This window comes from Herpetosiphonaceae bacterium, from assembly GCA_036374795.1.
Taxonomy (GTDB): Bacteria; Chloroflexota; Chloroflexia; order Chloroflexales; family Kallotenuaceae; genus LB3-1.
The window spans coordinates 1-54,701 of the sequence record DASUTC010000332.1 but is presented as its reverse complement, the minus strand read 5'-3'; the positions used below and the strand labels follow the sequence as shown (position 1 = coordinate 54,701).

Here is a 54,701-nt window from a genome sequence, read left to right as displayed (position 1 = left end):
GAAGGGCACAAAACCACACAACCTTGACCAATGCGGTACCGCTCTGCCGAAGGCCGTTAAGACCACTGCGTACGTCCTGTCAGGTTAAGGAGTAGTAAGATCGCTGACGAAAAAGGGGCGATCGGTGCGGCTTGTGCCGATGAGCGCAGAGTGTTATATTAAAATTATACATCTCCACATTCATTGCATCTTTCTGCCACCGCAGGTTGAGCACTCACCGAACCTTGAGATCCTCAAGGTCCAGAAACTTGCACCGGTAGCCCTCGATATGTCTATCACCAGCGTCAGGAGCGCGCGCCGTGAATCAAGAGGATATTGTCGATATTTATCGGCTCTCACCGATCCAGCAAGGCATCCTTTTCCATAGCCTCTACACCCCGGAGACAGGCGTCTATGTCGAGCAGTATATCTGGCCGCTGCCCTACGCGATCGACATCGCGGCCTTTGCGCGGGCCTGGCAGCGGCTGATCGAGCGTCATGCAGTGCTGCGCACATCGTTCTTCTGGGAAGATCTGGACGAGCCGCTCCAGGTGGTTCATCGACGGGTCGACGTGCCGTTTGTTTTTCTGGACTGGCGGGATCTGCCCTCCGACGAGCAGGAGTCGCGGATCGAAGCGTATCTCGCTGCCGACCGGCGCAAAGGCTTTCAGTTCAACGCGCCGCCGCTGCTGCGGCTGTCGCTGATCCAGCTTGCTGACGACGAGTTTCGGTTTGTCTGGAGCTACCACCATATTTTATTGGATGGCTGGTCGGTGTCCTTGCTGCTCGGCGAGGTTCTGGCGGTCTACGAGGCGCTGCACAATCGTCAGCAGCCCCAGGCGAAACGTGTACGTCCGTACCGCGACTACATCACCTGGCTGCGGGAGCAAGATCTTGATCGCGCCGAGGAGTTCTGGCGCGACACGCTGCGCGGCTTTCGCACGCCTACGCCGCTTGGCATCGACACACCCGTGCCAGCGCCGATCGACGAGTCCACGCGCTATACGGAGCAGAGTCTTGTCTTCTCGCTGGAGAGCACGGCGGCGCTGCTAGAGGCGGCGCGGCAGCACCATCTCACGCTCAGCACGATCGTCCAGGGCGCGTGGGCGCTGCTGCTCAGCCGCTACAGCGGCGAGAGCGACATCGTGTACGGCGTGACCGTCTCCGGGCGCTCGCCGAAGCTGGCGGGCAGCGACGCGATGATCGGCGTATTCATCAACACGCTGCCGCTGCGGGTGCAGATCCAGCCTGCGGCAGCGCTGGCGACCTGGCTGGAGCAGATTCAGGGCCATCTGGCCGAGCTGCGCCAGTACGAGCACAGCCCGCTGCTCGACGTGCAGCAGTGGAGCGATCTGCCGCGCGGCACGTCGCTCTTTGAAAGCATCGTCGTCATTGAAAACTTTCCCTTCGAGAGCGCCGAGCGCAACCGGAGCCTACAACTGCTGCGCCGCACCAACTATCCGCTGACGATCATCGCCGAGTCCCGTCCGAACCTGATCGTGGATATTTCCTACGATCGCCAGCGCTTCGACGACGCGACGATCGCGCGGGTGCTGGGCCATCTGCGGACGGTGCTGGACGCGCTGATCGCCGATCCGATGCAGCGCCTTGGCGACATCTCGATCCTGACTGTCGAAGAGCGGCACCAGTTGCTCGTGGAGTGGAACGCGACGACGGCGGAGTATCCGCAGCGCGGCGACGTGTGCGATCCCTTCGAGGCGCAGGCGGCGCGCACGCCCGACGCGATTGCCGTGGTCGGCGCGGACCGGTCGCTGAGCTACGCCGAGCTGAATCGCCGATCCAACCAGCTCGCACATCAGCTTCGTGCCCTGGGCGTTGGCCCCGATGTCTGCGTCGGCCTGTGCGTCGAGCGCTCGCCGGACCTGATGATCGGCGTGCTGGGCATCCTCAAGGCGGGCGGCGCGTACCTGCCGCTCGATCCGGCCTATCCGCTGGAGCGGCTGGAGTATATGCTCCACGACGCGCGGGCGCTGGTGCTGCTGACCCAGGAGCGGCTGCGGGAGCGCCTGCCCAGCCACGGCCTGCACGTGCGCTGCCTGGATACCGACTGGCCGACGATCGCGGAGCAGCCGGACGATAATCCCCGCCGCGACGTGGACCCCGACCATCTGGCGTATGTGATCTACACCTCCGGCTCGACGGGCTGGCCCAAAGGGATCAGCATGCCGCATCGCGCGCTGATGAACCTGATCGCCTGGGGGCTGCGCGACTCGACGCCGGGGCAGCATCCGCCGACGACCGTGCAGTTCGCGCCGATCAGCTTCGACGCCTCGTTTCAGGAGATGTTTGCCACGTGGTATCGGGGCGGCAGGCTGGTGATGATCAGCGAGGAGATCCGCCGCGATTCGGTGGCGCTGCTGCATGTGCTGCGCGAGCACGCGGTGGAGTGGATGTTCCTGCCGTTTGTCGCGCTGCAACAACTGGCCGAGGTCGCCGATAGCTATGGCACGGTGCCCGGCGGTATCCGCGATCTGCTGACGGCGGGCGAGCAGTTGCAGGTGACACGGCAGATCGTCAGGCTCTTTGAACAGCTTCCGGGCGCGCGCTTGCAGAACTACTACGGCCCGTCCGAGACGCATGTCTGTACCGCGCATATTCTGGCGGGCGATCCACACGAGTGGCCCGCGCTGCCGCCGATCGGTCGTCCGATCGCCAACACGCAGATCTATCTGCTGGATCGGCAGCTTCAGCCGGTGCCGGTCGGCGTGGCGGGCGAGGTCTATATCGGCGGCGTGTGCCTGGCGCGCGACTACTGCAACCGGCCCGATCTGACCGCCGAGAAGTACGTTCCCGATCCGTTCGGCGGATCGGGCGGGCGGCTCTACAAGAGCGGCGATCTGGCGCGCTACCGGCCAGACGGCACGATTCAATTCCTGGGCCGGATCGACCATCAGGTCAAGATTCGCGGCTTCCGCGTCGAGCTGGGCGAGGTCGAGGCCGTGCTCAACCGGCATCCTGCGATACAGGACGCGGTGGTCGTGGCGCGGGAGGATCTGTCGCCCGCAGGCGGGCACCCGCAGAAACGGTTGGTAGCGTACGTGGTAGAACAGGGGAACAAAGGAACACCGGAACAAAAGCACAAAGGAACTGGGCAGCCGGAACCTGAAACGTGGAACGTGGAACGTGGAACTCGAAACTCCGAACTCCGCGCCTACCTGAAGGAGCATCTGCCGGAGTACATGGTGCCGAGTGTGTTTGTGGTGCTGCCCGCGCTGCCGGTCACGCCCAGCGGCAAGGTCGATCGCAAAGCCTTGCCGGCGCCCGACCAGGGCAGCTTCGAGACAACAGGCGCGTTCGTCGCGCCGCGCACGCCGACCGAGCAGATGGTTGCGGGGATCTGGGCCAGCATCCTGGGCGTCGAGCGCGCCGGGCTGCACGACAACTTCTTCGAGCTCGGCGGTCACTCGCTGCTCGCCACCCAGGTGATCACCCGCGTGCGCGATGCGTTCGAGGTCGAGCTGCCGCTGCGCGCGGTCTTTGAAGCGCCGACCGTCGCGGGCCTGGCCGAGCGCATCGATGCCGCGCGCACAGCGGCGGTGATCGCCGCCGCGCCGCCGCTGGTGCCAGTGCCGCGCGAGCAGCCGCTGCCGCTCTCGTTTGCCCAGCAGCGGCTCTGGTTTCTCGATCAGCTTGTGCCCGGCAATCCATTCTATAACGTGCCCGCCGCCGTGCGGCTGATCGGGCGGCTGGACGAGGCAGCCCTGGCGCGAAGTCTCAGCCAGATTGTGCGGCGGCATGAGGCGCTGCGCACGACTTTCATGGCGCGAGATGGCGCGCCGGTGCAGGTGATCACGCCCGACATGCCGATCCCGCTGCCGGTCGTTGATCTGCGCGCGCTGCCGGAGGCCGCGCGCGACGACCGTGCGCGGCAGCTTGCCACCGCCGAGGCGCAGCAGCCCTTTGATCTGGCCCACGGCCCGGTGCTGCGCGCCACGCTGCTGCGCCTGAGCGATACCGACCATATCGTGCTGCTGACGATGCATCATATCGTCTCGGATGGCTGGTCGATGGGCATTTTGATCCGCGAGCTGGCGGCGCTCTACTCGACCTTTGCCGGGATCATCAGCCCGCATGGCGCGAACGATCTGCCGCCGCTGTTGATCCAGTACGCCGATTTTGCCGTCTGGCAGCGCCAGTGGTTGCAGGGCGCGGTGCTTGAGCAGCAGCTTAGCTACTGGAAAGAGCATCTCGGCGGCGAGCTGCCGGTGCTGGAGCTGCCGACCGATCATCCGCGCCCGCCGGTCCAATCGTTCCGGGGCAGCACGCAGCGCTTCGTCATGCCCAGGGCGCTCCACGATGCGCTGATCGCGCTGAGCCAGCGCGAGTCGGCCACGCTCTACATGACGCTGCTGGCGGCCTGGCAGACCTTGCTCTACCGCTACAGCGGCCAGGATGATCTGCTGGTCAGCTCGCCGATCGCCAACCGCACGCGCCAGGAAACCGAGCCGCTGATCGGCTTTTTCGTCAACACGCTGGTGCTGCGCACGGATCTGTCGGGCAATCCGAGCTTCCGCGAGCTGCTGCTGCGCGTGCGCGAGGTGGCGCTGGGCGCGTACATGCATCAGGACTTGCCCTTCGAGTATCTGGTCGAGCAGTTGCATCCCGATCGCGATCTGAGCCGCCAGCCGATCTTCCAGGTGGCGTTCGCGCTCCAGAACGCGCCGCTGCCGCCGCTCAACGTCGAAGATCTGACCTTTATGGCGCTGGATGTGGACAGCGGCACGTCCAAGTTCGATCTGACGATGTTCATGTGGGAGCGTGCGGACGGCCTGGGCGGCGCGCTTGAGTACAGCACCGATCTCTTCGACGACGCGACGATCGCGCGTATGCTGCGCCATTTCCAGACGCTGCTGGAGGGCATCGTCGCCGATCCCGCACAGCCGATCGGCAGGCTGCCGCTGCTGGCAGAGCCGGAGCGCGAGCGCGTGCTGACCGCCTGGAACGCGATGCAGGCCGATCGCGCGGTGCAGCCGATCCACGCGCTGATCGAGGCGCAGGCAGAGCGCACACCGGCGGCGCGGGCGGTAGTCTTCCACGATCGCTTCCTATCGTACGATGAGCTGAATCGGCGTGCCAATCACCTGGCGCACGAGCTGCGCGCGCTGGGCGTCGGGCCGGATACGCGGGTAGGCGTATGCGTCGAGCGCTCGATCGAGATGGTCGTCGGCGTGCTGGGCGTGCTGAAGGCGGGCGGCGCGTACGTGCCGATCGATCCGGCCTATCCCCGCGAGCGCATTCAGTTCATGCTCGACGACGCACAGGCGCCCGTGCTGCTGACACAGTCGCGGCTCCAGCCGACGCTGCCGCAGACCGAGTCGCGGATTGTCTGTCTGGATACCGAGTGGGAGCGCATCGCGGGGCAGCCCGCGACTAATCCGGTGTGCCACGTCGATCCCTACCATCTGGCGTATGTGATCTACACCTCCGGCTCGACGGGCTGGCCCAAGGGCGTGCTGATCGCGCATCGCGGGCTGTGCAACCTGGTGTGGGAACAGATCGCGGCCTTTGGGATCGTGCCGGAGAGCCGCGTGCTGCAATTCGCGTCGCTCAGCTTCGACGCCTCGGCCTCCGAGATCTTCACCACGCTGGTCGCCGGGGCGAGCCTGCACCTGGCCGAGCGCGAGCTGATCCTGTCGCGGCCTGCGCTGCTACAATTCCTGCGCGACAGTGCGATCACCGTGGCGACGCTGCCGCCGTCGATGCTGACGCTGCTGCCGTCCGAGGAGGTGCCTGGACTCCAGACGGTGATCTCGGCGGGCGAGAGCTGCCCGGCGGAGCTGGCGCGGCAGTGGTCGGCGGGGCACCGGTTCGTCAACGCCTATGGCCCGACCGAGGCGACGATCGGCCCGACGCTGTATCATGTCACCGCGCTGCCCGCCGACGTGACGACCGTGCCGATCGGTCGTCCGATCGCCAATATCCGCGCGTATGTGCTCGATCCGTACGGAGAGCCGGTGCCGCTGGGCGTGCCCGGCGAGCTACACATCGGCGGGGTGGGCCTGGCGCGCGGCTACCACAACCGGCCTGCGCTGACCGCCGAGCGCTTCATCCCCGATCCGTTCGGCGGCGAGCCTGGATCGCGCCTGTATCGCACGGGTGATCGCGTGCGGCTGCTGCCCGACGGCAATCTCGAATACCTTGGCCGGATCGACGATCAGGTCAAGGTGCGCGGCTTCCGGATCGAGCTTGACGAGATCGCGGCGGCGCTGCGCCAGCATCCCGCCGTGCGCGAGGCGGTGGTCACGACGCACGGCGCGGAGTCGGGCGAGCGGCGGCTGGTGGCGTACGTCGTAGCAGAACAAAGAACAACGTTCAAAGAACAAAGCGAGCGCCAGGAACTCGAAACTCGAAGCTCCGAGCTCGAAACTCAAAACGCGGAGCAGATCACCCAGTGGCAGCAGCTCTTCGAGGAAACCTACCGCGAGGTCGGGCCGCAGCAAGATCCGACCTTTAATACCAGCGGTTGGAATAGCAGCTACAGCGGCCTGCCGATCCCCGACGCCCAGATGCGCGTCTGGGTCGAGCAGACCGTGACGCGGATCAAAGCGCTGCGTCCGCGCCGGGTGCTGGAGCTTGGCTGCGGCACCGGCCTGCTGCTCTTCCGCATCGCGCCGGAGTGCGAGCGCTACGTCGGCACCGATTTCTCGCGAGCCGCGCTGCACTCGGTTCAGCAGCAGGCGGCGCAGAGTCTACCCCAGGTGACGCTCTTGCAGCGCACGGCGGACGACTTCAGCGGCATCGAGCCAGGCTCGTTCGACACGGTGATCATTAACTCGGTGGTACAGTACTTTCCGAGCGGCGAGTATCTGCTGCGGGTGCTCGAAGGCGCGGTGGAGGCCGTGGCCGAGGGCGGCCAGATCTTCATCGGCGATGTGCGCAGCCTGCCGCTGCTTGAGGCGCTCCATGCCTCGGTGCAGCTCTACCAGGCGGCGTCGTCGCTGACCAAAGCCCAGTTGCAGCAGCGGGTGCGGGCGCGGATCGCCCAGGAGGAGGAGCTGCTGATCGATCCGGCCTTCTTCGTCGCGCTCAGGCAGCATCTACCGCAGATCGGGATGGTCGATGTGCGGCTCAAGCGCGGACGCAACGACAACGAGCTAACGCGCTTCCGCTACGATGTCACGCTGCACGTCGGCAAGCGTCCGACAGCGCACACAGCGGGCCAGCACCTCGACTGGCAGCAGGACGGGCTGAGCGTCGCCGCCGTGCGCGAGCTGCTGGCCGCGCACGCGCCCGAAGCGCTGACGATCGCGCACGTGCCGAATGCGCGCGTTCAGTCGGATGTTCGGCTGGCGGCGCTGCTGGCGGCGAGCGATGGAGCCGCGACCGTGGGCGATCTCAGGCGGGCGCTATCCTCCGGCGGCGTCGATCCTGAGGATCTCTGGTCGCTCGGCGATGCGCTGCCCTACGCCGTCGGCATCAGCTGGTCGGACACGCCCGACCGCTTCGACGTTACGTTTCGCCGCCGCGCCGCAGCGGAGCACGACACCGAGGCGAGCACCGGCTACACCGTCGATCTGGCACAGCTCAAGCCGTGGAGCGGCTACGTCAACAATCCGCTGCAAGGCCGCTTTGCCCGGCGGCTGGTGCCGCAGTTGCGCCGCTTTCTGGATGCGCGGCTGCCTGAATATATGCTGCCCGCCGCGTTCGTGCTGCTCGACGCGCTGCCGCTGACGCCCAATGGTAAAATCGAGCGGCGGGCGCTACCGGAGCCGGAGAGCCTGCGTCCGACACTCGATACGGGCTATGTCGCGCCGCGCACCGAGCTCGAGCAGACGGCGGCCGCGATCTGGTCGGATCTGCTCCAGATCGATCGCGTCGGCATGAACGACAACTTTTTCGACCTAGGCGGCCACTCGCTGCTGCTGGTGCAGCTTCACAGCAGGCTGCGCGACGCGCTCAGCCGCGAGATCTCGGTGATCGATTTGTTCAAGTACCCGACGATCAGCGCGCTCTCGGAGCACCTGAGCCACGAGGGAGCCGCGCCGGTCGACGTGGTCGAGTCAGCGCAGGAGCCGACGCCGCAGCGCTCCGAGCTACGGCGCGAGGGTGTGCGCCGCCAGAAGGATCTACGCCAGCGCCATCGCGCAAACAAGCAGCAGGTAGGAGATCAGGATGACGAGTGAGGATCGGGAGCAGGGCATTGCGATCGTCGGGATGAGTGGCCGCTTTCCGGGCGCGGCGGACGTGGAGACGTTCTGGCGCAATATCCGTGACGGCCAGGAGTCGATCGCGTTTTACTCCGACGAGGAATTGCAGGCGGCGGGCATCGACGAGCGGATACTGCGCGATCCGTCGTACGTCAAAGCCAGCGGCGCGCTCGACGAGATCGAGCTATTCGACGCCGGGTTTTTCGAGTACACGCCGCGCGAGGCGGAGATGCTCGATCCGCAGCAGCGGATCTTTCTTGAGTGCGCCTGGCACGCGCTGGAGCACGCCGGATACGATCCCGCGACCTACGGCGGGCTGATCGGCGTCTACGCGGGCAGCAACATCAGCACCTATCTGCTGGTCAATCTGGCGTCGAATCCTGAGCTGGTCGCGTCATTCAGCGGCTACCAGACGATCATCGCCAACGACAAAGACTATCTGCCGACGCGCGTCTCGTACAAGCTCAACCTGCGCGGGCCGAGCCTCAACATCAACACGGCCTGCTCGACCTCACTGGTGGCGGTGCATATCGCCTGCCAGAGCCTGCTCAACGGCGAGTGCGATCTGGCGCTGGCCGGCGGCGTCTCGATCACGGTGCCGCAGCGCGTAGGCTACTGGTACCGCGAGGGCGGCGTGTCGTCACCCGACGGCCACTGTCGGGCCTTCGACGCAGCGGCGCGCGGCACGGTCGACGGCAGCGGCGTGGGCATCGTGGTGCTCAGGCGGCTGGAGGATGCGCTCAACGACGGCGATACGATCCACGCGATCATTCGTGGCTCGGCGATCAACAACGACGGCGCGGGCAAAGTCGGCTTTACCGCGCCCAGCGTGGACGGCCAGGCGGCGGTGATCGAGGAGGCGCTGGCGGTCGCCGGGGTAGTGCCCGACATGATCGACTACGTGGAAGCGCACGGCACGGGCACGCCGCTGGGCGATCCGATCGAGATCGCCGCGCTGACGCAGGTCTTTCGCGCTAAGACCGACGGTATCGGCTGCTGCGCGGTCGGCTCGGTCAAGACCAACATCGGGCATCTGGGCGCGGCTGCCGGCGTTGCCGGGCTGATCAAGGCGGTCCAGGCGCTCAAGCATCGCCAGATTCCGCCCAGCCTGCACTTCGAGCGGCCCAATCCCAGGCTCGATCTTGCGCGCAGCCCGTTCTATGTCAGCGCCAGGCTGCACGACTGGCCGGAGCGCGACGAGCCGCGCCGGGCGGGCGTGAGCTCGTTTGGCATCGGCGGCACGAACGCGCATGTGGTGCTCGAAGCAGCGCCCGTGCCCGAACCCGCCGATCCGGGCCGTCCCTGGCATCTGCTGCCGCTGTCGGCGAAGACGAGCGCCGCGCTGGATGCGGCGACCGCTAACCTGCTGGCGCTGCTCAAGGCCACGCCCGACGTGAGTCTGGCCGATGTCGCCTACACGCTTCAGGTCGGGCGGCAGGCGTTCGACCACCGCCGGATGCTGGTCTGCCGCGACCGCCAGGACGCGCTCGATGCGCTGGAGCAGATGCATCCTGAGCGGGTGCTGTCGCGGGTGCGCGAGCCGGGCGCTCGCTCGGTGGTCTTTCTGTTTCCCGGCCAGGGCGCGCAGTATCCCAACATGGCCCGCGAGCTGTACGAGGTCGAGCCGAAGTTTCGGGCGACCGTCGATCGCTGCTGCGCGCTGCTGAGGCCGCACCTGCACCCAGAGGGTACCCGGGACCTGCGCGCTGTGCTGTTTCCCGACGACGAGACGCGCGCCGCCGAGGATCTGAGCCGGACGCGGCTGACGCAGCCCGCGCTGTTCGTGATCGAGTACGCGCTGGCGCGGCTGCTGATGGCCTGGGGGATCAAGCCCCAGGCGATGATCGGCCACTCGATCGGCGAGTATGTCGCGGCGACGCTCGCTGGCGTGTTCAGCCTGGAGGACGCGCTGGCGCTGGTCGCGCTGCGTGGGCGACTGATCGACGAGCTGCCGTCAGGCGCGATGCTGAGCGTGCCGCTGCCGGAGCACGAGGTGCTCGATCTGCTCGATCCACAGCTTGCGCTGGCGGCGGTCAACGGTCCGTCGCTGTGTGTGGTGTCGGGCGCGCACGGGGCGATCGACGCGCTCCATGAGCGGCTGATCGCGCGCGGCGTGGATTGCCGCCGCCTGCACACGTCGCACGCCTTCCACTCGGCGATGATGTCGCCGATCATGATCAGGTTTGCCGAGCAGGTCGGCAAGTTCGAGCGGAAAGCGCCCAAGATCCCGTACATCTCGAACGTGACCGGCACCTGGATCACCGCCGCCGCCGCGACCGATCCCGAATACTGGGCGCGGCATCTGCGCCAGACGGTGCGCTTCGCGGATGGCCTGCAAACATTGCTGGGACCGGACGGCACCACGCCGGGCCGGATTCTGCTGGAAGTCGGGCCGGGCCGCACGCTCAGCACGTTGGCGCAGCAGCAGCCGGGCCGCGCCGGAAGCCGGATCGTGCTGTCGTCGATGCGTCACCCGCAGGATCAGCAAGCGGACGAGGCGTTTTTGCTGAACAGCATCGGCAAGCTCTGGCTACTGGGCGTGCCCGTGAGCTGGCCCGCGCTCTACGCGGGTGCCCACGGGGCAGAGCGCCGCTACCGCGTGCCGCTGCCGCTCTATGCCTTCGACCGGCAGCGCTACTGGGTGGCCGCGCAGCAGATCCGCCCGATCGCGTCGGAGCCGGTCGAGCCGACCGCAGCGCCGGAGGCGACGGAATCATCGGAGGCAGTGCCGTTCTCGCTGCATCCGCGTCCCGATCTGCTGACGACGTACGTGCCGCCCGGCAGCAAGCTTGAGCGCAAGATCGCCGCGATCTGGCAGGAGCTACTGGGTGTCGAGCAGATCGGCATCCACGACAACTTCTTTGATCTCGGCGGCCACTCGCTGATGGCGACGCAGGTGCTCTCCCGGCTGCGCCAGATCTTCCAGATCGATCTGCCGCTGGAGCGGATGTTCGAGACGACGACGATCGCGCAGCTTGCCGAGATGATTCAGGACGAGCTGATCCTGAAGCTGGAAGCGCTGCCCGAAGAAGAGGCGCAGCTTCTCCTTGAAACCCTGGAAGATTAACCCGATCAATGTTGCTTCCACACGACCGATCAATCCGAATTGAACCGCAGGGCCGAACCGCCGGATCGCCCAGGACGAGGCAGCGCCTCGCCCCTACCAGTTCAATCAATCTATACGAGGCACACTATGTCTGAATCGTCAGCGCCCGACGATCGCGCGCTTCGCGGCGCTCAACTCTCGCCCGCCAAGCGCGCGCTGCTGGAAAAATGGACCGAGGGCAAGCTCGGCGCGAAGGCCGACCGCATTCCGCGTCGGTCGGAGGATGGCCCGGCCCCGCTCTCGTTTGCGCAGCAGCGGCTCTGGTTTCTCGATCAGCTTGTGCCGGGGAGTCCGGCCTATAATCTGCCGACGACCGTGCGGCTGATCGGGCGGCTGGACGTGGCGGCGCTGCATCGCAGCCTGAACGAGATCGTCAGGCGGCACGCGACACTGCGCACGACTTTTGCGCTGGCCGATGAGCAGCCGGTGCAGGTGATCGCGCCCGCGCTCACGCTGCCGCTGCCGTCGATCGACCTGCACCCAGAGGGTACCCGGCTGTCGGCCGCCGAGCGCGAGGAGCGCGTGCGCGAGCTGACCGATGCCGAGGTGCAGCAGCCCTTCGATCTGGCGCACGGCCCGCTGCTGCGCGCACGGCTGCTGCGCGTCGCCGACGACGAGCATGTTTTCCTGCTGACGATGCATCATATCGTCTCGGATGGCTGGTCGATGGGCGTGTTCGTGCGCGAGCTAGCCACGCTCTACGAGTCCTTCGCCCACGATCGGCCACAGCGAGTGCCCATGCCCAAAGGGCACCCGCATGGTACCGGGCTGCCGGATCTGCCGATCCAGTACGTCGACTTCGCGGCCTGGCAGCGCGAGTGGCTCAAGGGCGATGTGCTCGACCGGCAGATGGCCTACTGGAAAGAGCAGCTCGGCGGCGATCTGCCCGTGCTGGAGCTGCCGACCGATCATCCGCGACCGCCCGTGCAGACCTTCCACGGCGCGACGCTCTACTTTGCGCTGCCCAAGTCGCTGAGCGATGCGCTGGCCGGGCTGAGCCGCAGCGAAGATGTGACGCTCTTTATGACGCTGCTGGCGGCGTTTCAGATCGTGCTGGCGCGCTACACCAGCCAGGAGGAGCTGCTGATCGGCTCGCCGATCGCCGGGCGGACGCGGCCTGAGCTGGAAGGCTTGATCGGCTTCTTCGTCAACACGCTGGTGCTGCGGACCGACCTGTCGGGCAATCCGACCGTCCGCGAGCTGCTGCAACGGGTGCGCAAAGTGACGCTCGGCGCGTACGCGCATCAGGACCTGCCCTTCGAGCAACTGGTCGAGGAGCTGCATCCTGAGCGCGATATGAGCCGTAATCCACTGTTCCAGGCGATGTTTGTGCTGCAAAATGTGCCCTCGCAGGCGCAGAAGCTCACCGATCTGACGCTGCGCTATGTCGAGGCCAGCAGCGGCACCGCCAAGTTCGATGTCTGGTTTTCGCTCGAAGAGCGCAGCGATGGCCTCGGCGGGATCGTCGAGTACAACACCGATCTCTTCGAGGAGGCCACGATCCAGCGCATGATCGGCCATTTCGAGACGGTGCTCGCGGGCATGGTCGCCAATCCTGAGCAGCGTCTTTTCGCGATCGAGCTCATGACGCAGGCCGAGCGGCGGCAACTGGCCGAATGGAACGCGACGACGACGGAGTATCCGCCCGCCGCCAGCCTCCACAGCCTGATCGAGGCGCAGGTCGCGCGCACGCCCGACGCGGTGGCGGTGCAGTTCGAGGACGCGGCGCTGACCTACCGCGAGCTGAACCAGCGGGCCAATCAGCTTGCGCATCATCTGCAAGTGCTGGGCGTGGGCGGGTGCCCGCAGGGCGAGACGCTGGTCGGGATCTGTGTCGAGCGCTCGCTCGATCTGGTGGTCGGGCTGCTCGGTATTCTCAAAGCGGGCGGCGCGTACGTCCCGCTCGACCCTGAGTATCCGAACGATCGGTTGGCGTTTATGCTTGCCGACTCGCGGGTTTCCGTGCTGCTGACCCAGGCCGATCTCGTGGCGAGCCTGCACCACGTCCAAGGGGCACCCGGTACCCGCCACGCCGCGCATGTGCTCTGCCTCGACGCCGACTGGTCCGCGATTGCCGCCGCGCCGACGACCAATCCGGCGCTCGCTCTCGACGCCGCCAGCGCGGCCTATATGATCTACACCTCCGGCTCGACCGGCAGGCCCAAGGGCGCGATCAATAGCCATCGCGCGATTATCAACCGCTTGCAGTGGATGCAGGCTGCCTACGGTCTGACCGCCGCCGACGCGGTGCTGCAAAAAACGCCGTTCAGCTTCGATGTCTCGGTCTGGGAGTTTTTCTGGCCGCTGCTCACGGGCGCGCGGCTGGTGCTGGCGCAGCCGGGCGGCCATCGCGACGCCGCGTATCTGGTGCGCCTGATTCAGGAGCAGCGCATCACGACGCTGCATTTCGTGCCGTCGATGTTGCAGGTCTTTTTGGAGGAGCCCGGCCTTGAGGCGTGTACCAGCCTGCGTCAGGTGATCTGTAGCGGCGAGGCGCTGCCGTTCGAGTTTCAGGAGCGTTTCTTTGCGCGGCTCAATGCCCGGCTGCACAATCTGTACGGCCCCACCGAGGCGGCGATCGATGTCACCGCCTGGGAGTGTCGGCGCGACGACGACCGGCGCATCGTGCCGATTGGGCGTCCGATCGCCAACACGCAGATCCATCTGCTCGATCGATACGGCAATCCGGTGCCCGTGGGCGTCCCCGGCGAGCTCCATATCGGCGGGGTGCAACTGGCGCGCGGCTACCTCAATCGCCCTGATCTGACCGCCGATCGCTTCGTGCCCGATCCGTTCGCAGCGACTCCCGGCGCGCGGCTGTACAAGACGGGCGATCTGGCGCGCTATCTGCCCGATGGCAACGTCGATTTCCTTGGCCGACTCGACGATCAGGTCAAGCTGCGCGGCTTCCGCATCGAGCTAGGCGAGATCGAGGCCACGCTGCGGCGCTATCCCCGGCTGCGCGATGCCGTCGTGGTGGCGCGTGAGGATGGCGCGGGTGCCCTTGGGGCGCGGCGGCTGGTGGCGTATGTAGTCGCAAACAAAGAACAAAGCGGGAACCAGGAAATTGAAACTCCGAACTCGGAACTCGAAGCTCCGAACTCGGAACAGGTGACACACTGGCAGCAGGTCTTCGACAGCACCTATGGCGACGCGGGCGAGCAGAGCGATCCGCTCTTCAACATCGTCGGCTGGAACAGTAGCTACACGGGCGAGCCGCTGGCTCCCGAAGAGATGCGCGAGTGGGTCGATCAGACCGTGGCGCGGATTCTGGGGCTGCAACCCCGGCGAGTGCTGGAGATCGGCTGCGGCACGGGCCTGCTGCTGGCGCGGATCGCGCCGCACTGCGATGCGTACTGGGCTACCGATTTCTCCGAGCGTGCGATCCGCGATCTGCAAGCACAGGTGGGGCAGTGGCCCCAGGTGCGGCTCTTCCAGCGCTCCGCCGACAACTTCGGCGGCTTCGAGGCCGGAGCGTTCGATGTGATCGTCGTCAACTCGGTGGTGCAGTATTTTCCAAGCGTGGACTATCTGCTGCATGTGCTGGAAGGCGCGCTGCGCGTTGTCGCGCCTGGCGGCGCGATCTTCCTGGGCGATCTGCGCAGCCTGCCGCTGCTCGAAGCGTTTCACACGTCGGTCGATCTGCACCGCGCCCAGCCGACGCTCTCCGCCGATCATCTTTACCAGCGGGCGCAGAAGCGGCTCAGCCAGGAGCAGGAGCTGGCGCTCGATCCGGCGCTGTTCAGCGCGCTGCAACGGCACTATCCCGCGATCGACTACGTGGATGCGCAGCTCAAGCGCGGGCGGCATCACAACGAGCTAACGCGCTTCCGCTACGATGTCACGCTGCATGTGGGCCAGGCTCAGGAGCGGCAGCGCGTGCAGGATTGGCTCGACTGGCAGCGCGATCATCTGACATTGGATGCGCTACGGCGGCGGCTGGTCGAGACGCGGCCCGTGACGCTCGGCATTCGCCGCGTCCACAACGCGCGGCTGCATACTGAGACGCGCCTGCTGGAGCTGCTCGACCGCCGCGATCGGGACACGACGGTTGCAGATCTGCGCGCGGCCCTGGCTCCGGTGGATGGCGCGGTCGATCCTGAGGCGATCTGGGCGCTGGCCGACGAGCTATCCTACGCCGTCAGCATTCGCTGGTCCGGCGACGGCGCGGACGGCTGCTTCGACGTGGTTTTGCAGCGCCGCACGAACGGTCATCTACCCGCCGCCTTCGATCCGCCCGCCGACCAGCTCGACGAGCGCCGCCCGTGGAGCGCATACGCTAACGATCCGCTGCGCGAAAAGCTGGCGCAGCAGTTGGTGCCGGAGATCCGCAGCTATCTCAAGGCGCAGTTGCCGGAGTATATGATCCCGACGGCGTTTGTGCTGCTCGATACGCTGCCGCTGACGCCCAACGGCAAGCTCGATCGCAAGGCGCTGCCCGCGCCGCCGCCAGCGCTGCCCGATCTGGAAGACGATTTCGCGCCGCCGCGCACGCCCGTCGAGCAGACGCTGGCCGAGATCTGGGCGCACCTGCTGGGCCTGGAAAAGGTCGGCATCAACAATAACTTCTTCGCCATCGGCGGCGACTCGATCGCCAGTATTCAGGTTGTTGCCCGCGCCAATCTGGCCGGGATTCGCATCACGCCCAAGCAGATGTTCCAGCACCAGACGATCGCCGATCTGGCGCAGGTCGCCGAGGTGATCGCCGACGAGCACGATCGCGCTGTCTCAGGGCCGCTGCCGCTCACGCCGGTCCAGTGCCGGTTTGTGGTGGAGGGCCGGGCCGTGCCACGGCACTGGCGACGAGCGGCGCTGCTCGCAACGCCCGCCGATCTCGACGCCGACGCGCTTCACGCAGCCTTACAGCACCTCGTCGGCCATCACGACGCGCTCACGCTGCGTCCGGTCCACGACGCCTCCGGCTGGCAGCAGGTCAGCATCATGCCCGACGCAGCCCTGGCGTTCGAGGCCGTTGATCTGGCAGGCCGCGCGGCCAGGGAGCAGGATGCGGCGATCGAGGCAGCGGCGGAGCAGATTCAATCGCGTCTGGATCTGTCCAACGGGCCGCTCGCACGAGCGATGCTGTTCACCTGTGGCGCGGATGCGCCGGGCCGCCTGCTGCTGGCGATCCACCCGCTGCTGCTGGACGACGCATCGTGGTCGCTGCTGCTCGACGATCTGCGGGCGGCCTATGCTCAGCGCAGCCAGGGCCAGCCGATCGATCTGCCGTCCGCGCCGATCTCATGCGCCCAGTGGACGCATCGCCTGGCGAGCTACGCGCAATCCGCCGCCGTGGAGCAAGATCTGGCCTACTGGACCGTGCAGCGCTTTGTGCAGGCTGGCGGCGTGCCACGCGAGGCGATCGAAGACGAGCCGCTGGACGAGGCCGCGCCCGTTACGCTGACGCTCGACGCCGAGGCGACAACGACGCTCCTGCGCGATGTGCCCCAGGCGTATCGCACGCAGACCGCCGAGATTCTGCTGGCAGCCCTGGCGCGGACGTTCACCGGCTGGGCCGGATCGCGCGCGGTGCTGGTGGAGCTGGAGGAGCCTGGCCGCGCGTCGGAGCTGGCCGATCTGTCGCGCACCGTGGGCCGCTTCACGCATGTTGTCCCGCTGCTGCTGAGCCTGGACGCTCCCGATCCCGGCGCGGCGATCAAGGCGATCAAAGAGCAGGCTCGCGAGGCAGCCCGCCATGCGCTGGGCTACAGCGCGCTGCGCTTCATGCGCGACGATCCGGCGATTACCGAGCGGCTGGCATCGCTGCCGCAGCCGGACATTCAGTTCGCGTACGCCGAAGCCATCTCGTCGCCGGCTGCGGCGGACTTCGCGCTTACACGGAGCTACAGCGGCCAGCCGGATGGAGCGCCGCAGCCGCGAGGCTTGCAGATCACCGCCAGCGTCGTCGGGGAGCGGCTCGAAGTGCTCTGGCGCTACAATCCACGCGCCTACCGCCGCGCGACAGTCGAGCATCTGGCCGAGCGCTACGACGCCGCGCTGCGTCTGCTGATCGACCACTGTGTGTCGCCGTCGGCGGGCGGGTACACGCCGTCTGATTTTCCGCTGGCCGGTCTGGATCAACAGGAGTTGGATCGGCTGCTGGGCGGTCGGCGGCAGGTCGAGGATCTATACCCCGTTTCGCCGCTGCAAGAGCATATGCTGGCGCGGCATATCCACACACCAACGCCGGGCCTGTACGTGGTGCAGGAGGTGACATACGATCAGCAGCTTCACGTCCCGACGCTTGAGCGCGCCTGGCAGCAGGTCGTCGATCGGCATCCGTTCTTGCGCACGGCGATTGCCTGGAAGGGGCTGGAGCGACCGTTGCAGATCGCTTACGGTGGCGTGCGCGTGCCGCTCACGCAGGAAGACTGGCGCGGACTCTCGCCCGACGAGCAGCGCAGCCGGATCGATGCCTGCCTGGAGGCCGATCGGACGCGCGGCTTCGACATCGACGATCCGATGTCGGTGCGGGTTTTCCTGGGCCAGGTCGGCGATAACACCTACCACATGATCGTGACGGTTCACTACATGCGCCTGGACGGCTGGAGCTTCCGGCTGCTGCTGAGCGAGTTTACCGGCTTCTATGTCGCGCTCGCCACGGGCCGCGAGCTCCGTCTGATCCAGTCCTGCTCGTACCGCGACTATGTGGCCTGGCTTGAGCAGCAGGATATGGCGGAGGCCGAGACGTTCTGGCGACCGCTGCTCAAAGGCTTTCGGCGAGCGACGCCGCTGGTGGCGCACGCGCCCGGAGCTGTCACGCCGCAGGAGGGCTTTGCCAAGGAGCATCTCTATGTGCCCGCGTCGATCGCCAATGGCCTCGAAGCGCTCGTGCGGCAGCACCAGCTTACGTTGAACACGCTGATCCAGGGCACGTGGGCGCTGTTGCAGAGCCGCTACACCGGCCTCGACGACATCATGTTTGGCATCATCCTCACGGGCCGTCCCGCGACGCTGCCGGGGATCGAGTACATGGTCGGGCCGATCGCCAACGTCCTGCCGGTGCGGGTGCGCATCGCGCCGGAGACGCCGCTGCTGGGCTGGCTCAAAGAGCTTCGGGCGCAGCAGGTCGAGATGAGCCAGTACGAGTACACGCCGCTGCGGGCGATCCGCGAGTGGAGCGATGTGCTGAGCGATCAGCCGCTCTTCGAGAGCTACCTGGCGTTCCAGAACCTGCCGACCTTCGAGATTCCCGGCACGAGCTTCAAACAGTCCAACTCGTCGCGCTCGGCGGAGACGCTGCTGGCGCAGATGGAGTATCCGATGCGGGTCGATGCCTTTCCCGGCGTGGACGAGATCGGGCTGGTCATGTCGTACTACCGGCGCTACTTCGACAGCGCCACGGTCCAGCGCATGCTGCACGATTTCCAGGCGATCTTGGAGGGCATGATCGCGCGGCCTGAGCAGCGTCTCGGCGATCTGCTGCGGCTGATCTAGCGCTGCCGCGCAGCACGGCGGCCCGATCGCGCGATCGGGCCGCCGCTACACAATTTCGTGGTGTGAGATCGAGGGATTGTTGACGTTGGGTTCCAAGGGATGTCACAGGAAGATCAAAGACGCTGCCCCAAGATATTTGACAATCGTAAAGGCCAGCGCGGATGTTGCCAGAATCGCAGACACGCTGAGTGCAGCGGCAAGCACATGCACAAGACCACCAAGCGCGGTCCTAACGCTCGACGCGATGCCTTCCCGTCGTCCACCTTTCGCCACCAATATCCTTCTGTCAGTGCGAAATTCAGACCCTTAGCGAGCCGCGAAAACCCCTGGCGGCATAGTAAGATTCTGCTCCGTTGTGATACACAAAGACCCTGTCGTAGCGGCGATCACAAAAGAGGGCGCCGCCAAGCTTTCTAATATGAATTGGTGTTTTCACCCAGCTCGATGTTTTCAAATCGAAGTTTCCAAGTTTCTGTAGCTCTCGATAGTGTTCTTCCGCTAGCAGCTCAATGCCCATGGCCGCTGCCATATCAAGAGCGCTATCTTCTGGTTTATGTTCTTTCCGTGACTCCAGTGCTTCACGGTCGTAACAAACACTTCTGCGGCCTTTGGGACTTTCTGCTGAACAATCACAAAAGATGTATTCACCCGTCTTTGTATCATGACCAATAACATCCGGTTCACCGCCAGTTCGTTCCATTTCATTGAGCGACCACAGTTTTTCAGGGTTAGCTTCCAGCTTTGCTTGTACGTTGGTCCATGCAAGACCTGTATGGCGGTTCATGTTTTTCTCAAAACGGGCTTTTAATACGCTGAGGAGTTCTTCACGTTGTTCTGGCGGCAACGCCTTTTTGTTGCTATCAATGGTGTTCATACGTTTATACCTCCTTTGGTGATTGATTGTGGTTGATGTTGCGTGCCGCCCAACAAGCGATGAGGCGCTAGACGCGGTTAAAATCCGCAACCGCTATACCACAATAAATCAGATGCCGTACAACCGTTTCAACGGAAACGCCCGCGCTCCGCGCCTCCTGGTTGATCCATTCCCTCATAGCAGTATCAAGCTCATGGATTGTCAGTGAGTTACCCATAACATAACCTACCCACTCTCTTATCAACCGTTTCTGATGAGAATGATAGCACACCAGCAATAACGGTAGAGGATGGGCTGGGGTAGCCCATCCTCCGCGCAGAGGCTCATCGGCGAAGGGCTGCCTACAGCGGAATATCTTCAAGCGAAACCATGCCGTGCCGCAGCGCATAGAGCACCGCCTGGGTCCGGCTTTGCAGCCCAAGCTTGCCCAAAATATTCGAGACGTGCGCTTTGACGGTCTTTTCGCTCACCACCAGCGTGTCGGCGATCTGCTTGTTGCTCTCGCCCCGCGCCAGCGCTTTGAGCACCTCGATCTCGCGCTCGGTCAGCGGCTCGGCGACCGGCGGCTGCTCTTTCGGGCCGATCGCCTGCATCAGCCTGCGCGCCGCCTGTGGATGAAGATGCACCTCGCCGCGCTGAGCCGCCCGGATCGCCGCCGCCAGTTCGGCGGGCTGCACGTCCTTGAGCAGATAGCCGATCGCGCCCGCCTTGACCACCGCCGCGACCTGCGCGTCCTCCACGAACGACGTGAGCGCGATCACCTCTACGTCGGGGTAGCGCGTTTTGATCTGCTGCGTGGCCGCGATGCCGTCGAGCTGCGGCATGACCAGATCCATCAGCACCACGTCGGGCTGGTATTTCGCCACCGCCGCCACCGCCGCCATGCCGTTATCGGCCTCGCCCACTACCTCGATGTCGGGCTGCGTGGCGAGAAAGAGCTTCAATCCCTGCCGCACCACATTATGATCGTCGACCAACAAGATCTTAATCCGGTCCATGTTTTACTCGCTTTGTACCAGTGGCACCTTTACGACAACGTCCGTTCCCTGGCCGGGAGCGCTCTGCACGACACATGAGCCGCCAAGCGCCGCAGCGCGCTCCTGCATCGTGCGCTGGCCCATGTGATCGCCCGCCGCCGGCTGGCACGGATCGAAGCCGACGCCGTTGTCCCGCACGTGCAGCTCGACATGGGTGGTTGCGTGACATAATGTAATCTTGACCTGGCTGGCGCAGGCGTGCTTGCCCACGTTGGCGAGCGCCTCGCTGGTAATGCGGTACAGCGCCTCCTCGACGGCATCCGGCAAGCGCTGGCTGTCAAGCTCCAGCTCGACCTTGATCCCGGTACGCGAGCGGAACGCGCCCACGAATCGCTCGATCGCGGCGGCCAGCCCGGCCTCACGCAGTGCGCCCGGACGTAGCTCGAAGATCAGCGCGCGCATCTCTGCCAGCGCGCCGCTCGCCAGGTCTTGCACGGTTTGCAGCATCGCATCGGCGGCGGCAAGATCGTTGGTGGCGGTGGTACGCGCCGCCTGGGCGGCCAGCGTCAGCGAAAAAAGCGTCTGTGTCACCGAGTCGTGCAGATCGCGCGCGATACGCTGGCGCTCTTCCAGGGCTGCTAGCTGCCGCGACTGATCGACGAGCCGCGCGTGCTCCAGCGCCAGCGCCGCCTGGTCCGCGAAAATATCCAGCAGTTGCACCTCGTCGGCGCTGAAGTTGCGCGCGTGCTCGTAGAAGACCACGATGCCGCCATAGATCCGGCCTTTGACCAGCAGCGGCGCGGCCAGCATACTCTGGAAGGAAAGCCGGGTACGCTCCGGCACGGCCAGATCATGCTTTTGCCGCCAGTCGGCATCGCCGATGTCGGGCACGGTCACGGTCCGATTGGCCTTGATCGCGATACTGACGATCTGCTCGCCGATCTGCGCGCCGGACGCGCCGGACGCGCCCGGAATATCCCAGGTGTTGCGCAGCGTCAGCTGGCCGCTGCCGGGGTCAAGCTCATAGAGCGCGCACATCGGCGTCTCCATCAGCTCGGTCGCCTGCTGCACGATCCGCCGCAGCACCGCGTCGAGGCCCAGCGCCTCGGTCAGGGCCAGCGCGCCCTTACGCAGCGCCTCCGACTGGCGACGGCGCTGCTGCTCGGCGGCGAAGAGCCGCGCGTTCTCGATCGCGAGCGCCGCCTGCTGTGCAAAGCTCTCGGCAAGCTGCGCCTCCGCCGCCGTAAATGCATTCGGCTCCGTCCGGTCGAGCGTAATCATGCCGACCGCCTGGCCCGCGTAGCAGAGCGGCACGCCCATCCACGAGCGGATATGCAGCATGTGGTCGGCGTCGAAGTTTGGATAGGCGGCGGGCGCGTCGGGCAGCAGCACGGTGCGCGCCTCCTCGATCACGCGGCGGTTGGGATAATCGTCGGTGAGCGGGAAGCGAATGCCGCGCAGATCCTGATCGGTGACAAAGCCGCGCACGGCGATCACGCGCACCTCGTGCCCCTCGCGCAGTTGGACCGTGGCGCTATAGTAGCTGACGACCTCCTGAAGCTGCGCGAGGATCGTTTCGAGCACGGCGGAGAGATCGAGCGTCGAGCCGACCGCAGTTGCCGCGACACGCAGTGTTTCGGCCTGCCGACGGCGCTGCTGCTCGGCGGCGAAGAGCCGCGCGTTGTCAAGCGCCAGCGCGATATGGTCGGCGATTGCCTCCAGCAGCGTGATCTCGCGGGCGCTCAAGGCGTGGGCTGCCGCGCGCAGCACCACCAGAATCCCGGCGACATCGCCGCGCGCAAAGAGCGGCAGGGCCAGCAGCGAGTGAAAGCCCGCATCGGTCGCCAGCGGCTCAAGGCCCGGCGTGGCGCGTAGATCGACGAGCGCCAGCGGCTTGTGCTCAGCGACCAGCGTGGCGATCTGCGGCTGCTCCATTCTCAGCACGCCGCGCTCGTCGATCAGCGCCGCGTCGATGCCGCGATGGACGATCAGCTCCAGCTTTCCATCCTCGCGGGTGTAGATCGCTCCGGCGTCGAAATCGAGCAGATCGAGCACGTGATCGAGCGCCGACGCCAGCAGCGGCTGCGGCTCAAGCGACGCGGCGACGGCAGCGGCGATGGCGTTCAGGACCATCAGTTCGCGCGCGCGGTCGGCCAGTAGTTCGCGCTCCAGCAGCGGCTCGGCTGGAAGTTTCCGTTTTGCCATACGCATCCGTTAGATCTCGTCGGCGTCGGCGCTGTCACTGGGGGTGGGCAGTGGCGCTGCCACAGCGTCATCGATCGCCCGGTCGAGGTTGAGCGCCGGACCCGCTCCGCCGAGCCAGGCCAGGAACTCGCGGTTGCCCGCCGGTCCGGTGATCGGCGAGACGGTCAGGCCGTGCGGCGGAAGATGCCTTCCGGCGGCAAACGCCAGCACGTCGTGCAGCACCCGGCGATGGACACGTGGCTCGCGCACCACGCCGCCGCGCCCGACATCCTGCGGCCCGGCCTCGAACTGCGGCTTGATCAGCGCGACGATCCAGGCGTTCGGCTGCAAGAGCTGCTGCATCGCGGGCAGCACCAGCTTCAGCGAGATAAACGACACATCGACCACGCCGCAATCGGCCAGCGCGCCGCCGGGCAGCGCCGTAAGCTGGCGAATGTTGGTGCGCTCCAGCACGACCACGCGCTCATCGGTCCGCAGGCGGTAGTCTAGCTGACCATAGCCCACGTCGATCGCGACGACCTGACGCGCACCGCGTTGCAGCAGCACATCGGTAAAGCCGCCGGTACACGCGCCCACATCGATCGCTGATCGGCCCTGCACATCCAGCCCAAAGGTCGTCAGCGCGTGTGCCAGCTTGAAGCCGCCCCGCCCGACGAAGGGCAGCGCGCCGCGCACCTCGATCGCGGCCTCGACATCGATCTGCTCGCCTGCTTTGGTGCGCTTCTGCCCGTTGACGAAGACGCTCCCGGCCAGAATCAATGCCTGCGCTTTCGCGCGCGTCGGCACCAGGTTGCGCTCAACTAATACCAGATCGAGTCGTTGTTTCATCGGTTTATGCCGCTAGCGCCCGTTCCAAGGTTCAAGCTTCAAGTTTCGGGTTTCGAGTTGTTCTTTGTTCTGCGTCAGGCCCCCACACTCCCGGCCTGACGGCCCTTTGTTCCTTCGTCCGCTAGCGTTTGCCGCGCAGCTCTTGCTCTAGCTCGGCGATATAGTGGCGCAGCCAGGGCGGTGTCTCCGTGCCCATGTGGCTGGCCTGCATACGGAGCTGGCGGATATGCCGTTGCAGCGCGCTGTGCTCGTCCGGCGACGCGGGCGGCTCTGCCACGGCGGCGACGGTCAGGTCATCCCGGCGATCAAGGTAGCTGGCGATAATCTTTGTCACCACATCGCTCACGTCGGCCTGCTCCTGCTGGCACAGCGCCAGCAAGCGCTCCCGCTCGTTCGCGGTCAGCAGCAGCCGCACGGCAATCGAAAAGCGACCTTCATCATGCATACGCGCATTATAGGCGCTGCTCTCATGCACCGCAAACGTGCTCCATGAAACGTTCGATCGCTGTGTGGCGTATTGGCAGCAGGTCGAACGTACGCTGTTGCCACGGCTGGCATGATTTCTGATACACTGATCCGTGTTGATCAAACGTCTGATCGAGGAGGACCTATGCGGATTTCGATCGAATACTGCCGGGAATGAAACTACACTCCACGCGCCGTCAGTTTGGCGGACAAGCTCTTAGCAGCCTACGAAGACCAAATCACCGATCTGAGCCTGATCCCATCGGGTGGCGGGCGGTTTGAGGTGACGTGCGACGGCCAGCTGCTCTTCTCGAAAGCAGCGCTGGGACGGCACGCCAAGCCCGAAGAAGTGCTCGATGCGGTCAAAAACCGCGCGCCGGTCACAGCCTGAGCCTCGGCAAAGATCGGGGGCGTACCTGCGTGTACGCCCCCTAAGGCTATCGATGGTCCCCGACTCCGCGCTGCCTAGCCTTTTCGTGCCGTGTTATCCTCGTCGTCTCCGCTCACATTCAAATCCGTGTTCGTCCCTCCACCTCTCGACGTACTCATGCCCGCGCCTGTAGAGCCAGTGTTGCCCATCGCCGTGCCACCGCTGGTAGCACTATCCATGCCCCGGACGGTGCCGGTGTCGTAGCCGCTCATCGTGCTCTGATCGCGGCTGCCGGTGTCGGTCATGCCGCTCATGTCGCTGTCGAGGCCAGTGCCGCTGACCGACTCGCCGCTGCCCGTGTTCTGGTTGCGATCCATGATCTCGCCTCCTCGATGAGACTGTATCGGGAATGGACCCGGCCACGTCCGTCGTAGCGCTGCGCAGAGGTAGCAAGAAGAGCACCAAGATCTGAAATCGCAGCCCCTCGGTGGTCCGCCACAAGCCATGCTATACTTAAGCGGAGATTGCGTATTTCTTCACAGATTAAGGTGATGCTATGGCTGAGCGCGTGCCGCATACATTTCGCGATTTGCGAGAGTTCGTCAACTATCTGGATAAGCGCGGTCAACTGAGACGGATCAAAACGCCCGTCTCGAATGACCTGGAGATCACAGAGATTACCGATCGGGTTTCCAAGAGCAAGACCCACAACTACGCGCTGCTCTTCGAGAACGTGCAGGGCTACGACATGCCCGTGCTGATCAACGCGATGGGCACCGAGCAGCGCATGGCCTGGGCGCTGGGTCTGCACTCGCTGGAGGAGTTGCGCCAGCGGATGGCCTCGCTGGTCAAGCCGGAGATTCCGTCCGGCCCGTTCGACGCGCTGCGCAAGCTGAGCGAGCTGTCGGAGGTGGTGCGGTACCGCCCCAAGACGGTCGATAGCGCGCCGTGCCAGGAGGTGGTGCTGACCGGCGATCAGGTCGATGTGACGCGGCTGCCGGTGCTCACGTGCTGGCCCCACGACGGCGGGCGCTACATCACGCTGCCGATGGTCATCTCGCGCGATCCCGTCCGCCGCTTTCGCAACGTCGGGATGTATCGCATCCAGGTGTACGACAAGACGACCGTCGGCATGCACTGGCAGATCCACAAGGGCGGCGCGGAGCAGCAGCGCGAGGCGCTGCGCCACAACACGGGCCGTATGCCGGTGGCGGTGGCGATCGGCAGCGATCCCGCCTCGATCTACGCAGGCTCAGCGCCGCTGCCGCCCGGCATCGACGAGATTATGTTTGCGGGCTGGCTCAGGCGCGAGCGGGTCGAGATGGTCAAATGCAAGACGATCGACCTTGAGGTGCCCGCCAACGCCGAGATCGTGCTGGAGGGCTACGTCGATCCGAGCGAAAAGCGGCTCGAAGGCCCCTTCGGGGATCATACCGGCTACTACTCGCTGGCCGATCAGTATCCGGTGATGCATATCACGGCGATCACCCGCCGCCGCAAGCCGATCTACGCCACGACGATCGTCGGCTACCCGCCGCAGGAGGATTACTGGCTGGGCAAAGCGACCGAGCGCCTTTTTCTGCCGCTGATGCAGCTTGTGATCCCGGAGCTGGTCGACGTGAATATGCCCGCCGAGGGTGTTTTCCACAACGTCGTGATCGTGTCGATCAAGAAGCGCTTTCCAGGCCAGGCGCGCAAGGTGATGTATGGCCTGTGGGGCCTGATGCTGATGTCGCTCTCCAAGTTCCTGATCGTCGTGGATGAGGATGTGAACGTGCAGGATCTCAACGCCGTGCTGTTCCACGTCGGCTCCAACGTCGATCCGCGCCGCGACACGGTGATCGTCGACGGGCCGCTAGACGCGCTGGATCACTCCGCCGACCATTTTGCCTACGGCGCGAAGATGGGCATCGACGCGACGCGCAAAGATCCGGTGCTGGATCGGTTTCCACGCGAGTGGCCGGAGGACATTCGGATGACGCCAGAGATCGTGGATCTGGTCAGCCGCAAGTGGCGCAGCTACGGCATCGAGCGCTGATCGAGGTGGACGATGGCATCTGAACCGATCACATAAACCTCATGAAAGAACCTAACAAGATGAGTGATTCGCAACCCTCAGGCACGCTCAAGCATCCTGGCGCGCAGCCAGCCCAGCCGCGCGGGCGTCCGGTCGGCGTGATGATTATCGCAGCGCTGTTCGTGCTCTACGTGGTGTTTATGGCGCTCACCGCCGTCGAGGCGTTTCAACTGCTGAGTGCCGCTGGTACGAGCGCTGACGCGCGCTCGAATGCGCAGCTCGCGCTGGCCCTGGCGCTGGCGCAGCTTCCGTTCTACGCGGTGACGGCGATCGGGCTGTGGCGGCTCAAAGAGTGGGGGCGCTACCTTGCGCTGGCCTTTCTGGCGCTCAACGTCGCGCGGTTTGTCGTCGAGGCGCTGCTCGCGCCGGTGCTCGTACCCAGCTTGATGATCGCGCTCAGCCGCAGCGTGATACCGATCACGCTGATGCTGTACCTGCTGCATCCCAGTATTCGTCCGGTCTTTCGCTCAAGATAGTACAGGCCCTCACCCACGGGAGCAGGTGGTGCGTGGTGCTTGGTTCCGGCCCTCACCCCCCGGCCCCCTCTCCCATTGCGATAGGAGAGGGGGAGTGATCGGGAGCATCGCGCCCCTCTCCTACGCAGTGGGAGAGGGGTGCTGAGCGCAGCGAAGCGGGGTGAGGGCCTGCTATTGCTGCTGCCTAACCATGCGCCGAAGCTGCCCAAGAAACGCCTGCGGCGCGACGCCTTTAGAAAACGGCAGCGGCGTTCGCGCGCCGTCCGACAGTGTTACCGCATCGCCGTCGATCAGCAGCCGACTTGCCGCCGCGTAGTAAAACCCGTATGTCGCATGATCGGGGTTGCGCGACAGCAGCAAGAGGTAGCGATCACCGGGGAAGACACCCGGATAGTGTTGTGCGGGATCGATCTCTTTCGTGTTGCGGGCGAAGATCGTTCGTAGCACCAGCGGCTGTTGCGCCTGAATGGTGCCGTCGTCCTTGATCACCTCTTCCACGTTGACCGCAAAATCATGAAAGAGCGTCTCTGCCTCGGCGGGCAGGCGCTGGTCGCTGGCGGTGATCGCGCGCCCCTGCTCGTCGTAGCCGACGAACGATTGCTGCCGAAGCTCCTCGCCGATCGTTCCTACAACGATGATGTCCGCTTTCTCCACTAATTCGCCGAGCGTGTTGGGCGTGGGCATCAGGAAGGCATTGCTGTTGTGATGGGCGGCGGATGCTCCTGATTCTGCCTCTGAGTCTTCGGGCGTCGCAGCCAAGCGTCCGCCGATCAAGCCGAGGATTGCGACGGCGATGAGCAGGAGTACGCGACGCGATCGGGCTATGTTGGAAAGCACAATCATGACTCCTCGATGCACATAATGAGCAATGTGTACGTCTTAATACCAGGCATTCAGATGGCCGATGTCGTGCGCCTGAAGCCGAGTGTATTGATAGCCGCAGCCCGTCTCGTTCATCACCGTGACATCGACGCAGTTGAAGGCTCCGTTCATCCCAAATATATGCCCCGCTTCATGCCGGGCGAGAAAATGCGCGCGGCTCGTTATTTCGATCGAGTAGTAGCTATTAAAATCCACATAGCCTAGATTCGCCCGTCGATCCGTCGTGTTGCAGACACCAGGGCGCAGCACACTATTGGCGTCAAAGCAAGGATCGCCGTTGAAGTAAGGGCGCGCACGTCCTAAGAGTTCCGTGCCAAGGTTTAGCGATTGATAGTAGATGCATGCGCTGCTACAGGGAGCGCCATAGGGAATAAAGGTGGTTGTCAAATCAGTAGCGTTGTAGTCTTCCGCTGTACTACGGATCTCTGCGCTCCAGGCGGTGCCAAGATCGGTAAAATTCGCATTTGATCGATACCATCTGAATGGTACAGAATATTCATGGGCTTGCGCAGAGAGTGTCGTAGAAATGAGACGACAAACGTTGCCATAAATACCAGCACGCTGATGATCAGTGTTGTCCGACGAGGTGTGTGCATGGTAAGGAGCCCTTTCAAGTATAAAACAGAAGCGAGGACGCGATTTCCCATACCGATCAGTGTATGATTACGAGAATGAGCGCTTACTAAGCGGAACCTCCTTTTTGGTCATCAAAATGAGAAGTTTCCAGCAGCGATCGTCACAGCCAAACAGATAACCTGCCCTGAAACAAGACGCATAAACAAGCTGTAAAGTCACGCAGTGCGCTTAAGCGTAGATCGGAACTAAGAGGCAAGAACCAAGCATAACAAGGAACGTTGCTTCCCCTCTCCTACGGCAGCGGGAGCGGGGTGCTGAGCGCAGCGAAGCGGGGTGAGGGCCTGATCCCCTCGCAGCACCACACCGCACAATCGCGTATAATACCCCCGATGCGACAAGGCCCTGCGTTAAACGGATGGCGCGGGGCTTTCGCCTATACGGTGATTGAGATGCCAAAACGAACAGATATATCCACGATCCTGATCCTCGGCGCTGGTCCGATCGTCATCGGTCAGGCGTGCGAGTTCGACTACTCCGGCGTGCAGGCGTGCAAGGCGCTGCGCGAAGAAGACTACCGCGTCGTGCTGGTCAACTCCAACCCCGCGACGATCATGACCGACCCTGAGTTTGCCGACGCGACCTACATCGAGCCGCTGACCGTCGAGAGCGTGCGGCGGATCATCGCCAAGGAGCGTCCCGACGCGGTGTTGCCGACGGTGGGCGGCCAGACCGCGCTCAATCTGGCGGTCGATCTGCATACGGCGGGCGTGCTTCAGGAGTTCGGCTGCGAGCTGATCGGCGCGTCGGTGGAGGCGGTGGAGATTGCCGAGGATCGCCAGCTTTTCAAAGACGCGATGGCCCGCGTGGGATTGCCTGTCGCCAGCAGCGGCACCGCGCACACCGTCGAAGAGGCGCTGGAGATCGTCAAGACCACCGGCTTTCCGTCGATCATCCGGCCCTCGTTCACGCTCGGCGGCACGGGCGGCGGCATCGCCTACAACATCGAGGAGTTTCGCGCGATCGTCGAGAACGGCCTGGATCTCTCGCCGGTGCATCAGGTACTCGTCGAAGAGAGCGTGATCGGCTGGAAAGAGTTCGAGCTAGAGGTCATGCGCGATCGAGCCGACAACGTCGTGATCATCTGCTCGATCGAAAACCTCGACCCGATGGGCGTGCATACCGGCGACAGCATCACGGTCGCGCCCGCGCAGACGCTCACCGACCGAGAGTACCAGCGCTTGCGCAACATGGCCGTGCAGGTCATGAGCGCGGTCGGCGTCGAGACGGGCGGCTCGAACGTCCAGTTTGCGGTCAATCCCCGCGACGGTCGCGCGCTGGTGATCGAGATGAACCCGCGCGTCTCGCGCTCCTCGGCGCTGGCCTCCAAAGCCACGGGCTTTCCGATCGCCAAGATCGCGGCCAAGCTGGCGGTCGGCTACACGCTCGACGAGCTGCCCAACGACATCACGCGCGAGACGCCCGCCTCGTTCGAGCCGACGCTTGATTATGTGGTGGTGAAAGTGCCGCGCTTCGCCTTCGAGAAGTTTCCGGGCGCGCAGCCCAACCTGGGCACGCAGATGAAATCGGTGGGCGAGGCGATGGCGATCGGGCGGACCTTCGCCGAGGCGTGGCAGAAGGCGCTGCGCAGCCTCGAAACCGGTCGCGCGGGCTGGGGCGCCGACGGCAAAGAGACGGTCGACCCGGAGCGGCTGCGCGAGTATCTGATCACGCCGCGTCCTGAGCGGCCCTTCTACGTGCGCTACGCGCTCCAGAGCGGCATGAACGAAAGCCAGATCGCGCGCATCACGGGCTACGATCCGTGGTTCGTGGCGCAGTTCGCCGAGATCTTGAACCTGGAAGGCCGTCTGCGGGCCTTCAACCTCGATACCGTCCCGCCGCAACTGCTGCGCGAGGCCAAGCGTTCGGGCTTTAGCGACGAGCAACTGGCGCATCTGCTGCATGTGGAGCGCGGCGACAGCGGAGGTGCGCGAGCGTCATCCACGATTGCTCCTTCGCTCATCGTTCGTCGGCGGCGCGAGGCGCTGGGCATCGTGCCGACATATCACCGCGTGGACACCTGCGCCGCCGAGTTTCCGGCGCACACGCCCTACCTCTACTCGTCGTATGAAACCGAGAGCGAGGCCGATCCCACCGACCGGCCCAAGGTGATCATCCTGGGCAGCGGGCCGAACCGCATCGGGCAGGGATTGGAGTTCGACTACTGCTGCTGCCATGCGGTCTTTGCGCTGCGCGAGCTGGGCTACGAGACGATCATGATCAACTGCAACCCGGAGACTGTCTCCACCGACTACGACACCGCCGACCGGCTCTACTTCGAGCCGCTGACCCTTGAGGACGTGCTCAACGTGGTCGAGGCGGAGCGCCAGGGCTTCGGCGATCCGCGTGCGCCGTATCCCCCGGTGATCGTCCAGTTCGGCGGGCAGACGCCGCTCAAGCTGGCGCGGGCGCTCGAAGCGGCGGGCGTGCCGATCTGGGGCACGACGCCGGAGTCGATCGATCTGGCCGAGGACCGCGAGCGCTTCGGGGCGCTGCTGCGCGACCATCACATTCCGCAGCCCGCCAACGGCACGGCGACCTCGACTGAGGGTGCGCTCGACGTGGCGCGGCGCATCGGCTACCCGGTGATCGTGCGGCCCTCGTACGTCCTGGGCGGTCGCGGCATGGCGATCGTCTATAACGACGAGGCGCTGACGCGCTACATGCGCGAGGCCGCCGACATCTCGCCCGATCATCCGGTGCTGATCGATCAATTTCTGGAAGACGCCTTCGAGTTCGACGTGGACGCCATCTCGGACGGCGACGATGTGGTTGTGGCGGGCATTATGCATCAGATCGAGCTGGCCGGCATTCACTCCGGCGACTCGGCGGCGGTGCTTCCGGCGGCGCTGATCCCGCAGGCGCATCTCGACACCATGCGGCGCTACACGATCGACCTGGCGCGGGCGCTCAACGTCGTCGGCCTGATGAACATCCAGTTCGCGATGAAGGACGGCATCGTCTACGTCCTGGAGGTCAACCCGCGCGCATCGCGCACTGTGCCCTTCGTCTCCAAGGCGACGGGCAGGCCGTGGGCCAAGGTCGCGGCGCAGGTGATGGCGGGCAGCAAGCTGCGCGACCTGGGCATTACCCACGAGCCGCAGGTGGTGGGCTTCCACGTCAAAGAGGTAGTGCTGCCCTGGACCAAGTTTCCGGGCGTGGATACCAACCTGGGGCCGGAGATGCGCTCGACGGGTGAGGGCATGGGATCGGGCGAAACCTTCGGCGAGGCGTTCGCCAAGGCGCAGCTTGGCTGTAGCCACTTCCTGCCGCTGACCGGATCGGTCTTCCTGAGCGTCAACGACCATGACAAGGCCAGGCTGGTGCCGATCGCGCGCGGCTTTAGCGAGCTTGGCTTTCGTATCGTCGCCACTACCGGCACCGCCGAGTACCTTGAGCAGCAGGGCGTGCATGCCGCGACGGTCTTCAAGGTCAACGAGGGTCGGCCCAACGTGGTCGACCTGATCAAGAACGGCGAGATCGACCTGATCGTCAATACGCCGCTGGGCCGGGCCAGCTTCTTCGACGAGCTGGCGATGCGCCGCGCGGGCGTGCAGTACGGCGTCACCTCGATCACCACGCTTACAGGCGCGGCGGCGGCGGTCGAGGCGATCAAGGCGCTGCGATCGGGAGCCTGGACCGTGCGCTCGCTCCAGGAGTGGCACGCGCGCTAGGGGGCGAAGACCAAAGAACCGGGTGCCATGCGGGCGATCAAAGGGACGAGCACCAAGAACCAGGCACAGATTCTCCCCTCTCCTGCGTTAGTGGGAGAGGGGAAGGCGCGGCAGCGCCGGGGTGAGGGCCTGGAACTCGCAGCAAGTGGAGGAAGCTCCCATGTCTCAGCCGAATGGATCGCAGCCGAGCGCCACCGTTGCCGTCGTGCCGCACGATCCGGCCTGGGCAAGTGCGTTTCGCGCTGCGGCGGAGCCGATCGCCGCAGCGCTTGCGCCTGAGCTGGTCGCGATCCATCACGCGGGCAGCACATCGATCCCTGGCATCAAAGCCAAGCCCACGATCGACATCCTGATCGAGGCGCGGCAGATCGACGCGATCGATGCCCACGATGGCGCGATGAGCGAGCTGGGCTACGCGCCGCGTGGCGAGCTGGGCATCGCGGGGCGGCGCTACTTCACCAAAACCAGCGACATGGCCCGCACGCACAATGTGCATGTCTTTCAGACGGGCCATCCCGAGATCGAGCGCATGCTCAACCTGCGCGATTATCTGCGCGCCCATCCCGACGCGGCGGAGGCGTACAGCCGCTTGAAAGAGCAGCTAGCCCGTCAGTTTCCCGGCGACATCGAGAGCTATACCCTGGGCAAAAGCGAGTTCATCGAGGCGATCGTCGTCAAAGCGCGGGCCTGGCGCGAGGAGCGCACCTACAGCAGTTTGTAGCCAGATCAGCCCGCGATACTCTATAATTGCCAACTCCTAGCTAACGGAAAGGCATCGAGAGCATGGACCTGTTCGATATTCTTGCCTGTCCCACGTGCAAAGTCGCCGTGGCGCGTCAGGAAGAAACGCTGGTCTGTCCGCAGTGCCAGCGCGCCTATCCGATCGTCGGCGGCGTTCCGGTGATGCTGCCCGACGCTAGCATTCCCGAAACGCAGTATCAGCACGAGCTGGACATTCGCCAGGGCTACGATCCGTGGCTGCACCGCGTTGTCTTGCAATCGCTGCCCGCCAGCGCGATCATCCTCGATATGGGATCGGGCAACATGGCGCTCAACCTGCCCAACGTGATCCGCATGGACGTGACGCTGACGCCATACGTCGATGTGGTCGGCGATACGCACGCGCTGCCGTTTCTGCCGGAGAGCTTCGATTTTATCTTCTCGCTGGCGGTGATCGAGCATCTGCGCCAGCCGTTCGTGGCCGCGCAGGAGATGTACGATGCGCTGCGCAACGGCGGCTATGTCTATGGCGAGTGCAACTTTGTCTTTGCCTATCACGGCTATCCGCACCACTACTTCAACGCCACGCAGCAGGGCATGGAGCAGGTCTTTACGCCGTTCACCAGGCTGCGATCGGGCGTCGCGCCATACCAGATGCCGTCGTTCGCCGTGCGCTCGCTGCTCGAAAGCTATCGCCGCGATCTCGGCACCGAGGGCCAGCCCGACGTGCGCGAGCTGCACGTGCTGATCGATCGCATCCTCGATCTGCCGCTGAGCACCTACGATCGCCGCTTCTCCGAGTCTGCCGCGCTGTACACTGCCGCCGGAACCTTTTTCTTCGGCGTTAAGTCGCCGCACGGCACGTCGGATGTGATCCCGGAGGTGGTGCAGGCGGCCTGGCGGAGCACGCCCGCGCTTCAGCGTCAGTATCCGGCGCTCTTGAATCTTGGCACCGCGCGCAACATCATGCAGTGGGCCAAAACCGGCGGGCGGCAGCAGGACGCGGCGATCGAGCGCTATTTTGCCGAGCTACGCCCGTTCCAGAAGCATGCAGACATGGGCGCTGCCCAGGACCATCACCTGCCAGCCGAGGTGGTCGAGCCGGATTTTAGCCACATTCCCGACCGGGAGCGCGAGCAGCGCCTCAAAGAGCAGGGTGCTCAGCACCCGATTGCCGCGCTCCAGGCGACGATCGCCCGCAAAGACGAGCATATTCGGTACCTGGAAGGCTTGATCGAGCAGATCCAGTCGGGCCGGATCATGCGAGCGCTGCGGCTGATCCGGCAGGTGTACGACACTCGCCGCGTCAATAAACAGCTTTGACAAGGAGTAACCTATGGATCTCCAGCAGGCACGCGAATCGCTCGCGCCCGTGTGGGCGCGCTCGTGGACGCTGCACGCGCAGCGCGGGGAGGGCGCGTACCTCTTCGACACCGGCGGGCGGCGCTACCTCGACTTCACCTGCGGCATCGGCGTCACCAACACCGGCCACTGCCATCCCGCGATCGTCGCGGCGGCGCAGGCGCAGACCGCCCAACTGATTCACGGACAGGCCAACATCGTCTATCACCAGCCGATGCTGCGGCTGGTCGCGGCGCTCAAGGAGGTCATGCCGCCCACGCTCGACACGTTCTTCTTCTCCAACAGCGGCGCGGAGGCGGTCGAGGCGTCGGTGAAGCTGGCGCGGCAGGCGACCAGGCGCACGAATGTCGTGGTGTTCACGGGCTCGTTTCATGGCCGCACGGTCGGCGCGATGTCGCTGACCACCTCCAAGACGGCTTATCGCGCGGGCTACCAGCCACTCATGCCGGGTGTGTTCGTCGCGCCCTACCCCTACAGCTACCACTACGGCTGGAGCGAGGCAGAGACGGTGCGGTTTTGCCTGCGCGAGCTTGAGCATCTGCTGCACACGCAGACCGCGCCCGAAGAAACCGCCGCGCTGCTGATCGAGCCGGTGCTGGGCGAGGGCGGCTACGTTCCCGCGCCCGCCGCGTTTATCCAGGGCTTGCGCGCCATTGCCGATCGCCACGGCATGCTGCTGATCGCCGACGAGGTGCAGACCGGCTTTGGACGGACCGGCAGCTTCTGGGCGATGGAGCAGATGGGCGTCGAGCCGGACGTGCTGGTGATGGCGAAGGGCCTGGCGTCGGGCTTTCCGCTGTCGGGGATCGCCGCGCGGCGCGAGCTGATGGCACAGTGGCCGCCCAACTCGCACGGCGGCACCTACGGCGGTAACGCGGTGGCGTGCGCCGCTGCCGAGGCGACGATCCGCGTGCTGCGCGATGAGGGCCTGGTCGCCAACGCTGCCGCGCGCGGCCAATACCTGCGGGCCGGGCTGCAAGCGCTGCAAGCGCGCTATCCCGTCATCGGCGATGTGCGCGGCCTGGGCGCGATGATCGCGATCGAGTGTACCGACGCGGCGGGACAGCCCGACGGCGCGACGGCGAAGGCGCTGACACAGGCGTGCTTCGCGGATGGCCTGCTGCTGCTGACCTGCGGCGCGTACGGGCAGGTGGTGCGCTGGATTCCGCCGCTGATCGTCTCTGACGAGCAGATCGACGAGGCGCTGCGCATCTTTGGCCGGGCGCTCGAACGCATCGCCGATCGCGCGACTGCCGCCGTGGCTTAAGGGTCCGCGTCGCGCCCAGGGGGCCGCGACCCTACGATCGGCATTATTTTGTAGAGGACCATCATGCACGCTCCACACGCGCCATCGATCCGCCTGACAACCGAGATTCCCGGCCCGCAAAGCCGCGCGCTGCACGAGCGTCGGATGCAGGCGGTGCCCGGCGGCCTGGGCAACGCCACGCAGGTCGGCATTGCCCGCGCGCATGGCGCGATCGTCGAGGATCTGGACGGCAACCTGCTGCTCGATTTTATCGGCGGCATCGGCGTGCTCGCCACGGGCCACACGCCCGCCGCGATCGTCGCCGCCGTGCAGCAGCAGGCTGCCGAGCTGATCCATCTGTCGGCGCTGGTGGGAACCTACGAGCCGTACATTGCGCTGGCCGAGCGACTCAACGCGCTGGCGCCGATCGGCGGGCCGAACAAAACGCTGCTCGCCAACTCCGGCGCGGAGTCGGTCGAGAACGCGATCAAGATCGCCCGCGCCGCCACGGGGCGCGCCGCGATCATCGCCTTCGAGGGCGCGTACCACGGTCGCACGCTCGCCACGCTTTCGCTGACCTCGAAGTATGGCCTGTTCAAAAAGCAGTTCGGGCCGTTCCTGCCGGAGGTCTATCGTGCGCCGTTTCCGTACGTCTATCGGCTGGGCGGCGACGAGGCGCTGGCGGTGGAGAATACCTGGCGGGCCTTCGAGCGCGTGCTGGTGGCGCACGTCGATCCTGGGGATGTCGCCGCGATCATCATCGAGCCGGTGCAGGGCGAGGGCGGCTTTCTGCCGGTGCCCGCCGAGTTTATGCGCCGCCTCCGCGCGGTCTGCGATCGGCATGGGATCGTGCTGATCGCCGATGAGGTCCAGTGTGGCATGGGGCGCACCGGCACGCTCTTCGCGATCGAGCAGATGGGCGTCGAGCCCGACCTGCTGGTGTCGGCCAAGTCGCTGGCGGCGGGCCTGCCCCTCAGCGCCGTCACCGGACGCGCCCGCCTGATGGACGCGCCGCATCTCGGCGGGATCGGCGGAACGTATGGCGGCAATCCGCTGGCCTGTGTCGCCGCGCTGGAGGTGCTGCGGCAGATCGAGCAGGAGAATCTGTGCCAGCGCGCCCACGTGATCGGCGGCATGATCCGCGATCGAGCGGCGCACTGGCAGCGCGATCTGGAGCTGGTGGGCGATGTGCGCGGCCTGGGCGCGATGATCGCGATCGAGCTGGTGCGCGACCGCGCCACGCAGGAGCCTGCCGTCGAGGAGACGCTGGCGGTCGTCAGGCGTTGCGTCGAGCGCGGCCTGTTGGTGATGCGCGCCGGGCTGTACTCCAACTGCATCCGGCTGCTCCCGCCGCTGGTCATCGGCGACGAGCAGCTCCACGAGGGTCTGGATGTGCTCGGCGACGCGCTGGCCTCCGTGGCAGAGACACATGAATAATCGATGACAATCAGGCTGGAATCGTGAGCAACACGTTGACAATCGATCGCGCAGGCTTTATCCTATTGTTGACCAATATTGGTGATCCACTGCTCGCCATTGTGTTCTATCGGCCCCCACATGTTTGATATTGCCGGTCACATCGATCGCGCTGCCGTGAACAGAACATGAAAGGAACACCCCCAATGCTCACATTCCGCGCTATTAAGCTCCTCCTTGTCCTGACGATTCTCGTGTCCGGCCTGGCCGTTCCGCTGTCTACCACCAGCGCTGCCACCGGCACGCAGCCCTACGTCGGCCTGCGCAAGCAGACCACCGCCGCCGATTTTGCCGGTAGCAGGCTGGTGGGCGTCGAGATCCAGAGCCGCGACGGCGCTGCCGACATCAACCTCGCGGCAAGCGGCCTGGCGTTCGGCGATAACAAGAAGCTCTACGGTGCCAAGAAGAGCTACTGGTACGGCTCGCTGGAGTCGCCCGTGTACGACGCGGCGCAGCCCTTCGATACGGCGATTGCCTCGTGGAACGCACTGACGCCGCTGGGCACCTGGGTGCAGGTGGAGCTGCGCGTCTTCCGGCCCGGCGACGCGCACTGGACCAAGTACTACAACATGGGCATCTGGGCCTCCGGCACCGAGACGATCCAGCGGCACAGCGTCAACGCGCAGGGCGATACCGACGGCTATGTCGCCACCGATACGCTCTTTCTGCGCGGCGCTCCGGCCTACACGCGCTATCAGTATCGCGTCACGCTCTTCACTACCGATCTGCGCGCGTCGCCCAGCGTCCGCCTGATCTCGGTGATGACCTCCGACTCGTACAAAGAGGCGGCGGGCCTTGATATTGCCTCAGATCGCGAGGCGTGGGGCCAGGATCTCAACGTGCCGATGCGCTCGCAGATGATCTACAAGGGCGGTGGCCCGGTCTGGTGCTCGCCCACATCGACCTCGATGGTGCTGGCCTACTGGGGCTACAGCGTGCCCGTGCCGGAGGCTGCCGCCGCAACCTACGACTATGTGTATGAGGGCAACGGCAACTGGCCGTTCAACACCGCCTGGGCGGGCACCTTCGGCCTTGAGGCGTATGTCACGCGCATGAGCTCGATGTCGCAGATGGAGGAGTGGATCAGCGCGGGCGTGCCTGTGATCATGAGCTATGCCTTCGCCGAGGGCGAGCTGCCGGGAGCGCCGATCTCGTCGACCGACGGCCATATCATGGTGGTGCGCGGCTTCGACGCTCAGGGCAATGTGATCACCAACGATCCTGCCGCCGCATCAGACGATGCGGTGCGGATCGTGTACGATCGGGCGACGCTGGAGCGGCTGTGGCTGACGCACTCCGGCGGCACGGTCTATCTGATCTACCCCAAGGGCCACCCGATCCCGACCGACAAGTCCAACGGTAGCTGGTAAGAGTCATCGGCACAAACGGCGCGCGGCGGAGATCAACGATCTCCGCCGCGTGGCTTAATCACCCAATGTTTCGTTGTACGCCCTCATCCGACCGTCAGGCTATCCGACGACATGCTCCAGCCGCGCTGCTGGAGGAAGGCTGCCATCGCTTCGGCATCGCATGTGATCGCCCAGCCGCCCTGCGGATCGGCGAAGTTGTCCACGACGGCGTTTGCGATCGTCTGACTCTGCCCGGCGGCGGCGAATAGCTCGCCCACGTGCGCGAATGTCGGCGCTAGCGTCTCGTTGGTCCACGCGGTCGCCGCGCCGAGATACTCCCACACGCGCTGTTCGACCTCGCGGCAGAATGCCTCGTCATAGCTGGCGCGCTGCAGAATCGCATCGCCGAGCATCCAGGCCGCATGTGAGGCCGCGTTCGCGCCCTGCGCGATGCATGGATCGTTGAGCGCGTGCGCGTCGCCGAGCGCCACCACCCATTTACCGTTGGGCAACTGTGCGTAGCCGCGCCGCACAACCGGCGTGATCGCGCCTTGAATCAGATCGAGCGGTCGCGTCAGGCCGAACTCCGCAGGGTTGATCCGCTCGTAGATCGGCGGCGCGTGGACGCGAATCAGATCGAGCAGGGTGGCCTCGAAGTGCTGCGGATCGTCCGCGTAGGACATCTGCGTGAGAACGTCGAAGGCTCCGCCCGGAATTGCCTCGCAGAAAAGCGCGCTCTGCCGCCCCTCGAACGAGTAGAAAGGAATGGCCGAGATCTCGCCCTGTCCTGGGACGATCGCATAGGTGACGCCCAGCGGATCGGGATAGCTGACGCCGCGAAATAGCCCGCCGAATAGATGGCGCTGCGGCGCGCTGAACGGCGAGTATTCTTCGATACGCGGGAAAAGATCGGTCAGGCTGCCGCGTCCCGTCGCAACCACCACCAGATCGTGCTCCTCTGAAAGCCGCTCAAGATCGGCGGGCTCCAGCGTGCCGTACTCCACCTGACCACCCCGCCCGACGAAGTCCTGGAGCAGCGTCGCGTGATAGATCCGCATGTCCACCACCGCCGCAGGCTGCGAGAGATGACCGCAGAAGGTGAGCGGTTGCTCGCCGACGATATTGACATAAAAGCAAAAGACGCCGAAATCGGGCAGGTCCCAATGGTTAACGCCCAGCGCCCGCTCGCGCTCGCGTGTCGGGCCGAAGCGCGTGACGACGCTCGATAGCCATCCGGCAAGATGCTGTTCTGGCGTGCGCTCAGCGTAGAGCGTTACCCGCACGCGCTGCTGCTGAAGTAACAGGCCGAGGTGGAGTCCGGCGATTCCTGCTCCGACGATTCCAATCTGTTTCACGGCTACTTCCTTATCTGTTGGAGGGATGACGACTGGGTGTATACGCGCGGAAACAGGATCTTCCGGGTGCAAGGCCATACGTTCGAGCGAGGCGATGGTATGGCCGACGCGGGCACCTGGTCGATCCTGAACAGCAGCGTACTGCGAGTCCGCCTGCAAACGTACATCGGACAATCGATGAGCTCAATAGTGCTCAAGCACCAGGAGCAGATCGGCATATGGCAGTGGATAAGCATGATCACGTGCTGCGCGCGCTGCTTGCTACAGCTTGTGGTAGGCGGCGCGTGTCGGCACTGAACTGATGGTAAAATAATATCTGAGGCCAACCATGGAACAAGGAGTCGTACATGCTACGCTGGACGACTGGATTGCACGCGAGGCGATCCCGTTTTCTGTCGATGCGCCCGCAACGCTCGATGCTGTAGTCGATACGATGATCGCCGCACTGGGCGATGCGGTGGAGCTGCTTGGCTTTGGAGAGGCGCTCCACGGCAGCGAGGAGACGCTCATCCTGCGCAATCGCCTGTTCGAGCGCCTGGTTGCGGCGCATGGCTACAGCGCTATCGCCATCGAGAGCAGCTTCCCCAGCGCGCAGATCGTGAACGAGTACATCGCCGGTCGCGGCCCCGCATCCTATGACGAGGTGCAGGATGCCGGATTTGCGCACGGCTTTGGCCGGCTTGAGGCGAACCGCGAGCTGGTTGAGTGGATGCGGTGCTACAATGCCGATCCTTCGCACCCGGTCAAAATCCGGTTCTATGGCTTCGATATGCCGGGCCTCGCCGGAGGACTTGCCAGCCCCAGGCGGGTGCTCGAATTCGCTCTGGAGTATCTCTCGTCCATCGACAGCAGCAGCGTGCAGGAGCGTCGCCAGCGGATGACCTCGCTGCTTGGACACGACTCACCGTGGGAGAACCCGGCAGCCTTGATCGATCCGGCACAGGCGATTGGTCTTTCGCCCGACGCAGCCGCGCTGCGCATCGAGACGGAGGATCTGATTACGGAGCTGCGGACACGTCGCCCGGAGCTGGTCGCCAGGAGCGGCCAGGAGCGCTATGCCGAGGCGCTGCACCATGCCTTAGCCGCCCGGCAATTGCTGAGCTACCACGCGGCGGTAGCGCGACCATCCAGCTATGCCGAGCTGCTCGGTAGGCGCGATCTGATCATGGCCGACAATCTTGCGTATATCGTGGCGCGCGAGCATGGCCGAGGGAAGGTGCTGGCCTTCGCGCACAATGCTCATTTGCAGCGTGGGAAGGCAAACGTGCGGATCGGCGCTGAAGTACCCGCATGGTGGGTGGCGGGATCGCATCTCAACGAGATGTTGGGATCGCGCTATGCCGTCATCGGCTCGGCGGTAGGCGTTTCGGAAGCCAATGGCATTGGACCGCCCGAAGCTGGCACGCTTGAGGCACGGCTCACGGCATCGCCAGGAGCAGCCCGATTTATTCCGACGCATAGGGGCGAGGGGTTGCCGGGCGCAGAGATCGCCGCGCTGCCGACGCGCTCCGCTAGCACGAAGAACCCGACCTACGTCGCGCTAACGCCGCAAAGCGTTACCGACTTCGATTGGCTGGCTGTCTTGAACACAACGGGCTACAATCGCGGCGGGCGGCCACTGTAACAGCGGGACGCCAGCCCCTTGCCGTAGCGTTGTAAACGGCCAGCGCGCACCAGCCTGTCGCATACGGTGCTGCGCTCGACTGTCTAGATCGCTGTGCCGATTGAGCGATAGGCTGGATTGGGCCAGACCAGCAGCGCCGCGTCGTCGCCTAGCGCGGCGTCGTGGAGGTAGCCGCGCAGGATGCCGCGCACCTCGAAGCCGTTGCGAAGCTGCACGCTGAGCGTTGGATCGAAGATCTCGCCTGCCACCACCCGCGCCACATACGCATCGACCGCCATTCGATCGCGGTAGTGGCGAAAGCCGGGCAGCATGCCGCCGATAATCTGTCCGCGCAGGTTGAGCCGCTGCACCAGGCCGTGCCGCGCCGCGTAGAGCCGCCGCGCAATGCCCTGCCCGCGATACTCCGGCAGCACGCTGATGTCCGCGCCGTAGAGCCACGGACCCTGCGGATCGTGGGTGGTGAAGAAGCCCCCGGCGATGATCTCGTCAAAGGTGTGATCGGGCTGCGCGAAGTCGTAGGCCACGCGCAATGTCGCCGTCATCCCGACGGGACGGTCGCCGTCGAGCGCGACAAACTGGCCCGCCGGAAAGATGCGCAGGTGCGACTCGATATGCTCGCGGCGCAGCCAGTGCGCCGGATCGAGCGTGGGATAGACCGCCTGCTGGAGCGCTTCCAGCGCGGCGGCGTGCTCAGGCCGGGTCGGCGCAATCGTGATCAGCGGCTTGTCCTCCTGTGGGTGCAGACCGGCCTTCATTCTACAAACGAACCGCCGCCAGCGTCAACGTGTGCAACACAAAGGTCCGGCCACTCTGGCCGGACCTGTCTGTGCAGATTCGAGCTGGGAGCTACTTCGCGAGCTGTCCGCGCAGCGCGCCAGCCGGGAATTCGGCGTTGTGGACGTTGACGTAGTACAGCTCAGGATTCATGATGATCGCCAGGATCAGATCGCGATCGACGGTAGCACAGCCGCTGGAGACGCCGCTCGTCGGCGCTGCAAGAGGCACGACGACCGGGCCGGCGACATCCGCCCCGCCGACATGGATATGCGCCGCACGCGCCGGAGCAATACCGGTAACAGTCAGCTCATAGCAGATCTCTCCCTGGCCGGGATTGAGCGTGAGCGTTGCCGTTCCGCTGCCGTCAGGATCGCCCGGCCCCGGCACCTCAGCCGCGCCGGTCAGCGTTGTCGAAAAAGGCCGTCCGCCGTCATCGGCCAGCACGCTGCCAAAGAGCATCAGCGCGAACGCAGCCGCCAGCACAAACCACATCTTCGCAACCTTCCGCATGGGAACCTCCTCGTACCGCACAATTCATCCGACGAGCACACAAGCAGCGTGGATCTGCTCTTACTCTTCTCATACGAAGCAAACAGTGTAGATGAATCTATCGTATCCGTTTCCAGCCCGGATCGTTGCACAACCCATCGCCGCCGATACGTGGGACCAACGGATCGCGTCGAGGCTGCGAATCGAGGTTGACATCCTTAACAAAGCTGTGGTACAGTGTCGCCAAGCTAAAAGCTGGATGTTTAACGATATGAACAAGTTCGCGCACAGCTCGATTATTATTCTAGTCCTTCTAGTCCTGGTCCTGATTACCAAGGACAATTTAGCGTGCGGAAGGCACTAGCGCGAACAGAACCAAGGCAACGTTCAAACCCTTCCGCAGAGCGCGGAAGGGTTTTTTAGTACCCGGCAGGCAATGTCGCACCGCCGATAACAGAACCAGAGTCGCACCAACAGCCGCACTCCTCTGCGCCTGTTGTCCACAATGCCGCGGACGGCTCTTCCCAAACACCCGCGCCACGACGGCGCACCGACCACAGCGCTGATGCTTTGATGTCGATCGTTCAGCAGCCTGCACCTGAGGCATGGCTTTGGCTGGCGCTATCAATCGCCCTTTGACCCACGGCAGGCCGCCGGGGGAGGAACTATGCGGTCGGACACGATCAAACGCGGCTTTGAGCGCGCCCCTCATCGCTCACTCTTACGCGCAACCGGCGCAATCCGCGACGAGCAGGATTTTGGCAAGCCGTTTATTGCGGTCTGTAACTCGTACATCGATATTATTCCGGGGCATGTGCATCTGCAAGAGTTCGGGCGCATCGTCAAGGAGGCGATCCGCGCGGCGGGCGGCGTGCCGTTCGAGTTCAACACGATCGGCGTGGACGACGGCATCGTGATGGGCCATGAGGGCATGCGCTACTCGCTGCCGTCGCGCGAGCTGATCGCCGACTCGGTCGAGACGGTGGTCGCAGCGCACTGCTTCGACGGCCTGATCTGCATTCCCAACTGCGACAAGATCGTGCCCGGCATGCTGATGGGCGCGGCTCGCGTCAACATCCCGACGATCTTCGTGTCGGGCGGGCCGATGAAAGCGGGTGTCGACTCGACCGGCCAGAAGGTCGATCTGATCAGTGTCTTCGAGGGCGTGGGCGCGTATGCCAGCGGCAAGATCGACGACCAGCGGCTGCTCGATCTGGAGCGCAACGGCTGCCCCACCTGCGGCTCGTGCTCCGGCATGTTCACCGCCAACAGCATGAACTGCCTGTGCGAGGCGCTCGGCGTGGCGCTGCCCGGCAACGGCACGATCCTCGCGGTCAGCCCTGAGCGTCGCGATCTGGCGCAGCGCGCGGCGCGGCAACTGATGGAGCTGATCAAGGCGCAGATCACCTTTCGCGCGATCGTCACGCCTGCGGCGATCGATAACGCGGTGGCGCTGGATGTGGCGATGGGCGGCAGCACCAACACGGTGCTGCATGTGCTGGCGCTGGCCCGTGAGGCCGACGTAGACTATCCCGTGGCGCGCTTCAACGAGGTAGCCGAGCGCGTGCCGCATCTGGCGAAGGTCAGCCCCGCGTGGGACGGCGATCGGCAGTGGCATATCGAGGATGTACACCTGGCGGGCGGTATTCCCGCGATCTTGAAAGAGCTTGCGCACAAGCCCGACGCGCTGGCGCTTGACGCGCTGACGGTTACGGGCCGCACGCTGGGCGAGAACCTCGAAGTCGCGCGCAACGCCAACCCCGAATGTATCCGCCCGATCGAGCAGCCGCACTCGGCGCGCGGCGGCCTGTGCGTGCTCTTCGGCAATCTCGCGCCTGCGGGAGCGGTGGTCAAGGTCGGCGCGGTCGATCAGCATCAGATGACCTTTCGCGGCCCCGCGCGCTGCTTCGACAGCGAAGAGATTGCCACCAACGCCGCGATCAACGGCGGTATTCAGCCCGGCGACGTGGTGATCGTGCGCTACGAGGGGCCGCGCGGCGGTCCCGGCATGCGCGAGATGCTGGCGCTGACCAGCATGATCAAGGGCATGCCCGCGCTCAGCTCGACGGTCGCGCTGATCACCGATGGCCGCTTTTCGGGCGGCACGCGCGGCCTGTGCATCGGGCATGCCTCCCCTGAAGCTGCCGAGGGCGGCCCGCTGGCGCTGCTGCGCGACGGCGACATGATCACGATCGACCTGCCCGCGCGCTCAATGATCGTCGAGCTAGGCGACGATGAGCTGGCGGCACGGCGAGCGGACTGGCAGGCTCCCGCGCGCAAGTACGCCCGTGGCTGGCTGGCCCGCTACACCCAGATGGTGACGAACGCAAGCAATGGCGCTGTGTTGGAGGTCTGAAGAACTAAGAGAAAACAGAGAACAACGGAGTTCTCCGAATCTGTTCTTTGTGCATTCCCAATGTTCTTTGTTCTCTGTTCTTAGGAGCAATACCATGTCAGAAACACGAACCGGCGCCCAGATTATGTGCGAGGCGCTCATCCGCGAGGGTGTGGAGATTATGTTCGGCTATCCCGGCGGCGCGATTATGCCCTTCTATCATGCGCTGCCGGAGTATCCCGAACTGAAGCACGTGCTGGTGCGGCATGAGCAGGCGGCGGGCCATGCCGCCGAGGGCTACGCCCGCGCATCGGGTAAGGTCGGCGTGTGCGTGGCGACCAGCGGCCCCGGCGCGACCAATCTGGTGACGGCGCTGGCCGATGCGATGATGGACAGCGTGCCGATCGTGGCGATCACCGGCCAGGTGGCCGCGCAGTTCATCGGCAAGGATGCCTTTCAGGAGACTGATGTCACCGGCATTACGCAGCCGATCACCAAGCATAACTACCTCGTCACCGAGATCGACGATCTGGCGGCGGTCTTCAAAGAGGCGTTTCATATCGCGCGGACGGGGCGGCCCGGCCCGGTGCTGATCGATGTGGCGAAGAACGCGCAGCAGGCCCGCACCACGCCGCGCTGGCCCGAAAGCGTCTCGCTGCCCGGCTACAGGCCGACCTACGAGGGCAATCGCCGCCAGGTTCGCGAGGCGATCAAGCTGATCGGCGCGGCGCAGAAGCCGCTGATCCTGGCCGGACGCGGCGTGCAACTCTCAGGCGCGTTCGCCGAGCTGCGCGAGCTGGCCGAGCGCACGGGCATGCCGGTGATCACGACGCTGCTCGGCATCGGCTGTTTCCCCGAAGATCATCCGCTGGCGCTGGGCATGCCCGGTATGCACGGCTGGGTCCACAACAATCGCGCGATTCAGGAGTGCGATCTGATCCTCAACATCGGCAGCCGCTTCGACGACCGCGTCACCGGCAAGACCTCGTCGTTCGCGCCGCACGCCAAGATCATCCACATCGACATCGATCCTTCGGAGATTGGCAAGAATATTCGTGCAGATGTGCCGATCGTGGGCGACGCGCAACTGGTGCTGCGGACGATGCTCGAAGAGCTGCCGCCGCGCGAGTGTACCGCCTGGGTCCGCCATATCCATGCGATCCGCGACGAGCACCTGCACCGGCAGCAGTACCACCGCCCCGATACGCAGATGTTCATGCCGCACGATGTCTTCGCCACCTTTACCGAGATCGTCAACCAGCGCGGCGCGTACCGCGTCTGCACCGACGTGGGCCAGCATCAGATGTGGGCGGCGCAGTTGATCGACTGGCTCCATCCGCACACGCAGATCACGAGCGGCGGCCTCGGCACGATGGGCTTTGCGCTTCCGGCGGCGATCGGCGCGCAGATGGCGCAGCCCGGCGAGACGGTCTGGGTTATCGCCGGAGACGGCGGCTTCCAGATGAATATGCAGGAGTTGGCGACGGTGGTGCAGGAGGGCCTGCCGGTCAAGATTGCGATCATCAACAACGGCTACCTCGGCATGGTGCGCCAGTGGCAGGAGCTGTTCCACGATCGGCGCTACTCGGCCACGCCGATGTGGAGCCCCGACTTCATCAAAGTTGCCGAGGCGTACGGCATTCCCGGCGTGCGCGTCACGCACCAGTCGCAGGTCGCCGACGCGATCAACGCGGCCTACGATACGCCCGGCCCGCTGCTGATCGAGTTCCAGGTCGAGCGCGAGGTCAACGTGTATCCGATGGTCGCTCCCGGCGCGTCGATCGGCGAGATGATCACCGAGTCGCCGATGGTTGAGGTGTAGGGCCGCGCATCGCGAAGGCCGGGGGTGTGTGAGTGTCCCCCGCCAGTTCTTCTCCTCTCCACACGGGGTGGCAGGAAGAACAAAGAATAGAGAACACAGGGCCGGGCACGGAGCACCAAGAACCAAGAACCAAGAACCGAGAAACTGACCTTTGGCTCTTGGTTCACTCAGGAGCAGCTATGAAACATACACTTGTCGCACTGATGCAAGATCATCCCGGCGTTCTGAACCGGGTGGCAAGTCTCTTCCGGCGGCGCGGCTTCAACATCGAGAGCCTGACCGTCGGCCATACCGAAACGTCCGGCGTCTCGCGCATGACGATCGTCGTGGACGGCAGCCAGACCAGCGTGGAGCAGGTGATCAAGCAGCTCTACCGCCTGATCGAGGTGCTCAAGGTCAGCGATGTCACCGCCGACCCGAATGTCGCCCGCGAGCTGGTGCTGCTCAAGGTCCACGCGCCGCCCAGCCGTCGCGCCGAGCTGAACAGCCTGGCCGATGTCTTCGGCGCCAAGATCGTCGATGTCGCGCACGACTCGCTGATCTTCGAGCTGAGCGCCGGAGCGGACAAAGTGGAGTCGTTCATCGAGCTGGTGCGTCCGTTCGGCATCCGTGAGATGGTCCGCACCGGGCGGGTGGCGATGGTGCGGGGCGGCGGCGCGCATGGCGCTGAGGCGTACGTTCGGGCGGCGTAGGGGACGAAGGAACAAAGGAACAAGAGAACAAGAGAACAAAGGGGAGAACCGAGAACCGAGAACCAAAGCTCCCCCTCGCCTGCCGCAGCGGGAGAGGGCGGGCGCCCTCTGGGCCCGGTGAGGGCCTCACCTCGAAACTTGAAACTCGATAAGGAGTACAGCGATGAACGCCAATACAAAGACGAACGACGATCGCAAACAGCCGACCACCACGAGCACGACGCGCCGCGACGACGATCAGTTTTGGACCGATTGGTGGCGCGAGTACGCCGAGACGTGGAAGTAAGCGCATCGCGCACAGCGGGGCGGTGAGCATCCGCCGATCGTTTCCTCCACGCTGAGGCTAGAAAAAGGAGCCAGTCATGGCAAAAATGTATTACGACAACGACGCCGATCTCGGCCTGATCAAGGATACGCCGATCGCGATCATCGGCTTCGGCAGCCAGGGCCATGCCCACGCGCTGAATCTCCGCGACAACGGCTGCAATGTGCGCGTCGGACTCTACAGCGGCTCGAAAAGCTGGGCCAAGGCGGAGGCCGCCGGTCTGCGCGTGCGGAGCGTCGACGAGGCGACGGCAGAGGCGGAGATTATTATGATCCTGACGCCGGACATCGGCCAGGCGCAGATCTACCGCGACTCGATCGCGCCGCATCTGACCACGGGCAAGCTGCTGATGTTCGCGCACGGCTTTGCGATCCGCTACGGCCAGATCCAGCCGCCCGCCGATGTGGATGTGGCGATGGTCGCGCCGAAAGCGCCGGGGCATCGCGTGCGCGAGGTCTTCGAGCACGGCGGCGGCACGCCGGCGCTGGTCGCGGTGCAGCAGGATGCGTCGGGGCAGGCGCGCGAAAAGGCGCTGGCCTACGCCAAGGGCCTGGGCTGCACGCGGGCCGGGGTGATCGAGACGACGTTTACCGAGGAAACCGAAACCGATCTCTTCGGCGAGCAGGCGGTGCTCTGCGGCGGCGTGTCGGCGCTGGTCAAAGCCGGATTCGAGACGCTGGTCGAGGCGGGCTACCAGCCTGAGGTCGCGTACTTCGAGTGCATGCACGAGCTGAAGCTGATCGTCGATCTCTTCTACCAGGGCGGCCTCAACTACATGCGCTACTCGGTCAGCGATACCGCAGAGTACGGCGACTACCACGCGGGGCCGCGTATCGTCACGGAGCAGACTAAGGCGGCGATGCGCGAGCTGCTGGCCGATATTCAGAGCGGCGCGTTCGCCGAGGAGTGGATCGAGGAAAACTACCAGGGCCGTGCCAACTTCAACCGCATGCGCGCCGCCGATGGCGACCACCCGATCGAGCGAGTTGGGCGCGAGCTGCGCCGGATGATGCCGTTCGTCAATCCGAAAGAGGTCACGCCCGGCGCTGGTGGGGCGTAGCGGAGAACAAAGAACAGAGAACAAAGAGCAAAGGATATGGATTCGAGGGCTGTATTGTGGCGAAGAATTACACCTATCGCAACTTGATCGTGTGGCAGCGGGCGCAACAACTGGCCTTTCAGATCATCCAGCTTGTGCAGCAAGTTCCCCAAAGCTGGGCAAATGCTGTAGTGGTACGGCAGATCGTTAGCTCAGCCACATCGATCGGCGCGAACATCGCTGAAGGCCACGGACGGTATGTACCTGGGGCATACCGCAACTATCTTTCGATCGCGCGTGGCTCAACGGCGGAAACCGACAGTTGGCTCGATCTGCTGCGGCGATCAGGTTGGATAACAGCCGAAGAGGAAGCTGCACTGCATGCTGAATGTTTGGAGATTATGGCGATCTTGACCAGCAAAATGCTTGATCTGGATCGTATAAAGCGTGAGTCCGACACCCAGGTGCGAGAAGAGCTCGTGCCTTATGCGGCTCCTGGCGTAGACGATCAGCCGATCTTCCCATTTATGGATGCGGATTATCAGGTCGAGCCATGAACGTTGTGTTGTTCGTCGTTCTCCTTTGTTCTTTGTTCCGTTGTTCATTTGTTCTACATAAGGAGTCGTCATGGAGGATCACGTTAAGATCTTCGACACCACATTGCGCGACGGCGAGCAATCGCCGGGCGCGACGATGACCGCCGCCGAGAAGCTGGAGATCGCGGGGCAGCTTGCGCGGCTGGGTGTCGACATCATCGAGGCCGGATTTCCCGCCGCCTCAACCGGCGACTGGGAGGCGGTCCACACCATCGCCAGGAACGTGGGCACGCCCGACGGCCCGGTGATCGCGGGTCTGGCCCGCGCCAACCGCAAGGACATCGAGCGCTGCTGGAGCGCCGTCAAAGCCGCCGCGAAGCCTCGGATTCATACCTTTCTCGCCACCTCAGACATCCACCTTGAGCACAAGTTGCGCATGAGCCGCGAGCAGGTGCTCCAGACCGTCCGCGAGATGGTCGGCTATGCCCGCTCGCTGTGCGCTGATGTCGAGTTCTCGCCTGAGGACGCGGGCCGCAGCGATCCTACATTTCTCCACGCGGTGCTGGCAGTGGCGATCGAGGCGGGCGCGACCACCCTCAACATCCCCGATACGGTCGGCTACCTGACGCCCGACGAGTACGGCGCGCTGATCCGGGGCATCCGCGAGCACGTGCCGGGCGTGGACGGCGTGACGATCTCGACGCACTGCCACGACGACCTGGGCTTTGCCGTCGCGAACAGCCTGGCGGGCGTCAACAACGGCGCGCGGCAGGTCGAGTGTACGATCAACGGCATCGGCGAGCGCGCGGGCAACGCGGCGCTGGAAGAGATCGTGATGGCGCTGCATACCCGGCGGCAGTTCTACGGCGTCGGCACGCGCATCGACACGACGCAGATCGCGCGTACCAGCCGTATGGTCAGCGCGATCACCGGCCTGACGGTCCAGCCCAACAAGGCGATCATCGGCGCGAACGCATTCTCACACGAGTCGGGCATTCACCAGGACGGCATGCTCAAGAACCACCTGACCTACGAGATCATGCGGCCTGAGACGATCGGCAGAGACTCGACGCTGGTGCTGGGCAAGCTCTCAGGACGACACGCCTTCCGCAAGCATCTTGAGCGCCTGGGCTACAGCCTGAACGATCAGGAGTTGCAGCTCGCCTTCGCCCGCTTCAAAGACCTGGCCGACAAAAAGAAGTTCGTCGACGACCGCGACATCGTGGCGCTGCTCGACGATCAGTTGCACCAGCCGCCGCCGATCTGGCACCTGGAGCACGTACAGGTCGCGTGCGGCACCCAGGCGATCCCCACCGCGACCGTGCGGCTGCGCGGACCTGACGGCGAGATCCGTACCGACTCGGGCCAGGGCACCGGGCCGATCGATGCGGTCTATCGTGCGATCAATCGGGTAGTCGGCCAGGCCAACGTGCTGACCGAGTTCTCGATTCAGGCGATCACCGAGGGCATCGACGCGGTTGGAAACGTTACGATTCGAATCGAGGAGGCAACGACCCATGGCAACGCTCATCATCACAGCGGCGAGCCTGATCGCGATGAGCCTGATGCGCGCAGGCCAACGTACAGCGGCCACGGTGTTCATACCGACATCATCGTCGCGGCGGCGCATGCGTACATGGGCGCGCTGAATAAGCTGATCGCCGCCCGTCAGGAGCGCATGCGCGCCAGAGCCACAAGCTACGCCCACACCAACACGCCCGCCTACGCCGTCGATCTTTTTGGCAACTCAACACTCGGACGCGACGCATGACCACGCTAGCCTATCTTGGACCGCCTAGCACCTGGAGCGAGGCAGCCGCGCTGCTGCACGCCGGTCCAGGCGCTACCCTGCTGCCGATGGGCAGCATCCCGGCTGTTGTCTCGGCGGTAGAAACCGCTGTGGCCGAGCAGGGCGTGCTGCCTGTGGAAAACTCGCTCGAAGGCGCGGTCGGCACGACGCTCGACCTGCTGATTCACGAGACTGACCTGCCGATTGTGGCCGAGGTGGTCGTGCCGGTGCAGCATATGCTGCTCGCCAGGCCGGAGACATCGCTCGCCGACATTCAGGTCATTCGCTCGCATCCTCAGGCGCTGGCGCAGTGCCGCCGCTTTATCGAGCGCGTGCTGCCGAAGGCGACGATGGCGGCTACGCTCAGCACCACGGCGGCGGTCGAGGAGATTCTGAGCGAGGAGCATAGCGCCGCGATCGGCACGCCGCGCGCCGCAGAGCTGTACCCGGTGCAGATCCTGGCGCGCAATATCCAGGATAAGCAGATCAACGAGACACGCTTTCTGGTCATCGCGCCCACGCAGGTGCCGCCGACCGGCAATGATAAGACCTCGATCTGCTTCGCGGTGCGACAGAACCGGCCCGGCTCGCTGCTCGACGTGCTTCAGGTCTTTGCCGCGCACAGCATCAACCTGACCAAGCTTGAGTCGCGTCCGGCGCGCGAGCGCCTGGGCCAGTACATCTTTCTGTGCGACCTTGAGGGCCACCGCGAGCAGCCGCACATCGCCGACGCGCTCGAACGAGTCTCGATGCTCACCGAGGGCTTCAAGGTCTTTGGCTCGTATCCGGTCTGGCGGGGCTAGAGAAGGGGCACCCGGTGGGCGCACAAAGAACAAAGGGCTGCGCGCCAAGGGCCTGGAACGTGAAACTTGAAACGTAGAACGTGAAACTCGGAACTCGGAACTTTGAACTCCCCTGGAGTTTCTATGACGATACAGATCTATGATACAACGCTCCGTGACGGCACCCAGCGCGAGGGCATGTCGCTCTCGGTTGAGGATAAGCTCAAGATCGCGCGTGAGCTGGATGCCTTCGGTATTCCGCTGATCGAAGGGGGCTGGCCCGGCTCCAATCCCAAAGATGCCGAGTTCTTCCGCCGGGCGCGCGACGAGCAGTGGCGGCAGGCGACGATCTGCGCGTTCGGCTCGACGCGCCGCGCTCACGCAGCGGTGGCCGACGATCCCAACATCCGGGCGCTGCTGGAGGCCGAAACCGCGATCTGCACGATCGTCGGCAAATCGTGGACGCTGCACGTCACCGAGGTGCTTGAGACGACGCTGGACGAGAACCTGCGCATGATCGCCGAGAGCGTGGCCTATCTCCGCTCGCAGGGGCGGCGCGTGCTGTACGACGCCGAGCACTTCTTCGACGGCTACCGGGCCGATCCGGCGTATGCGCTGGCGACGCTGCGGGCGGCGGCTGAGGCCGGAGCCGAGTGTGTGATCCTCTGCGATACCAACGGCGGCTCGCTGCCCGGCTGGGTCGGCCAGGTGGTGCGTGAGGTCAAAGCGACGCTTCAGAACAAAGAACAAAGAACAGAGAACAGAGACTCAGAAGATTGTTCTTTGTTCTCTGTTCTCTGTTCTCCCCAAATAGGCATTCACACCCACAACGACGGCGAGCTGGCGGTCGCGAACTCGCTGGCGGGGATCGAGGCGGGCGCGACGCATGTGCAGGGCACGATCAACGGCTACGGCGAGCGCTGCGGCAACGCCAATCTGATCCCGATCATCGCCAACTTGCAGCTCAAGCTGGGATTGGCCGTGGTGGACGAGGCGCATCTGGGGCGGCTGATGGAGCTATCGCGCTATGTGGCCGCTGTGGCTAATCTCAGCCCCGACGAGCACGCCGCGTATGTCGGGCGCAGCGCCTTTGCCCACAAGGGCGGCATCCACGTCGCCGCCGTCGCCAAGGTCGAGCACAGCTACCAGCATATCGATCCGCGTCTGGTGGGCAACCAGCGCCGCGTGGTCGTCTCGGAGCTGTCGGGACGCGGCAATGTGCGCATGCGCGCCGAGGAGCTTGGTCTCAAGCTCAACGGCAACGAGCAGGAGGTGCTGCACAGGATCAAGCAGCAGGAGAGCCTGGGCTTTCAGTACGAGGCCGCTGAAGGCTCGTTCGAGCTGCTGGTCCGTCGCGCCGATCCGGCCTATCGACCGCCGTTCGAGCTGCTGGATGCGATGGTCGTCGTCGAGCAGCGCCACGGCAGGCCGATGCTGTCGGAGGCGATGGTCAAGATCCGCGTGGACGATGAGATCGTGCATACCGCCGCCGAGGGCAACGGCCCGGTTCACGCGCTCGACTGTGCGATGCGCAAGGCGCTCGTGCCGTTCTACCCTGAGCTGGCGGCGATCCATCTGGTCGACTACAAGGTGCGCATTCTGGATGAGCACGCGGCGACCGCTGCGGTCACGCGGGTGCTGATCGAGGCCGCGCGCGGCGACGAGCGCTGGTCGACGGTCGGCTGCTCGGCCAATATCATCGAGGCGAGCTGGCAGGCGCTCACCGACTCGCTGGAGCTGCCGCTGCTGCGGTCACAAGATGCGCAACGCGGGATCGTGGTGTATGATGGGTGATACATCCACCTGGGCCTGCGCGCGATTCATGGCGCAGACCCGTTCAGCATCCGGCTACATGTATCACACCAAGGAGCACTTCCCATGCCCATGACGCCAACGAAGTTTGTCTGGTTCAACGGTGAGCTAGTCGAATGGCAGCACGCGACGGTCCACATCATGGCGCACGCGATCCACTACGGGTCCAGTATTTTTGAGGGCATTCGGGCCTATGCCACGCCGCTAGGCCCCGCGATCTTCCGCCTGCCGCCGCACATCGAGCGCTTCTACGATTCGGCGCGCATCTACCGCATGCCGATCGGCTACACGCCTGAGCAGTTGTCGGCGGCCTGTCACGAGGTGATTCGCGCCAACGGATTGAAGAGCGCCTATCTGCGGCCTTTCGCGTTCCGTGGCTTCGGGGAGATCAGCCCCGCGCCCAAAGAAACGCCCGTCGAGGTGGCGGTTGCGGCCATCGCCTGGGATCGCTTCCTGGGCGATGACGGCATGGAGCGCGGGATCGACGTGTGCGTGTCGAGCTGGAACCGGCCAGCGCCCAACACGCTGCCGACGATGGCGAAGGCTGGCGGCAACTATCTGTCGTCGCAGTTGATCGTGATGGAGGCGCAGAACAACGGCTACGTCGAAGGCATCGCGCTCGACAGCAACGGCACCCTGAGCGAAGGCTCTGCCGAGAACCTGTTTCTGATCCGCAACGGCATGCTCTTCACGCCGCCGCTGACCGCCTCGCTGCTGCCGGGCATCACCCGCGACACGGTGATCACCATCGCGCGCGAGCTGGGCTATGAGGTGCGCGAGCAGGCAATTCTGCGCGAGGCGCTGTATGTCGCGGACGAGCTATTCTTCACCGGCACCGCCGCCGAGGTATCGCCGATCCGCTCAGTCGACGGCATTCCGGTCAAGGCCGGTGGTCGCGGGCCGATCACCGCGCAGATCCAAAAGGTCTTCTTCGGCCTGTTCGACGGCTCGACCGAGGATCGGCACGGCTGGCTCGACTATGTAACGAGGTAATCGATCGAATCGTGATGGGGGGAGAAA

General features: G+C 64.8%; 34 protein-coding genes. 23 read left to right on the top strand and 11 right to left on the bottom strand.

Annotated elements, in window-relative coordinates:
- Nucleotides 1-299: 299 nt before the first annotated feature.
- From VFZ66_25605 to VFZ66_25595, 3 genes are all read left to right on the top strand, one after another.
- Nucleotides 300-8,123 carry an amino acid adenylation domain-containing protein gene (locus VFZ66_25605; GenBank protein ID HEX6292587.1) on the top strand — a complete coding sequence of 2,608 codons (7,824 nt, stop codon included), beginning with the start codon at nt 300-302 and terminating at the stop codon, nt 8,121-8,123.
- Nucleotides 8,113-11,214: a beta-ketoacyl synthase N-terminal-like domain-containing protein gene (locus VFZ66_25600; GenBank protein HEX6292586.1), complete on the top strand. Its 3,102-nt coding sequence runs from the start codon at nt 8,113-8,115 to the stop codon at nt 11,212-11,214. Before VFZ66_25605 ends, VFZ66_25600 begins: the two co-directional genes overlap by 11 nt.
- A 126-nt stretch (nt 11,215-11,340) precedes the next feature.
- The gene (locus tag VFZ66_25595) at nt 11,341-18,690 is read left to right on the top strand and encodes an amino acid adenylation domain-containing protein (protein ID HEX6292585.1); all 7,350 of its coding nucleotides are present in this window, start codon (nt 11,341-11,343) and stop codon (nt 18,688-18,690) included.
- A 298-nt stretch (nt 18,691-18,988) separates the two neighbouring features.
- Here the strand turns inward: VFZ66_25595 and VFZ66_25590 are convergent, their stop codons facing one another.
- The 5 genes from VFZ66_25590 to VFZ66_25570 all read right to left on the bottom strand — a co-directional run bounded on the left by VFZ66_25590 (nt 18,989) and on the right by VFZ66_25570 (nt 24,019).
- Complete coding sequence (locus VFZ66_25590; GenBank protein ID HEX6292584.1) at nt 18,989-19,564, bottom strand: DUF4256 domain-containing protein; 576 nt, start codon at nt 19,562-19,564, stop codon at nt 18,989-18,991.
- A 341-nt stretch (nt 19,565-19,905) separates the two neighbouring features.
- Nucleotides 19,906-20,562, bottom strand: coding sequence for a response regulator transcription factor (locus VFZ66_25585; GenBank protein ID HEX6292583.1), 657 nt, complete (start codon nt 20,560-20,562; stop codon nt 19,906-19,908).
- Nucleotides 20,563-20,565: 3 nt separating this feature from the next.
- Nucleotides 20,566-22,746: a GAF domain-containing protein gene (locus tag VFZ66_25580; protein HEX6292582.1), complete on the bottom strand. Its 2,181-nt coding sequence runs from the start codon at nt 22,744-22,746 to the stop codon at nt 20,566-20,568.
- Nucleotides 22,747-22,755: 9 nt separating this feature from the next.
- Nucleotides 22,756-23,574, bottom strand: a complete 819-nt coding sequence (locus VFZ66_25575; protein HEX6292581.1) for a TlyA family RNA methyltransferase — start codon at nt 23,572-23,574, stop codon at nt 22,756-22,758.
- Between the two features lie 121 nt (nt 23,575-23,695).
- Nucleotides 23,696-24,019: a hypothetical protein gene (locus VFZ66_25570; protein ID HEX6292580.1), complete on the bottom strand. Its 324-nt coding sequence runs from the start codon at nt 24,017-24,019 to the stop codon at nt 23,696-23,698.
- Between the two features lie 165 nt (nt 24,020-24,184).
- Here VFZ66_25570 and VFZ66_25565 point away from each other — a divergent pair, with 165 nt between their 5' ends.
- Entirely contained in the window at nt 24,185-24,430 is a 246-nt protein-coding gene (locus VFZ66_25565) for a SelT/SelW/SelH family (seleno)protein (protein ID HEX6292579.1), read from the top strand.
- A 74-nt stretch (nt 24,431-24,504) separates the two neighbouring features.
- Here the strand turns inward: VFZ66_25565 and VFZ66_25560 are convergent, their stop codons facing one another.
- Nucleotides 24,505-24,786, bottom strand: coding sequence for a hypothetical protein (locus VFZ66_25560; protein ID HEX6292578.1), 282 nt, complete (start codon nt 24,784-24,786; stop codon nt 24,505-24,507).
- A 179-nt stretch (nt 24,787-24,965) separates the two neighbouring features.
- Here VFZ66_25560 and VFZ66_25555 point away from each other — a divergent pair, with 179 nt between their 5' ends.
- Together VFZ66_25555 and VFZ66_25550 are read left to right on the top strand one after the other, a co-directional pair.
- Nucleotides 24,966-26,447, top strand: a complete 1,482-nt coding sequence (locus VFZ66_25555; GenBank protein ID HEX6292577.1) for a menaquinone biosynthesis decarboxylase — start codon at nt 24,966-24,968, stop codon at nt 26,445-26,447.
- A gap of 59 nt (nt 26,448-26,506) precedes the next feature.
- A complete protein-coding gene (locus tag VFZ66_25550) occupies nt 26,507-26,962 on the top strand; it encodes a hypothetical protein (protein HEX6292576.1) in 456 nt (151 codons plus the stop codon).
- 171 nt (nt 26,963-27,133) lie between these two features.
- Here VFZ66_25550 and VFZ66_25545 read toward each other — a convergent pair whose 3' ends face one another.
- Together VFZ66_25545 and VFZ66_25540 are read right to left on the bottom strand one after the other, a co-directional pair.
- Nucleotides 27,134-27,799 carry a hypothetical protein gene (locus tag VFZ66_25545; protein ID HEX6292575.1) on the bottom strand — a complete coding sequence of 222 codons (666 nt, stop codon included), beginning with the start codon at nt 27,797-27,799 and terminating at the stop codon, nt 27,134-27,136.
- Nucleotides 27,800-27,841: 42 nt separating this feature from the next.
- Nucleotides 27,842-28,231 (bottom strand): hypothetical protein, encoded by a 390-nt coding sequence (locus VFZ66_25540; GenBank protein HEX6292574.1) that lies wholly within the window; start codon nt 28,229-28,231, stop codon nt 27,842-27,844.
- Nucleotides 28,232-28,869: 638 nt separating this feature from the next.
- Here VFZ66_25540 and carB point away from each other — a divergent pair.
- The 6 genes from carB (at nt 28,870) to VFZ66_25510 (ending at nt 38,325) form a co-directional block, all read left to right on the top strand.
- Nucleotides 28,870-32,151, top strand: a complete 3,282-nt coding sequence (gene carB / locus VFZ66_25535) for a carbamoyl-phosphate synthase large subunit (protein ID HEX6292573.1) — start codon at nt 28,870-28,872, stop codon at nt 32,149-32,151.
- Between the two features lie 160 nt (nt 32,152-32,311).
- Nucleotides 32,312-32,872 carry a GrpB family protein gene (locus VFZ66_25530; GenBank protein HEX6292572.1) on the top strand — a complete coding sequence of 187 codons (561 nt, stop codon included), beginning with the start codon at nt 32,312-32,314 and terminating at the stop codon, nt 32,870-32,872.
- A 62-nt stretch (nt 32,873-32,934) separates the two neighbouring features.
- Entirely contained in the window at nt 32,935-34,194 is a 1,260-nt protein-coding gene (locus VFZ66_25525; GenBank protein ID HEX6292571.1) for a methyltransferase domain-containing protein, read from the top strand.
- 13 nt (nt 34,195-34,207) lie between these two features.
- Nucleotides 34,208-35,500, top strand: a complete 1,293-nt coding sequence (locus VFZ66_25520) for an aminotransferase class III-fold pyridoxal phosphate-dependent enzyme (protein ID HEX6292570.1) — start codon at nt 34,208-34,210, stop codon at nt 35,498-35,500.
- 63 nt (nt 35,501-35,563) lie between these two features.
- Entirely contained in the window at nt 35,564-36,916 is a 1,353-nt protein-coding gene (gabT, locus tag VFZ66_25515) for a 4-aminobutyrate--2-oxoglutarate transaminase (protein HEX6292569.1), read from the top strand.
- A gap of 185 nt (nt 36,917-37,101) precedes the next feature.
- A complete protein-coding gene (locus tag VFZ66_25510) occupies nt 37,102-38,325 on the top strand; it encodes a peptidase C39 family protein (protein HEX6292568.1) in 1,224 nt (407 codons plus the stop codon).
- An 83-nt stretch (nt 38,326-38,408) separates the two neighbouring features.
- Here VFZ66_25510 and VFZ66_25505 read toward each other — a convergent pair whose 3' ends face one another.
- Complete coding sequence (locus VFZ66_25505) at nt 38,409-39,659, bottom strand: styrene monooxygenase/indole monooxygenase family protein (GenBank protein ID HEX6292567.1); 1,251 nt, start codon at nt 39,657-39,659, stop codon at nt 38,409-38,411.
- A gap of 328 nt (nt 39,660-39,987) precedes the next feature.
- Between VFZ66_25505 and VFZ66_25500 the strand changes: the two genes are divergently transcribed.
- Nucleotides 39,988-41,283: an erythromycin esterase family protein gene (locus VFZ66_25500; GenBank protein ID HEX6292566.1), complete on the top strand. Its 1,296-nt coding sequence runs from the start codon at nt 39,988-39,990 to the stop codon at nt 41,281-41,283.
- A gap of 83 nt (nt 41,284-41,366) precedes the next feature.
- Here VFZ66_25500 and VFZ66_25495 read toward each other — a convergent pair whose 3' ends face one another.
- Nucleotides 41,367-42,038 (bottom strand): GNAT family N-acetyltransferase, encoded by a 672-nt coding sequence (locus VFZ66_25495; GenBank protein ID HEX6292565.1) that lies wholly within the window; start codon nt 42,036-42,038, stop codon nt 41,367-41,369.
- Nucleotides 42,039-42,129: 91 nt separating this feature from the next.
- Complete coding sequence (locus tag VFZ66_25490) at nt 42,130-42,570, bottom strand: CHRD domain-containing protein (protein ID HEX6292564.1); 441 nt, start codon at nt 42,568-42,570, stop codon at nt 42,130-42,132.
- Between the two features lie 646 nt (nt 42,571-43,216).
- Between VFZ66_25490 and ilvD the strand changes: the two genes are divergently transcribed.
- The 10 genes from ilvD to VFZ66_25440 all read left to right on the top strand — a co-directional run bounded on the left by ilvD (nt 43,217) and on the right by VFZ66_25440 (nt 54,674).
- Entirely contained in the window at nt 43,217-44,905 is a 1,689-nt protein-coding gene (gene ilvD, locus VFZ66_25485) for a dihydroxy-acid dehydratase (protein HEX6292563.1), read from the top strand.
- A 94-nt stretch (nt 44,906-44,999) separates the two neighbouring features.
- A complete protein-coding gene (gene ilvB / locus VFZ66_25480; GenBank protein HEX6292562.1) occupies nt 45,000-46,706 on the top strand; it encodes a biosynthetic-type acetolactate synthase large subunit in 1,707 nt (568 codons plus the stop codon).
- Nucleotides 46,707-46,885: 179 nt separating this feature from the next.
- The gene (ilvN, locus tag VFZ66_25475) at nt 46,886-47,398 is read left to right on the top strand and encodes an acetolactate synthase small subunit (GenBank protein ID HEX6292561.1); all 513 of its coding nucleotides are present in this window, start codon (nt 46,886-46,888) and stop codon (nt 47,396-47,398) included.
- Between the two features lie 163 nt (nt 47,399-47,561).
- Nucleotides 47,562-47,684, top strand: a complete 123-nt coding sequence (locus VFZ66_25470; GenBank protein ID HEX6292560.1) for a hypothetical protein — start codon at nt 47,562-47,564, stop codon at nt 47,682-47,684.
- 76 nt (nt 47,685-47,760) lie between these two features.
- The gene (gene ilvC / locus VFZ66_25465) at nt 47,761-48,783 is read left to right on the top strand and encodes a ketol-acid reductoisomerase (GenBank protein HEX6292559.1); all 1,023 of its coding nucleotides are present in this window, start codon (nt 47,761-47,763) and stop codon (nt 48,781-48,783) included.
- Between the two features lie 56 nt (nt 48,784-48,839).
- Nucleotides 48,840-49,319 carry a four helix bundle protein gene (locus tag VFZ66_25460; GenBank protein HEX6292558.1) on the top strand — a complete coding sequence of 160 codons (480 nt, stop codon included), beginning with the start codon at nt 48,840-48,842 and terminating at the stop codon, nt 49,317-49,319.
- Nucleotides 49,320-49,389: 70 nt separating this feature from the next.
- The gene (locus VFZ66_25455; GenBank protein ID HEX6292557.1) at nt 49,390-51,069 is read left to right on the top strand and encodes a 2-isopropylmalate synthase; all 1,680 of its coding nucleotides are present in this window, start codon (nt 49,390-49,392) and stop codon (nt 51,067-51,069) included.
- Nucleotides 51,066-51,890 (top strand): prephenate dehydratase, encoded by an 825-nt coding sequence (pheA, locus tag VFZ66_25450; GenBank protein ID HEX6292556.1) that lies wholly within the window; start codon nt 51,066-51,068, stop codon nt 51,888-51,890. Before VFZ66_25455 ends, pheA begins: the two co-directional genes overlap by 4 nt.
- Before the next feature lie 123 nt (nt 51,891-52,013).
- Nucleotides 52,014-53,663: a citramalate synthase gene (cimA, locus tag VFZ66_25445; GenBank protein ID HEX6292555.1), complete on the top strand. Its 1,650-nt coding sequence runs from the start codon at nt 52,014-52,016 to the stop codon at nt 53,661-53,663.
- Nucleotides 53,664-53,747: 84 nt separating this feature from the next.
- A complete protein-coding gene (locus VFZ66_25440; GenBank protein ID HEX6292554.1) occupies nt 53,748-54,674 on the top strand; it encodes a branched-chain amino acid transaminase in 927 nt (308 codons plus the stop codon).
- Nucleotides 54,675-54,701 lie beyond the last annotated feature (27 nt).

Bases quoted from the DNA above. Each gene is read 5' to 3' on its own strand.
- VFZ66_25600 (HEX6292586.1), top strand. From the start codon at position 8,113: ATGACGAGTGAGGATCGGGAGCAGGGCATTGCGATCGTCGGGATGAGT.
- VFZ66_25580 (HEX6292582.1), bottom strand. From the start codon at position 22,746: ATGGCAAAACGGAAACTTCCAGCCGAGCCGCTGCTGGAGCGCGAACTA.
- VFZ66_25500 (HEX6292566.1), top strand. From the start codon at position 39,988: ATGGAACAAGGAGTCGTACATGCTACGCTGGACGACTGGATTGCACGC.
- VFZ66_25585 (HEX6292583.1), bottom strand. From the start codon at position 20,562: ATGGACCGGATTAAGATCTTGTTGGTCGACGATCATAATGTGGTGCGG.
- VFZ66_25550 (HEX6292576.1), top strand. From the start codon at position 26,507: ATGAGTGATTCGCAACCCTCAGGCACGCTCAAGCATCCTGGCGCGCAG.
- VFZ66_25530 (HEX6292572.1), top strand. From the start codon at position 32,312: ATGTCTCAGCCGAATGGATCGCAGCCGAGCGCCACCGTTGCCGTCGTG.
- ilvD (HEX6292563.1), top strand. From the start codon at position 43,217: ATGCGGTCGGACACGATCAAACGCGGCTTTGAGCGCGCCCCTCATCGC.
- VFZ66_25440 (HEX6292554.1), top strand. From the start codon at position 53,748: ATGCCCATGACGCCAACGAAGTTTGTCTGGTTCAACGGTGAGCTAGTC.
- VFZ66_25525 (HEX6292571.1), top strand. From the start codon at position 32,935: ATGGACCTGTTCGATATTCTTGCCTGTCCCACGTGCAAAGTCGCCGTG.
- VFZ66_25470 (HEX6292560.1), top strand. From the start codon at position 47,562: ATGAACGCCAATACAAAGACGAACGACGATCGCAAACAGCCGACCACC.
- VFZ66_25490 (HEX6292564.1), bottom strand. From the start codon at position 42,570: ATGCGGAAGGTTGCGAAGATGTGGTTTGTGCTGGCGGCTGCGTTCGCG.
- pheA (HEX6292556.1), top strand. From the start codon at position 51,066: ATGACCACGCTAGCCTATCTTGGACCGCCTAGCACCTGGAGCGAGGCA.
- VFZ66_25455 (HEX6292557.1), top strand. From the start codon at position 49,390: ATGGAGGATCACGTTAAGATCTTCGACACCACATTGCGCGACGGCGAG.
- VFZ66_25495 (HEX6292565.1), bottom strand. From the start codon at position 42,038: ATGAAGGCCGGTCTGCACCCACAGGAGGACAAGCCGCTGATCACGATT.
- VFZ66_25570 (HEX6292580.1), bottom strand. From the start codon at position 24,019: ATGCATGATGAAGGTCGCTTTTCGATTGCCGTGCGGCTGCTGCTGACC.
- VFZ66_25560 (HEX6292578.1), bottom strand. From the start codon at position 24,786: ATGGATCGCAACCAGAACACGGGCAGCGGCGAGTCGGTCAGCGGCACT.
- VFZ66_25555 (HEX6292577.1), top strand. From the start codon at position 24,966: ATGGCTGAGCGCGTGCCGCATACATTTCGCGATTTGCGAGAGTTCGTC.
- ilvB (HEX6292562.1), top strand. From the start codon at position 45,000: ATGTCAGAAACACGAACCGGCGCCCAGATTATGTGCGAGGCGCTCATC.
- carB (HEX6292573.1), top strand. From the start codon at position 28,870: ATGCCAAAACGAACAGATATATCCACGATCCTGATCCTCGGCGCTGGT.
- VFZ66_25575 (HEX6292581.1), bottom strand. From the start codon at position 23,574: ATGAAACAACGACTCGATCTGGTATTAGTTGAGCGCAACCTGGTGCCG.
- ilvC (HEX6292559.1), top strand. From the start codon at position 47,761: ATGGCAAAAATGTATTACGACAACGACGCCGATCTCGGCCTGATCAAG.
- gabT (HEX6292569.1), top strand. From the start codon at position 35,564: ATGCACGCTCCACACGCGCCATCGATCCGCCTGACAACCGAGATTCCC.
- VFZ66_25510 (HEX6292568.1), top strand. From the start codon at position 37,102: ATGCTCACATTCCGCGCTATTAAGCTCCTCCTTGTCCTGACGATTCTC.
- VFZ66_25590 (HEX6292584.1), bottom strand. From the start codon at position 19,564: ATGAACACCATTGATAGCAACAAAAAGGCGTTGCCGCCAGAACAACGT.
- VFZ66_25520 (HEX6292570.1), top strand. From the start codon at position 34,208: ATGGATCTCCAGCAGGCACGCGAATCGCTCGCGCCCGTGTGGGCGCGC.
- cimA (HEX6292555.1), top strand. From the start codon at position 52,014: ATGACGATACAGATCTATGATACAACGCTCCGTGACGGCACCCAGCGC.
- ilvN (HEX6292561.1), top strand. From the start codon at position 46,886: ATGAAACATACACTTGTCGCACTGATGCAAGATCATCCCGGCGTTCTG.
- VFZ66_25595 (HEX6292585.1), top strand. From the start codon at position 11,341: ATGTCTGAATCGTCAGCGCCCGACGATCGCGCGCTTCGCGGCGCTCAA.